Below are 57671 nucleotides of genomic sequence, written 5' to 3'. Positions count from 1 at the left end.
CACGGACGAAGGCGCGACTTACGATGCGGTAATCGAATTCGACGTCGATTCTTTGATTCCTCAAGTTACTTGGGGCACGAGCCCGGGCATGGGTACCGGCATCACTTCCACCGTCCCGGTTCCGGAAAGCCTGCCTACCGAGAACGAACGCAAAGCGGCGACTAGCGCGCTGGAATACATGGATTTGAAGCCGGGCACGCCGATGACGGATATCGAGATCGATTACGTCTTCATCGGTTCATGCACGAACGGCCGGATCGAAGATTTGAGAGCGGCGGCTTCCGTGGCGCGCGGTCACCAAGTCAGCTCGAACGTGACGGCGATCGTCGTCCCGGGCTCCGGACGCGTCAAAATCCAAGCCGAAAAAGAAGGCCTGGACAAAATATTCATCGAAGCGGGCTTCGAATGGCGCGAAGCGGGTTGCAGCATGTGCCTCGCGATGAATCCCGACGTTCTTAAGCCGGGCCAGCGTTGCGCGTCGACTTCCAACCGGAACTTCGAAGGTCGTCAAGGCCGCGGCGGACGCACGCATCTCGTGTCTCCGGAAATGGCTGCGGCAGCCGCCGTCAAAGGTCGTTTCGTAGACGTTCGCACGTGGGATTTCAAAGCCGAAGTGACGGCGTAAGAGGGAGGATCAACCAACATGGAACCATTTGTTAAGCTTAATGGACTAGTCGCCCCGGTTGACCGGGTTAACGTAGATACGGACGCAATCATTCCTAAGCAATTCCTCAAAAGAATCGAGAGAAGCGGATTCGGCCAATTCTTGTTCTTCGAATGGAGATGGGACGAGCAAGGAAACGTTATTCCCGAATTCAATCTAAACAAGCCGCGTTACCAAGGCGCTTCCGTCTTGATCTCCCGCGCGAACTTCGGTTGCGGTTCGTCCCGCGAGCACGCGCCGTGGGCGATCATGGATTACGGCTTCCGTTGCATCATCGCGCCGTCGTTCGCCGACATTTTCTACAACAACTGTTTCAAGAACGGCATTCTGCCGATCAAGCTGAGCGAAGAGCAAGTCGACGACCTGTTCAAACGCACGGAAGCGAAGGAAGGCTACTCGCTGACCGTCGATCTTGAGAACAATGTGATCACGGACGGAGACGGTCTGAGCATTCCGTTCGAGCTTGACGAGCATCGCCGCCAATTCCTGCTTCAAGGGCTGGACGATATCGGTCTTACTCTGAAGCACGAGAGCGCGATCAGCGCGTACGAAGCGAAACGCGCGGCGGCAGTGAACGCGTAAGCGAATGGCATGATTAGTTAGAATAAGAGACCTTTTGAACCCGATTCGGCAAATTTCGGGGCAAAGGGTCTTTTTTTCCTTAAATACGCAACTTTTCTTCATCCCGGGCGTCTAATGATTCGTGGACAAGCCGCCAGTCAATTACATAATTCGGCAACGTTCTCAAATCTTTTTTACATCGAGGTGAAGCATGAAGAAGTGGTTAGTCTTGTTGTTCGTCGTCTTTGGCATGCTGTTCCTTAGTGCGGGGGTCGTAAGCGCCGCCAAGGCGGAAACGTTAGTTCCCCAGTTGATCTTGGACGGCAAGACGTTGCAACCTCCCGTTCCGCCCACAGTGGTAGGACAGTCCGTCATGATTCCCGCGAGAATCGCGATCGAGAATCTTGGCTACAAGGTTGATTACGACAATAAGAAAAAGCAGGTTACGGTTACGAGCGGATCGAAGAAGCTGATAATGACGATCGGTCAGCAAACTGCTTATCTTGATAACGTCTCGCTGAAGATGGACGTCGCTCCGATTTTAGTCTCCGATAAAACCAATCAGTATACGTTTATTCCGCTGAGATTCCTTACGCAGTCGTACGGAGTCGATATTTACTGGGATAACGTAGCCAAGGCGGCATTCTTATATACGTCCGGCAGTAACGCGGGCAATAACGGCAACACCGGCGGGAATACGGGCAATGCAGGCGGCTCGGATACGCAACCGCCAGATGGCGGACTTATCGGAGTCGTGGATCCGAACGAACCCGAAGGCGGAAATACGGATCCAGGAGCGGTTACGCCTCCCGTCATTACGGGCAACCTTCACGGTGTCCGGTACGAGGCGGAGACCAACGCCATTATCTTGAATTACGACGGATTGATCGTTCCGACGATAACCACTCTGGAAAACCCGAAACGACTCGTCTTCGACTTCCCGAATGGGCAGTATGCCGGCGATTTCGTTCCGACGGTCGACTTCGCCAAGGGCCTTCTAGGAAGGATCGACGTAATCGGACATCCGGCTTTGACCGCGGTTCGATTCTCGCTATTCGGTGAAAGCGCGCAGACGAAAATCCCACGCTTAGTGCTCGACTTGAATCAAGCTTGGGATTACGAAGTCGTGAACGATCCTTCGATCGGCGAGTTTAGAATTAACTTGAAACAACCGACTCCCGACAAGTCGAAGTTCACCGTCGTTCTCGACGCAGGCCACGGCGGCTCGGATCCCGGCGCGATAAGCATAACCAAGCGTCCGGAGAAAGAGTTCAATCTTTCCGTCATTCTTAAGGTTCAAGCCATTCTGGCTTTGGACGATCGCATCAAAATCGTGATGACCCGAACTTCGGATACGTTCCCGTCGCTTGCGGATCGTTACAATCTCGCGAATTCGGTCAACGCGGACTTGTTCTTGTCGGTGCATGCCAATAGTTATACGGCCGCAACGAACGGGACCGAGACTTATTACACGCGGGAAGACAGCAAGGCATTCGCGAACTTGATGCACTCCGTTTTCGCTCCGGCGACCGGACTTAAAGACAACGGCGTTCGGCAGAAAAGCCTTGCGGTAACGCGGGAAACGAAGATGCCCGCCATTCTGCTAGAGGTCGGTTATTTGTCCAGCAAAATCGACGAGCCTCAGCTTTGGACGGATGCCTTGCAAAATCGGGTAGCCGAAGCCATCGCGAAAGGCATTAAAATGCAATTGAAATTATACTGATTGCCAATCCGGCCCCTATTAGGGGCCGGTATATGTGTATCTAGGAGAGGGGACTCGTAAATGTTGGATAAGCGCAAATCGAAATGGGCAGCGGGAGCCCTTGCAGCAACGATGATTTACTCTGGCATAGGTTGGTCCGCCACTACCGCGTTCGCCGCATCGCCATTCAGCGACGTTACTGCCGGACACTGGGCGGAGAAACATATTTCCAAACTGGCTTTGCAAGGAATTCTCAAAGGCGGAACCGGCACGGAAGCCGGAAAATTCAACCCGAACAAAAACGTCAGCCGAGAAGAAGCGGTCCTGATTGCCCTTCGGTTCATGGGCATCGAAGATCAGGTGAAATCAGACGAAGTGCTCGTATTCCCGAGCGAACTCACGATCGGCAATTATTATAAACCCTACATAAAATTAGCGCTGCAGAAAAAGATCCTCATGATCGACGAAGAAACGGAATTGGCCAAAAAAGAAAAAGGCAAGGATTGGGGTAAGAGCCCGGCGACGCGGGAATGGATAACTCGGTTGCTCGTTCGCGCCATCGGTAAGGATGCCGAAGCCAAGCTGGCGGCTTCCCAAGCGACGTCGTTTAATGACGATACGAGTATCGACGCGAAGCTGAAAGGTTACGTGAACGTTGGCATAGCTTCCGGGATTATTACCGGAGTTACGGTGACGAACGGAGCAGGAGCGTCCGTCACGAAATTCGACCCCGTCGCCCCGGTCACCCGCGCCACGGCATCGACGTTGTTTAGCCGCGCGGAATCGAAGATTTCCGTCGCGTACTCCGGTCAAGTTACGGGCGTTCTGCTCGCCATGGACGCGAACAAGCTGACTTTGCTTCACCAAGATGGCGTAGTCAAAGATTATACGATCTCTACGTCGACATCGGTATACCGGTTCGACTCCGAGAAGGCATCCTCGCTTGCGGACTTGAAGCTGTACGGAGAAGTCAGCCTGATCAGCGAGGCAGGCGGCTCAATCGGGTACGTGGAGCAAACGAGCGATACCGCGAAAGTCAAAACGTACGAAGGCACGCTGACTCGCGTCTCAACGTCGCTTAACCGATTGACGTTGCTCGTAGGCGAAGATTCCGTCTATTACTATTACGATCCGCTGCATCTGCCGTCGGTTAAAGACGCCAACGGCCAAACGCTGACATTGGATAATTTGCCGGTAAACGCGACGGTGAAGCTGCTCGTCGACGCGGTCAGAACGGACGGAAAAATTCTCTCGATCACCGTTAATCAATCGGTCGTCAACAAGACGGGTACCGGAACGGTAGCCGCATGGAGCGCGGCGACTCGCAGCTTGCAAGTGAAAGCTACGGCGACGAGCTTGCCCGAGAACTTCCCGGTCAGCGCCAACGCAACGATCAAGAAAAACGGCATTAACGTTGCTCCGGAAGACATGAAGCTTGGCGATACGATTACTTACGAGGTCAAAAGCGGTTCCGTCACCAGCATCGTTATCACGAAATCGGAGCAGCCGACGATTTCCGGCATTCTAAATGCCATTAACAAAACCGACAAAACGATCCAATACACGGTAAACGGAGAACTGAGCGCAAAATTTATGGCGGATAACGTAATCGTTAAGATCGAAGGTTACGCCGACGCTACGTTGGACGACGTTTATAAAGGCGACCCGATCTCCCTGACATTTAACGATAGCGGCAAAGTATCCGTCATCAGCGTTACGGGGAACGTGGTATCCAACTTAACCGGAGCGACGATCTCGAGTTACGTGTCCGACGCGAAGACGCTTATCGTGTTCGACTCCGCCGGCAAAAAATACAACCTGGACGTGAACGCGTCCACGCGCTTCGACTTAAACGGAACGAAGCTTACGCTGGAAACGGCGACTCCATTGATTTCCTCCAAAGGGAAAAAAGTAAATATCGGAATTAGCGGCACGAACGTCATCTACGTCTCGATTATCGCCAAGTATTCCGGTACGGTGACGGAGAACAATACTTCCGCGAGAACGTTGAAGCTTTCACTGGACGGCTCCGGCAGCATTACGCTTCCTTACGTCAGCCCGATCGTCGAAATCTACGGCTCGACCGCGAAGTCGTATGCGGATGTTCGCGTCGGCGATCAGGTTACGGTGCTCTTGAACGGATCCCAGGATCAAGCTTCTTCTATTCTGGTCCAGAAAACAGCTCAATTCGATTTCATTTCTTCAGACACCACGAACAATAAGCTGCGCACGAAACGCGCGGACGGCGTCGTCGAAGAATGGACGCTCGGTTCGAACATTGTTCTGCAGGACGAGAGCGGCGCCGCGACGACGCTTGGAGCATTGAATAACGCAGGTTTGCTCAACATTACCTTCCAAGGAAACACGCCGATCAAGATCAAGACGGTATCCGTTAGCTATGGCCGCGTTTCTTCCGTCAATACCGCGGGAGCGTCGGTTGACCTTGTGCTTCCTAACGGTTCTACGGTAACGAAGACGGTAGGCTCTACGCCGTTAATTCTTAAGAACAACGTCGTACAGAGTTCCTTGTCCACCGTCTCGCCGGACGATCGCGTGGAAATTCGCAAGGACGAGAACGATCGCGTCGTCATTGAGGTCGTACCGTTGCTACGTAAGCTGTATTGGTATTACGAAGCCGATTCGAGAACGCTGAACGTCAAGAAAGAAACGTTGGCGGACACGAACTTTTCCTTCACGCTGCATTCGCAAGTGTATATTCATCAAGGTACGACGACGCTTAGCCTGACGGATCTGCGTAACGACGATGCCATCTCGTTATACGTCCTTCGCGGCAAAGTCTTCGAAATCGCCAAATAATAGCCTTTATTACTAAGTTGCTACCATCTGCAGCCCTCGACGTTCGCGACGAGGGCTTTCGTATGCCTACAGCCAAGCCGCCTTTCGTTCTTATTGCCGATAAGGCAATCTTCCGGTAAACTTGTTAAAGAAATTTCGGTTAACGAAGGAGCGCTTATGAACGCCGTAACGATAAGGCATGTGCTGAATACGATAGCGGAGATGTTTCCGGACGCGAGATGCGAATTGAACCACCGCAATCCGTTCGAGCTAACTATCGCCGTTTTATTATCCGCGCAATGCACGGACGAGACCGTCAATAAAGTGACGGCCACGCTATTCGATAAGTACCGTACTCCGCAAGACTATTTAAACGTTCCGTTAGAAGAGCTGGAGAACGATATCAGAAGGATCGGTTTGTTCCGCAATAAAGCGGCCAACATTCAGAAGTTATGCCGACTGGTGATCGATAAGCATAACGGGGAAATTCCCCGTAAGCACGAGGAGCTGACCGAGCTACCCGGCGTTGGAAGGAAGACGGCGAACGTCGTCGTTTCGAATGCTTTCGACGAGCCGGCGATCGCCGTGGATACGCACGTTGAACGTGTGTCCAAGCGACTTGGAATCGCCAAAGCCGACGATTCCGTACTGGAAGTAGAGAAGAAGCTAATGCGCAAAGTTCCGAGGGACGAGTGGACGATCACCCATCATCGCCTGATCTTCTTCGGGCGTTATCATTGTAAAGCTCAAAATCCGAAATGCGACGTATGTCCCATCTTGGAGCATTGCAAAGAAGGCAAATCCCGCATGAAAGCGGCTTTGAAGAAAAGGAGCACAACGAAGTGAGCCATACCGACATCGCTCCGAACAACGGGCAATTATCCGATCTTACGAATTATGAAAGATCCTTAACTCAAATGGCAGCCAAAGCGGCCGAGAAGGGGGACAATGTCCGCGCCGAGAAATTTGCGGAGCTCTCGGAGAAGCTCGCGAGCGGCAGGCTGACGGTCGCGTTCTGCGGCCATTTCTCCGCCGGCAAATCAACGTTAGTGAATACGTTGTGCGGTACGGATCTGCTTCCCGCATCGCCGATTCCGACGAGCGCGAACGTCGTAACGGTCGTGAACGGACAACCTTCGGCGGAAACGGTGTTCCGCGATTCGAATGGCCAGATTCATCCCGTCCGGCGGATTCCTGTCGAACAACTGCATAGCTACGCGGTGGACGGCGAAGGCGTCACGTCGATTCAAGTATCCTATCCGATTCCGTTGCTAGGCGATCGTATGGCAATCGTCGACACGCCCGGGGTCGACTCAACGGACGGCGCCCACCGGGCGGCTACGGAATCCGCGCTGCACTTGGCGGACGTCGTGTTCTACGTGACCGACTACAACCACGTGCAATCGGAAGTCAACTTCCGTTTTCTGCGCAGCATGGCGAGATGGGGAAAGCCGACGTACTTGATCGTTAACCAGGTCGATAAGCATCGCGAAGAGCAGATCGCGTTCTCCGCGTTCCAGGAAAGCTTAAGCCAAGCGCTCGGCAATTGGGACATCCAACCGGCGGGAACGCTGTTCCTTTCCCTTAGGCAGCCGGATCACCCGCTTTCCCAATGGCAAGACTTGCTGCAATTGCTGAAGGATCTTCAGCCGCTCTCTACGCCGCTTATGCTAAGAAGCGCGGAGCGTTCCGCCCGCCATCTAGCCGATCAGTTTCGTGAAGCGTTGCATGAACGTAATAGCGACGAGCGTGCGCTGCTGCAAGAACGTCTCGGAGACGACGGAGAAGAGGAAGCTCGTCTCGCGTTACGCAATGAACTCGAACGGAGCTTGGCTGACGTCGAAAGCGCCGGGGATCGGCTGCGTCAGCGCGTAAGGACTGAACTGGACAAACTGCTGGGCAACGCGAATCTGACCCCGGCGGAGACGCGCGAGCGGGCGAGGGAAGTGCTGGAGGCCATGCAGCCCGGATTTAAGGTTGGCTGGTTGTCCGGCGCTGCCAAGACGGAAGCGGAAAGGTCCGCGAGGCTCGAACGGCTGACGGACGATTTCAACCGGCAGGTGTCCGCTCACGTTACCGGGCACCTCAAGGAATTGCTGCGCAGGGAGGCGGAAGGTTCCGGCTTGCAGGGAGAGGAACTAGAGCAATCTCTGACGGCTTGTTTCAAGCCGGTCGCGGCGGGCTGGCTGCGCCAGCTTGTGAAGTCGGGCGCGGGCGCGGATGGGCAGGCAACGCTGCATTACTCTGCCGAGATCAGCGCCGAGTTGAAATCCGAATATCGGAAATCGGCCGCACATTGGGTGGATGATTTGCAACGGACTCACGAACCCGAGTTAAGGGAACAAGCGGCAATCGTACAGACGCAGCTTGACGAATTGAGCCGCAAGGACGCGATTGCCGAAGAACTCGAGAAGCTCGAAGCTTCGGAAAGAGCAGAAGAACAAAGACTGCTCGAACTGCTGCCATCGGATATGGACGGAATGACGAATTCAGAGCTGCCTAGTCCCGCGAAGGTATCGGTCGCGACGGTCGCTAGTCTCGGGATTCGGAGTGCGAATCGCGAGAACGAACGGCTGACCGCTTCCGAGCTTATGGAATCGGTAAATCCGGAATCCGATGCGTCTGAAGAAGAACGTCAACTAAGCGGTCTTGGCGCGCCGCAGGGCGCCGCCGAGAAGCTTGAACGTTCGGCGGAGCTGTTATCGAAGCTGCCGGCCCTGCGTTCGGTTGCAGACGGCTTACGGGCGAAGGCCGAGCGGTTTAGGAACAAGAGCTTCACGATCGCCTTGTTCGGCGCGTTCAGCGCGGGCAAGTCTTCGTTCGCCAACGCTCTGGTCGGGAAACCCGTTTTGCCCGTTTCCCCGAATCCGACGACGGCGACGATCAACCGTATCGTTGCGCCATCGGGAGAGCAGAAGGATGGTACGGCGCTCGTAACGATGAAGACGCCGGAAGGTTTCGCCGAGGACGTTCGTCACTCCTTGAAACGAATCGGCGTCGCCAAGGAGAAGCTAGCCAACGCGGGAACGGATATCCCAAGACTGCTCGCGCTTAAAGATCCCATTTCCGCAGCGGACCTGCATCCGCGGGGAAGGCCGCATCTTGCCTTCTTGACGGCGGCTGCCCTCGGTTGGAACGAATACGGCCCGTTGCTCGGGCAGCGTCTGACGGTGAACGAGGCGGAATATCGACGCTTTGCTGCCGAAGAACAAGCGTCTTGTTTCGTCGCGGAGATCGACCTGTACGTCGATTCCCCGATCACGCGCAGCGGAGCCGTGCTCGTCGACACGCCGGGAGCGGATTCGATCAACGCCCGTCATACGGGAGTTGCTTTCCAATATATCAAAAACGCGGACGCGGTGTTGTTCGTAACGTATTATAACCATGCGTTTACCGAAGCCGACAGGGAATTCCTCAATCAGCTCGGCAACGTTAAAGACGTGTTCGAGCTAGACAAAATGTTTTTTATTATCAATGCGGCCGATTTGGCGTCTTCGGAAGCCGAACTAGTCGGCGTGCGCGATCACGTATCCGCGCAATTGCTCAAGCATGGCATTCGCAAGCCGCGCTTATTCGCCGTATCCAGCTTGCTTGGATTGGAAGCCAAGCGGGAGAGAAGCGCCCAGCGTATGCAAACGTCGGGCATTACGGCGTTCGAGAGCGCATTCCGCTCCTTCTCGGAGGAAGAACTCGGTGGCTTGGCGCTGGCATCGGCGAACAAGGAGCTGGACCGCGTCGACAACTTGCTCGACGGATTCCTCCAATCGGCGACGGAAGACGCGGCTACGCGCGAGGCGAAAGCCTTGCGCCTGCGAGAGCAGTCGAGAAAATGGAGCGAAGAGGGAGGGCATAACGTTCCCGCTGCGACGGTCCAGCCATTGCTGCAGGAAATCGAAGAGCAACTCTACCATCTTCGCCAGAGACTTAAGTTCCGGTTTAAGGAGCATTTCCAAGGCGCGTTCCATCCGTCCGTGCTGCAGGACGACGGCCGCGACCTGAAGAAGCTGATCGGGGCATGCGGGGAAGATCTTAAGCGTTCCCTTGGCGAGGATCTGCTTCAAGAGCTTCGCGCGGCAGGGCTGCGATTGGAGAGAACCGTGCACCGCATGGCGGAGCAAGCATTGCGCGAGTTATCCGGCATCGCGGAGATGCGATTGGAAGGTTTCTCGCCCGAATCGTTCGAACCCGGGCAGTTGGAATTGCCGTTGCCCGAGCCTTTCGCGCAAGGCCCTGCATTCGAGACGAAGCTGCTCTGGAATGCTTTCCGGTCTCCGAAGCATTTCTTCGAGAAGGACGGAGCTCTTGCACTGCGCGAGGAGCTGAATGAAATGCTGTTCCGCGCGATCGATGACGAGCTAAGCTCGCTCAGGCGCGAGTGGAACGTTATCTCGGAAGCAACGCTGCACGATACCGTTCGCTCGGCGGCTCTGGCATGGTCGGAGCAGCTCTCCGCCTTCGCCGTAAGCATGAGCCAGTCTCTCCTCGAGCCCGGCGAAGAACGAATGTTGGCGGATTTGCGGGAGCAATGGCGGATAATCAGGCAATAAAGTTCGAAATCGGCTTTTTCCCATCGTTCACGCGATGGGAAAAGGCCTTTTCTTCATTTGGCTTTATTTTCCTTGACCGGAGGGGTAAACAAGGGGATATACGGTACGAAAAGCGACGATTACGGAGATATTCCATGCATTCGCGCGTTCAGCGCCATAGGTTCGGAAGGAACGGCGAATAGAACCGTTTAACACTGTTGCCGGTCTTATTCGATTAGGCTACACTGCCGTAGAAAGCATGAGGGGAGGACCATCTTTGGATATTTTTAGAGCGCTGAAAACGTATTATTGGCAAGACAAAGGGTTTCTCTGGGGCTCGGTTGCGGGTCTTGCAATCGCTACCGCTCTCGGGCTTGTGTACCCTCTGCTCCTGAAGTCGCTGATCGACGATATGATCCTTCCGGGCAAGTATTCGGGAGTTCTCGGCTTATCGCTGTCGGCCGTGGGCATTATTTTCGTAAAAGCGGGATTTCAGTACGTGCATGGCTTTAGCGGCGGACGATTAGGGAACAAGCTGGCGTACCGGTTGCGTAACGCCTGCTATGAAAAGCTTCAAAAGCTCTCCTTCTCGTATTACGACACCGCCAAAACCGGGGACCTGATGTCGCGATTAACCGCCGATATCGAAGGCATTCGGCAGTTCATAGGCTTCGGGTTCGCCCAACTGCTCAATACGGGGTTCCTGCTCGTATTCGGTTTCACGATGATGTTCTTCATCGATTGGAAGATCACTCTAATGACTTTCGCAATCTTGCCGGTTCTAGGCTTCGTCGCCATCCGGTTCGAACAGAACATTCATCCGGTTTTCCGTTCGATCCGATCCGCCGTAGGTCGGTTGACCGTTCGGGTGCAGGAGAACATTACGGGAGTAAGAACGGTCAAATCTTTCGCACGCGAGCCGTTCGAAATCAATAAATTCGTCAAGGAAAACGTGGATTACCGGGATAACCATCTTCAATTGGCAGGCGTGTGGGCGAAGTACTTCCCGATGATCGAATTCATCGCGAACATTAGCGTCGCCGCATTGCTCCTTGTAGGAGGTTGGAGGGTTATCGACGGTTCGCTCTCGCTCGGCGATCTGGTGGCCTTGTCGGGAATGCTGGGATTGATCGTTGCTCCGCTATGGACGCTCGGATTCCAGATCAACGCCTATACGCAATCGAAGGCTTCCGGAGAACGGCTGCTCGAGCTGCTGAACCAACCGGTCGCCGTGAAAAATACGCCGAACAGCCTCGTGCTGGACGACGAAGCCGTCAAAGGCCATCTGCGTTACGAGGACGTAAGCTTCCGATACACGAACCGCGACGATTTGCCTTCGGCGTTGCTCGGCTTTAACCTAGACGCGCCTGCGGGCTCTATGATCGGCTTGTTGGGAGGAACGGGTTCGGGCAAGACGACGGCGATCGGTTTGTTGTTCAGAGCTTACGACGTAGGCGAAGGCTCGATCACTTTGGACGGAGTGGACGTTCGCAACATCGAGATCGAGACCTTGCGTCGGGAAATCGCGATCGTGTTCCAGGAATCTTTCTTGTTCTCGACGACGATCAAGGAGAACATCAGTTACGGGCGTCCGGACGCGACGACGGAAGAAATCGAAGAAGCCGCGAGATTGGCGCAAGCGGACGGATTCATCCGCGAGCTGCCGTTAGGCTACGATACGATCGTAGGGGAACGGGGAATGGGATTGTCCGGCGGTCAGAAGCAGCGGATCGCAATCGCGCGGGCATTGCTAAGCAAGCCGAAAATACTTATCCTCGACGATGCGACGAGCGCGCTCGACATGGAAACCGAGCACGAAATCCAATTGGCGATTCGCAAAGTCATGTCCGGACGCACGGTATTCGTGATCGCGCATCGGATTTCGACGCTGCGGCGCGCGAATGAAATCCTCGTGCTCGACCGCGGACACACGATACAACGCGGAACCCACGATAAACTCGTGCGCCAGCCGGGCTTATACCGGGAAACTTATCGCATTCAATATGCCGACCGCCCCGAAGAGCTGAACGAACGGCTGGAACCTTCGGACGGTTCCTCGGAAAGGCTGGTGTCGGGATGAGCAGGCAATTCGTATATCAAGACGACGAATTGATCGAGAAGCCGTTTAACTGGAAACAGATCGGCAGGCTGTTCGAGTTCGTTAAGCCATATCGCACGGCCGTTACCCGCGTCGTGTTCGTAATGACCGTGTTCGGAATGTTATCGCGGCTCGCGATTCCGTTCCTGATAAGCATGGCGATCGATCGGGCCATCCATCCGAAGGTCGGCGAAGGCAGCCTATCGTTGCTCTACGGAATCGTCGCGGCGATGCTCGCGATGTACGGGATGCGTTGGTGGGCGCAGCGATACACGATCCAGAAGACGAACGAGATCGGACAGAAGGTCATTTTCGATTTGAGAGCGGCGCTATTCAAGCATATTCAATCGCTGAGCTTCCGCTTCTTCGACAAGCGGCCTGCCGGCTCCGTGCTCGTCCGGGTCACGAACGACGTCAACTCGCTGCAGGACATGTTTACGAACGGCGTCATCAACTCGGTAATCGATATCGTTCAATTAATCGGGATAACGATCATCTTGCTCGTCATGGAGCCTAAGCTCGGACTGGCGATCATGATTACCGTCCCGCTCATGTTCATCGTTTCGTCGACGCTGCGCAAGCGTATCCGGATGGCATGGCAAGTCGTTCGGATCAAGCAATCCCGCATTAACGCGCATCTGAACGAGAGCATTCAAGGCATTCGCGTGACGCAAGCGTTCACCCAAGAGAAGGAAAATATCGGCTTCTTCGACCGGATGAACGCGAGCAACATTCGCTCGTGGAATACGGCATCGGCGCTGAATCAGCTGTTCGGGCCGGTCATCGAGATAACTTCCGCGATCGGGACGCTGATCCTGTTGCTTTACGGTACTTATTTAATACAATCTGGAACGATGACGGTCGGCATACTTGTCGCCTTCATCACTTACGTCGGCAGCTTCTGGGAGCCGATTACGAGGCTGGGCAACATGTACTCCCAATTGCTTATCTCCATGTCCTCGGCGGAGCGGATTTTCGAATTCATGGACGAGAAACCCGCCGTGCCGCAGAAAAAGGACGCCGTGAAGCTACCGAAGGCGGAAGGCAACATTCGGATCGAGAATGTCAGTTTCGGATACGAAGCCGATCGTCCGGCGCTTAAAGGAATCAACCTGGACGTGAAAGCCGGCTTATCCGTCGCCTTGGTCGGCCATACCGGCTCTGGCAAGAGTACGATCGTGAACTTGATCTGCCGGTTTTACGACACGGTCGAAGGTCGCGTGCTGCTGGACGGCATAGATATTAGAGACGTAACGATCGATAGCCTTCGTTCGCAGATCGGCATCGTGCTGCAGGATACGTTCATTTTCTCGGGCACGATCCGCGACAATATCCGCTACGGCCGTCCGGACGCTACGGATGCCGACGTCGAAGCCGCGGCTCGCGCCGTGCGCGCTCACGAATTCATCGCGGATTTGCCGAACGGGTACGATACGGAAGTCGAAGAACGAGGAAACGCTCTGTCCGTAGGGCAACGGCAGCTTTTAAGCTTCGCTCGGGCATTGCTGGCCAATCCTCGCATTCTCGTCCTCGACGAAGCGACGGCAAGCATCGATACGGAGACGGAGCTGCGCATTCAAGAAGCGCTTGCGACGTTGCTTAAAGGCCGCACCTCTTTCATTGTCGCGCATAGATTGTCTACGATTCGCCATGCCGATATGATCGTCGTGCTCGATCACGGAGTCATCGTCGATCAGGGCAATCACGACGAACTGATGAAACGTCCGGGGCATTATCGTAATTTGGTCGACGCGCAATACCGCTTTTTGTCGGCGTAATCGCGTTCGTCTCGTTAATCACATCGACCGTTCAATCGGAGCGTAAGCGCCCGGTTGAACGGTTTTTGTCGTTGCATTCATTTGATAATTGTCGCCGGAACCGTTATCGTTATTAACAGAGGTTGTTCTTGTTTTATTGAAAGGTAAAATTCGGTACAAGCGCGGAACGTCGATCGGATCGAGGAGGGTACGGGTGTGAAACGGACTTCAGGGCTATGGCAAGTATTAGGCTGGACGACGCTCGTCTGCCTGATCGTCATGCTGACGGGCTTCGCATGGGCGATTAAGGATACATGGTATCCTCAGGACGGACTTGCGCTTCCTTCGGGGGAGGCACCGTCGGAAACGGCTTCGGGGGGCGACTGGAGCGCGAAGAAAGAGCTCTACGTAACGGCGATCGGCGATTCGTTAACGAAAGGAACGGGAGATCCGACGGGCGGCGGGTACGTAAATCGCGTAACGGACGGCTTGACGAAGGAAATGGGAAAGCCGGTTAAGCTCGTTAACAATCTCGCGATCAACGGTTTGCGAGCGGATCAGCTCATTGTGAGGCTCGAGGAAAAGGGCTTCGTTAACGCGATAGGCAGGGCCGATATCGTCTTGATGACGATCGGAGGCAACGATCTGTTTCAATTCGCCCAGAACGGCGGGACGTTGGCGGAAGGCGGCGATTTGTCCCCGGAGTTGCTTCTGAAGCGTCTGCCGGAAGCGGAACCGCTTCTGGAAGCCGTTTTCCGCAAAATAAGGGGACTGAATCCGGGGGCGCGTATCGTATACGTGGGTTTGTATAACGCATTCTACGATCTTCCGCAAATGCAGCCGGCGAGCAAGGTCGTATCGCAATGGAACGATTATGCGTTCGGATTGGCGAAGGCCGACGGTAACGCGACGGTCGTGCCGACGTACGATTTGTTCGAGTTCGGGCTGAAGAAATATCTTTCTTCGGACCATTTTCACCCGAACGATTTGGGTTATGCCCGTATCGCGGAAAGAGTCGTGCAGGCATTGCAATAAATCCGGCAGAGGAGGACGACGGATGGCGAAGGTCTCGCAACAAACGGAAACGGTGTTATCCGTACAAGGACTAAGGAAAGTGATTGGGAGAAAGCCGATTATTCATAACGTCTCGTTCGACGTTCAAGCGGGGGAAATCTTCGGTTTTCTAGGGCCTAACGGCTCCGGCAAGACGACGACGATCCGCATGTTGGTCAATCTGATCAAGCCTACCGCTGGTAAGGTTTACGTATGCGGGGAAGACGTCGGCGCCCATCCGGACAGAGCGCTCGCCCATATCGGCTGCATCGTGGAAAACCCCGAGATGTACGCCTTCATGACAGGCTGGGAAAATCTAGAGCATTTCGCGCGGATGCAGCGAGGAATCACGCGGCAAAGAATCGGCGAAGTCGTCGACATCGTCGGGCTGGACCAGCGTATTCACGATAAAGTGAAGACGTATTCGTTGGGCATGCGCCAGCGGCTCGGAATCGCCCAAGCGCTGCTTGGAAAGCCGAAGCTGTTAATTCTGGACGAGCCGACGAACGGCTTGGATCCGAAAGGGATCAAAGAGCTGCGAGAATTCATCCGTCAACTGGCGGAGGGAGGCATGAGCTTGTTCATCTCGAGCCATCTTCTCAGCGAAATCCAGCTCATGTGCGACCGGGTGGCGATTATCGCCCGCGGGGAAGTTATCGCGGTCGGAGAAGTCGACGAACTTGTGTCGCAAGCAGGCACGTATACGGTGTGGCAGGTCGATCGGCCCGACGAAGCGAGGGAAATGCTTAAGAAAGACGCCGGCGTACAATTGGTGTCCGACGAGGCTCATCGCATTGACGAAGCGTTGCTGTCATCGCTCTCGCAGCCGATCGTCACCGTCATGGAAGACGAAGAGGTTTCCGGATGGGTCAACCGGTTCGTCGGCTCCGGAATCGCGGTGCGCTCCGTGCAACGCGTGGCGCCATCCTTGGAGGAGCTATTCCTGAAGTTGACGGAGGGTGAGCGAATTGGGTAATCTATTAGCCTTGATCCAGAACGAGACGTTGAAAGTATGGAAGAAGAAACGGTTCGCCGTTATCGTACTCATCTTGCTGATCCTCATCCCAGTGTTCGTCTACGCGCAGATGAAGATTTCGCAAAATACGGAGAAAAAGTTCCAGACGGACTGGAGGGCGGAACTGCAGAGCCGGATTACCGATAATACCAATGCGCTGAGCAGCGAACGCATTCCCGAGGAATGGAAAAAGTGGCGCCGCGCGCTCGTGCAACAGCTGCAGTATTATTTGGATCACGACATCAATCCGCAGACTCCGAACGCCGTCACTTTCACGAGAACGTTCATGGATAACGCGGTATCTTTGTTTATCCCGCTCATGGTGCTCGCCGTCGCGTCGGATCTAGTCTCGTCCGAGCGCTCGACGGGCACAATCAAGATGCTTCTGACTCGTCCCGTGCGCAGGTGGCGCATTTTATTTTCCAAGTTGGCTACCCTGACCTTATACGTGTCGTTGATCGTCATTACGACGGCGCTCCTCTGTTACCTGATTTCCGGACTCGTGTTCGGTTACGAGGGATGGGGAGAGCCGGTGTTCGTCGGGTTTCAGGTGCAAGGATCGGACGTGAACACGACGGGCGTCCACGCGATTACGCAAGGCGTCTACCTGCTCATGCAAGCGGGACTGATCTGGTTCTCGGCCCTCGTCGTGTCGATCATCGCGCTCATGGTGTCGGTGCTCTTGCGCAGTACCGCTGCCAGCTTCGTGACGATGATGGCGACGATAATCGCGGGAACGATCTTGTCGAGCATGGCTTCTTCGTGGACAACGGCAAAATATTTATTTAACGTCAATCTGGAAGTTTCCTCGTATTTACGCGGTACGCCGCCTCCGGTGGAGGGGATGACGCTTGGTTTTTCGCTGGCCGTGCTCGCGATTTGGGGGGCTGCCGCGCTGATCGTTTCATTCACCGTCTTTACGAAGCAAGACATCATGAATTAGAATAAATGGAAGTGCGTCTGCAACAGATAGACGCAAGAGATGAGCAAGGGGGTCCATTCGTGACCGATCAAATCGATTTGTTTACGGAGAGCGCGTCCATCGCCGGCACCGAATACGGCGCGGACGATATTCAAATACTCGAAGGCTTGACGGCCGTTCGCAAGCGGCCGGGGATGTACATCGGCAGCACGACGGCATCGGGTCTGCACCATCTACTATGGGAGATCGTCGATAATGCCGTTGACGAACACCTGGCAAAGTATTGCTCGCGCATCGACGTCACCGTGCATACGGACAATTCCGTGACGGTACAGGACAACGGGCGAGGCATTCCGACCGGCATTCACAAGAGCGGAATTCCTACGCCCCAAGTCGTCTTTACGATCCTTCACGCGGGCGGCAAGTTCGGCGGCGGGGGCTACAAGAAGTCGGGCGGTTTGCACGGCGTCGGCGCATCGGTAACGAATGCCTTGTCCGAGTGGCTCGAGGTCGAGATTTATCGCGAAGGCAAAGTACATAAAATGAGGTTCCAGACTTGGGTCGACGCGGCGGGCGTAGAGCATGTCGGCGAGCCCGTTACGAGCCTCGAAGTGACCGGGAACACGAACAGAACGGGCACGAAAGTCACGTTCAAACCGGATCCGAAGGTGTTCCATGGCCACGTCTCCATGAACTACGACACGTTGTCGGAACGCCTGCAGGAAATCGCGTTCTTGAATTCGGGCCTTAAGGTCAACATCAAGGACGATCGCAGCGGCAAATCCGATACTTTCCATTACGAAGGCGGCGCTCGCCAATTCGTTCAATTCTTGAACGAGGAGAAGTCTGTGCTTCATGACGTCATCCATTTTACGTCGGAGAAGGACGACATCGAAGTCGAGATCGCATTGCAGTACAACGACGGCTATACGGAAACGTTGGCTTCGTTCGTTAACTCGATTCCTACGCGCGGAGGCGGCACGCACGAGACGGGATTCAAAACCGCGTACACCCGCGTGATGAACGAATACGCCCGCAAAACCGCGCAGCTCAAAGAGAAAGAGAAAAATCTCGAAGGAAACGACCTGCGCGAAGGGCTTATGGCCGTCATCAACATCAAAATGTCCGAAGTCGAATTCGTCGGCCAGACGAAGGATCAACTAGGCAGCGCATCCGCAAGGAGCGCCGTCGATGCGGTCGTAACGGACAAGATGGCCGTGTTCCTGGAAGAGAACCCTCAGGTCGGACAATTGCTCATCCGGAAGTCGATTCAAGCTTCCAGAGCGAGAGAAGCGGCCCGTAAGGCGCGCGAGGAAATACGCAGCGGCAAGAAGCGCAGCGAAAGCGCGAGTCTCGGCGGCAAGCTGTCGCCAGCGCAATCCAAGGACAGCTCCCGCAACGAGCTGTTCATCGTGGAAGGCGATTCGGCGGGCGGTTCCGCCAAGCAAGGACGGGATTCCAAATATCAGGCGATCTTGCCGCTTAAGGGCAAGCCGATGAATCCCGAGAAGTCGAAAATCGCCGACATCCTGAAGAACGACGAGTACAAGGCGATCATCGCCGCGATCGGAGCGGGCATCGGCTCGGAGTTCGACGTCGAGGAATGCAACTACTCGAAGATCGTCATCATGACCGACGCGGATACGGACGGAGCTCACATTCAAGTGTTGCTGCTGACGTTCTTCTACCGTTACATGAAGCCATTAATTGACGCGGGCAAAGTGTTCATCGCGCAACCGCCGCTCTACAAGCTGACGAGGAAATCCGGCAAGTTGGAGACGGTGCGTTACGCTTGGACGGACGACCAGCTTGCGAATTATATGAAGGAAATCGGCAAAGGCGCGGAGTTGCAACGGTACAAAGGACTCGGCGAGATGAATCCGGACCAGCTGTGGGAAACGACGATGAACTACGAGACGCGTACGTTCCTGCAGGTACAGATCGAAGACGCCGCCAAGGCGGAACGACGCGTGTCCACGTTGATGGGCGACAAAATCGATCCCCGCAAGCGCTGGATTATCGAGAACGTCGATTTCACGGAGATCGAGGAGTAAGGAGGCAGGTTCATCTTGAGCATTCTTGAAAATTTTTTGCCGGCATTTCTGGAAGAGGTCGTCGGCGACCGCTTCGGGCGTTATTCTAAATATATTATCCAGGACCGCGCGATTCCCGACGTCCGGGACGGGCTAAAGCCCGTTCAACGGCGTATTCTGTACGCGATGTACGATTCCGGCAACACGCCGGACAAGCCCTACCGGAAGTCCGCCAAGACGGTCGGAGACGTTATGGGCAACTATCATCCGCACGGCGATTCTTCGATCTATGAAGGCATGGTACGTATGGCCCAGCATTGGAAAATGGCGCATATGCTCGTCGACGGTCACGGCAACTGGGGTTCGATGGACGATGATCCTCCCGCGGCGATGCGTTACACGGAAGCGCGCTTGTCCAATATCGCAATGGAATTGCTGCGCGATATCGAGAAGCGCACCGTATTGTTCAAGGATAACTTCGACAACACGGCCAAAGAGCCGGTAGTTCTGCCGGCGCGTTATCCGAACCTGTTAGTCAACGGCGTATCGGGCATATCCGCGGGTTTCGCCACGGAAATTCCGACGCATAACCTGCGCGAGATCATCGACGCCTGCGTCGCGGTTATGAATAAGCCGGATATTACCGTGCCCGAGTTGATGGAAATCGTCAAAGGCCCGGATTTCCCGACCGGCGGCTTGATTATGGGCGGAGACGGTATCCGCGAAGCCTATGAGACCGGCAAAGGAAAAATCTACATTCGCTCCAAAACCGCGATCGAAGAAATGCGCGGCGGCAAGCAACAAATCGTTATCACCGAAATTCCTTATCAGATCGTCAAGTCCAAGCTCGTGAACGCGATCGACAACCTCCGGATGGAGAAAAAAGTCGAAGGCATCGCCGAAGTACGCGACGAGAGCGGCAGAAACGGCCTGAGAATCGTCGTCGAGCTGAAAAAGGACGTAGACGCCGAAGGAATTCTGGCGTACTTGCTGAAGAAAACCGACCTGCAGACGGCATACAACTTCAATATGGTCGCGATCGTGAAGAAGGCGCCGCGTCAGCTCGGAATCAAACAAATTCTCGAAGCGTATATCGATCACCAGAAGGAAGTCGTTACGCTTCGCACCCAATACGATCTGGAGAAAGCGGAAGACCGCGCCCACGTTCTGGAAGGGCTCGTCAAGGCTTTGAATTTACTCGATCGGATCATCGAGACGATCAAGGCTTCGAAGAACCGGATGGATGCCCAGAATAATTTGATTGCCCAATTCGGCTTCTCCGAGCGGCAAGCGGACGCGATTCTGACATTGCAATTGTACCGTTTGACGAATCTAGAGATTACGCAGTTGGAGAAGGAACACGCCGAAGCGTTGAAGAAAATCGCACTCTATCGGTCGATCCTGGAAAGTCCTCGCAAGCTGATGAACGTTATCAAGGACGAATTGACGGAAATCCGCGAAAAATACGGCATCGACCGCCGCTCGGTTATCCAAGGCGAAGTGGAAGAAATCAAAGTCAACTTGGAAGTTACCGTGCCGGCGGAAGAGGTTCTCGTGACGCTCAGCCGCGAAGGGTATATTAAGCGGACAAGCTTACTATCGTTCACGCGTTCGGGCGGAGAGTTGGACAGCGCGGGCGTGAAAGAGGGCGACGTCATTCGCTGGAGCCTAGGGCTGAACACGTTGGATCCGATCCTTCTTTTCACTCAAAAAGGCTATTATTACTTATTGCCCGTCCATCAGATACCGGAATTCAAGTGGAAGGATACGGGGACGGCGATCGTGAACGTGCTTCCGCTGGCTAAGGACGACCGCATCGTCGGCGTCATTCCGGCGAAAAACGCGGATTTCGTCGCCGCGCAAGCAGCTGAAGGACAAGCTGCGGCTACGAATGACCCTACGCTCGTGTTCATTACGAAACGCGGCCAGGTGAAGCGTACGCTTCTCGTCGATTATGCGACAAGCCGCAGTATGGCGATCGCGGCATGCAAAGTAGCGGATGGGGACGAAGTCGTGAACGTGTTCCGCGCCGATCAACCGGACGACCTGCTTCTCGTCACGGAGCAGGGCATGAGCATTCGCTTTAACCAGAGCGAAGCAAGCCTGCAAGGCAGGGTAGCAGGCGGCGTGAGAGGCATTACGCTTAAGGACGGGGATTCGGTCGTCGGCGCGATTCCGGTCGTAGGGGACGAAGGAGAAGTGCTTGTCCTTTCCGATTACGGATATGCGAAGCGTACGCTGTTGCTTGATTATCCGCAACAGGGAAGAGGCGGCAAGGGCATCCAGACGTTCGAATTCAAGGAAGGCAAGCGCGTTCGGCCGAACGGGACGAAATTAATCGCAGCCTTCCACGTCAAGGAAGCGGCAAGCTTGTTAGCGCTGACGGTAAACGGCTCCGTTGCGGAATTCAATTCCGAGAACGCGCCGATCGACGACCGCAAGGGGCAAGGAAAGCTCATGACGGCCGTAGATCGAGGGGATGTACTCTCCGAAGCGTTCAGGAAACCGCTATCCACTTAACTCGACGATTGACCGCCGCTTTGCGACGCCCGTAGATTAGTCATAAGGGCCGCCGTTCGATTCCGTCCGGTCGATCCATCGTAGCAACAAATCCAATACGACCCACAGGGGCACCGGCTCGTTGAGCCGTTCTAGCCACTGGGGGTCTTCTATTAATCCGGCATCCTGCGCCATCTGGCCGATTACTTTGATTTTCTGGTCCATCGAGGACATGAGCCTCGCCTCCTCGTCAAGCGCGATTCTCCGCATTTACCCATATTTCGTAACCAGTATATGTCGCGAATTGTCGCGGCGTTCATTAACGTGCGGATTCATGTCGTAAATATTTAATTGCATTAATCTATCTTTCGACATAGGGCCTGAGTATAATAAAAGAGAAGGCAATGTTCGGGGAGAAAGGGGCGTCCCTATGGATAACGCGGCGGATTTTGTGAAAAGCTGGACGAAGCTCACGAAAGATTGGAACGCGCAGATGGAGGCGGAGCTTGCTCCGCAACTAACGGCAGGGCAATTGGAAGTGCTGGAGCTCATGCAGGCGCACGAGCCGATGAAGCCTTCCGACCTGTTGCCTTATCTGGAAACGACCCCTGCGGCGATTACTACGCTGCTAGACCGCATGGAACGCGCAGGCCTGGTCGAGCGCAAGCGGGACGAAGGCGACCGCCGCATCGTATGGGTGACGATGACGCCCCTAGGACGTTCGGAAGCGGAACGCGGAATCGGCGTGCGCAGCGCGATCGTGAACCGGTCGCTCGAGCAAGTGTCAAGTCATAACCGCCAATTGCTCGTCTACTTGATCAGCAAGGTAGCCGGTACGAGAGAACCTAGTCCGACGGTCGAGAAGAAGCCATCCTCGGGAGAACAGGATGATCGTTCGGCCTCTCAGGAAGACAACGTGGAATCGTCGGCAGTATAATCGGTCTAATAAGAACGCCCCTCAGGTGTCCTGAGGGGCGTTTTTAAGTCGTTACAGAAGCGTAAGGGTTTATGAGTGCGTTTATTTTGCCGGAGTCGGTTTTAAATGAGGACTTAGCTTCGCGAGATGCTTGTTGATTTGGCTCAGCTTGATCCGCAAATTCGCGTAATCCTTCGCGGTTAAGCTCGGAATGTCTTTCTTGGCCAGCGCACGGTTCAGGGGGATGACCTTATAGGTCTTGATCTTGTTCTTGACGAGAATTTGCACCCAAGTCGGTTCGGCCGCGATTTTATCCCAGTGCGTCTCGTAAGTGCCGTCGTCGAGCCGCGTCTTGACGAGATGAATGCCAAAAATCAGGCCAACGTCTTTCCAATCTCCGGTTTGATTGGAAATGAAGTTGCCTAGCGAATAAATGACGATGCCTTTCCTATCCGTTCCGTCATCGCTCTCGGTCGCCGGCACGTCGATCTCCGCGTACGGTTGGACGACGTGAGGATGGGAGCCGAGGATAATGTCCGCTCCGGACTTGACGAGCTCGCGCGCCAAAGTGGTCTGATCCGCGTTCGGAAGACGCTGATACTCGATGCCGAAATGCAAGGAAACGGTGACGACGTCAGCTCCCGCTTGCTTCATTCGGGCAATGTCGTCGCGAATGACGTCGACGTCGATCAAATTAATCGCGTATGATTTCTCGGGGGGAACGGGGATTCCGTTCGTTCCGTAAGAATAGGCCAGGAATCCCATGCGGATGCCGTTTCTCTCTTCGATAATTAGCCGTTGCCGGTTAACCGCGCTTGACGAAGTGCCGACCGGAATGAGTCCGGCTTTTTTTACGTTGTCGAGCGTACGAAGGATTCCCGGATAACCTCTGTCCATCGCATGGTTGTTCGCGGTGGACACCAACTGTACTCCTGCGCCCTTAACGGCCTCGGCTAATTCCTTCGGCGCGTTAAACCGGGGGAAGCCCGTAAATTTCAAATCCTTGCCCGCTATGGGCGTCTCCAGATTGCCGATTACCCAATCTCCTTGACTAAATATCGGCGCTACTTCCGAGAACCAGGAAGAGAAATCATAACGCTTCGTTACTTGATCGTAGTAGCCGGGAAGCTGAGGCGAGTGAGCCATAATATCGCCGATCGCGATTAAGGTCGCCTCGCGTGTCTCGGGCTCTTGAGGTTCCTTCGGCGTTGTCGTCCCGGTATCGACTGTGGCGCTTGCCGAAGAGAGATTTGAAGGTAGCGCGCTGGATGGCGCTGTAGATTCGCTCGGTGTCGGCGCATGAGAGGTAGAGGGAGCAGTCTGCGAATCGTTCGAACAGCCCGCTAGCCAAATCGCTAGCAGGCCGATAGTAAACGAATGAATAAGGCGTTTAACCAAACCGTTCATCTCCTCGATAACGGAGCGGCGATTACGAGCCGCTCTCCCAACGTCCGTAGATTCCGCACGGAAGCGTCATTCCGCTGCGCGTAATCGGCAAGCCGATCTCGCCGCAATCCAGGGTTCCTCCGAATTTGCGCCGGAAGCTTAGGTTAAGCAGATTGCCGAGCACCGTCGGGGATAGTCCGGTCGTATAGGAGTTTACTAATACGAATAACGGTTTGTCCGATAAAATCGACATGCAGGATTCGAGGAAAGGGAACAAATTTTCCTCGAGCTTCCACATCTCGCCGTTCGGCCCGCGACCATAAGACGGGGGATCCATGATGATCGCTTCGTACTGCCGTCCGCGACGTTCTTCCCGTTGAACGAACTTGAACACGTCGTCCGTAATATACCGGATCGGAGCCGAACCGAGTCCGGATAACTCGGCATTTTCTTTGGCCCATTGGACCATTCCTTTGGCCGCGTCCACGTGGCACACGTCGGCGCCGGCCGAAGCCGCAGCCACCGTAGCACCGCCGGTATACGCGAACAGGTTCAAGACGCGAATCGGACGATCGGCTTCGCGAATCTTGTTCATCATCCAACTCCAATTGACCGCTTGTTCCGGGAACAGTCCGGTATGCTTGAAGCTTGTCGGCTTAATGTGGAATTTGAGCGGGCCATAGGCGATGTTCCAGCGTTCGGGCAGCGCGCGTTTGTACGTCCATTGTCCGCCGCCGCTGCCGCTCCGGTGATAATGGCCGTCCGCTTGTTTCCATTCGGCGTTCTCCGAGCGGAGAGGCCAGATGATCTGCGGATCGGGCCTGCGCAGGATGACGTCGCCCCATCGTTCGAGTTTCTCGCCGTTTCCGGTATCTAATAGTTCGTAATCTTGCCAGTCCATTGCCATTTGCATAATCGTGAATTCTTCCTTTTGTCGTCAATTAGAGAGAGTGGATTGCTCTTCGCAGTTGTTCGCCGGACAGAACCGATAGCCGAAGCCTCGTACCGTCTGAACCCAGCGAGGGCGAGCAGGATCGATCTCCAGTTTCTTGCGTAGATTGCTGATGTGAACCATAAGCGTGCGCGTATCGCCCATGCTGTCCGACTGCCAGACGCGCCGGTATAGCTCTTCCAACGGGAATACCCGGTTCGGTTGGCGGGCGAGAACGCTGAGCAGTTCGAACTCCTTGGCGGACAAGGCGATAGGCTCGCCTTCCATGCGTACTTCCAAGCCTCGGAAGTCGATTTCCAAGCCCGGGAAGTTCAGGGATACGACTTGCTCCTCGGTCGAAGTCCGCTCGCGCGTCCTGCGCCTCCGAATATGGGCTTGTATGCGGGCGACGAGTTGGCTCGGGCTGAACGGCTTCGTAATATAGTCGTCACCGCCTTCGGAAAGCCCGCGGATAATGTCGCGATCCTCCGATTTGCAGCTGAGGAATAGGATCGGCACGTCGGCGCAGGCTCCCTTGCGCAGATCGCGACATACTTCGATACCGTCCATACGCCCGAGATTGACGTCCAGAACGATAAGATCGGGTACTAGAGATTCCGCGATCCGCAACGCGTCCGTCCCGTTATCCGACGTATAAACGGTGAAATCTTCACGTTCCAGGAAGAGAGTAATCAACTCTGTAATCTCGCGCTCGTCGTCGATCACGAGGATGGAACCTTCCGAACTCTTCATGGTTTACCTCCCCTAATTGAAGAGTGTTGATGACTTATTATAACGAAAGCGTTGACGAGTAATCAATGCACCGTTACAATGACGTTCGAATACTTATCTCATCGAACATACGATTGAGCGGGGGAGAGGCTGAGTGCGGCCTACTAAAGCAACTGCGCCGAGGCGTCGGCGCAGCGGATCGGTCGTCGCCATCATGGCGCTTGTATTCGTCGCAATCACGCTGAGCGGTTGTTCCAATATAATAAGCTCCGACAAGCCCGTTAAGCCAATGCCGAAGGCGAGCGACGGGCAAATCGATCTCACGGACTGGTCTTGGACGGAGGATGGCGTTATTCCGCTCGACGGGGAATGGAGCTTCGATTGGTTCCGGTCCACCACCGGCAATGAAGCTGCGGAGCCGATTCCGACGACGCTGGAAGTGCCGGGAACATGGGGCAACGTTCGGGCTGGAAACGGCATGTCGCTCGTCGACCAAGGTTACGGCGTCTATCGATTAACGATTCTCCATCGCGCGCAGCGAGATATGATGGCGATCCGGTTGCCTAATATATCTACCGCGTACGAGCTGTTCATCGACGGCAATTCGGTGCTGTCGCGAGGTCGCCCGGGGCTATCCGCAGGCATAAGCGCGCCGCGCCAATTGCCGGCCACGGTTTATTTCAATGCCCGCGATACTCGAACCGATATCCAGTTGACCGTGTCGAACTTCGATCATCGCCGGGGCGGTATACGGACGGAAATCGTACTCGGGGATTCGGACCATATTCAAAGCTTACATACAAGGAAAGTGGCTCAGGAGCTCATCGTATTAGGTTGTTTGATCATGATCGGATTTTATCACCTAGGTTTGTTCCTTCTGCGGCGCCAAGAAATCGCGAATTTAATGTTCGCCTTGCTGTGCTTGTTCGTAGGGATGCGAACGGGGTTGATCGGCGAAGGGTTTATCGTGCAATGGCTCGAGCCGCTTAACTGGACATCCGCGATCCGATTGGAGTATATCGCGTTCGTGATGAGCGGATGGTCGGGCTTTGGCTATTTCCGTGCAATGTATCCGGGAGAGATTAAGCGAGTCTGGTTCAGAATATCTAGCGTCTGCGCGGCCTTGCTGATTGCCTGCGTTATTGTTGTTAAGCCGTTGCATTTCACCTCGTGGATATTGGCCTTTCAAACGTATGTATTGTTTTTCAGCGCGGTCGTTCTCGCGGGACTGGTCGTGTCCGCAAGGCGGAGCCGCGAAGGAGCGAGATTGGCGCTGATCGGAGTAGCGGGCCTTGTATTGACGGTCGTCAACGACATGTTGTTCTATAACGGATGGTGGCGTTCCATCGATCTCGTGCCGTTCGGATTGCTCTTCTTGATCGTCATGAATTCGTTTATTATTTCCTTGAGATTCTCGATGACTTACGAACGAGCGGAACGGATGTCGACCGAATTAATCGGGTGGAACAGTTCATTGGAGGAAAAAATCGCGGAACGGACGGAGGAGCTTCAGCGCTCGAATGCCACTTTGGCGGACGCTAAGCTGGATTTGGAGAGGATGGAGCAATCCCGTACGCAACTCGTTAGCAATATCTCCCATGACCTTAGAACGCCGATTACGCTGTTGCAGGGCTATCTGGAAGCGTTAAGGGATAACGTAATCTCCGAACCTGCTCAGAGAGATTATACGATTCGCTCGATGTTATCTAAGGTCGAGGGACTGAATTCCCTCATTCAGGACTTATTCGAATTATCGGTTCTGGAGGCCAGAAAAGTCGAATTGTCCATGGAGGATATTCCGCTTGCCGGATGGAAAGAAAGATTAACGGAGCAATACGGGCTGGAGATGGAAACGAAAGGCATTTCTTTCGTATGTACGCTTAGCGATGACTGCCCCGAGGATCTGAAAGTCGTTATCGACATACGGAGGATGGACCGGGTGTTCGCCAATCTGCTCTATAACGCGCTACGTTATACGCCGGATGGCGGAGCGATCAGGATCTCGATGAAAGCGTCGGCGGATACAAGGGAAGTCGAAGTGACCGTGACGGATAGCGGAGCGGGCATCGCGTCGGAAGATTTGCCTTATATCTTCGATCGCTTCTACAAGAAAGACAAGTCGCGCCATTCTTCCTCGGGAGGAAGCGGTTTAGGCCTGTCGATCGCCAAAGAGATCGTCGAATTGCACGGCGGACGCATAACCGCTCACAATCCGCCCGACGGAGGCTGCGAATTCCGAATCGTGCTTCCGACCGCATCCTAACCAGTAGAGCCCGCTGACGCTACACGCTTCCGTCTACCCGGTGATCTTGGCGCATAAGATCGGTCATGAGATGAATCGATTTCTTCCTTTGCTCCTGGCTCATGAGCTGGAACAAGGTCAGAATTTCCCGGGTATCCGGCGAGACGCTATGATCGGGCGTAGATTTGGATGAGCTGCCGCCGATAATATAATCGAGCGACACGTCGAAATAGGCCGACAGTTTGATTAACGTCTCGTATACGGGTTGCCTATTATTAATCTCGTAATGGCTATAAGCCGAACGGGTAATACCGATATGTCTGGCGACTTCCTCCTGTGAGATCTTTCGGCGAAGCCGCAACTCCCGCAGTCGTTCTCCCATTCTCATATGGAATAGCTCCTTGACACCTGATAAACGTTCTATTAGTAATTTATGATACAAAATGTATCGTGTCAATAGGTGGGGAAGCGTTTTCCTACAATTCTGTTTATAATCAAATAAAATGTTGCAATTAATAGATACATAATGTATCTTCTCATGAGGAGGTGAGCGGATGAAAGTTCATATTCTAAGCGTAAAAGCGAGCCAAGACGAAGAATCCGGATACGTTGGAATCGTGCAATTCGAGGTCGAGAATCATAAGCAGCCTTACGAGGTCACGATCCAAAGCAACAACGGCAGGAACAATTGGAGCTATGCTCTGAATTTCAGTAATCAACCCGGTAGCGAAGAGGAGATTCAAGCGGTAGACGAACTGCTGGAAGAAGACGACGCTTTCTTCGAGCAATTCGTAATCGCGGCCAAAGCCCAATATCAATAAGCGATACATAGATGATGAGCCATGCAACGAAGATCGTAATCGATCCCGCGGCATGGCTCTTCTGCTTCTATTGCTTATTAGCTAATCTATGTCCTCGTAGTCGATCTCGAGGAAGCGTTCGACTTCCGTCTCCCATCGCTCGGCGACGAAGCTCCGGTGCAACGGATGGACATTATAGGCCTCGTAGTCGTCCGCGTTCGCGAACTCCATGGAGAATCCGAAAGCGTAATCGTTTTTCGGACTGCTCTGCCGATAAACTTTGAAATGGCGAACGACGGGTATTGATGAAAGGATGGAGCGCCCGTCCGCCAAAAATTTGATTTCCTCGTCGGATCCTTTCGGATGCTTCAGATTAAAGATTACGGAATGTATGATCGATTGCTTGCCCACGGAAAGTGCCTCCTTCATATTATCAGTCTTCACTAGGAGTATAGGCTATTTACGAGAAAAATTGAAATGAACCGATCCGAAGCTCGCCTTTAAGAACGAGACAAAGGCTCTCCGTTCCTTCATGGAGCTCTGCGCGGCAGGAAACCGTATGCCACCCGGATTCCTTGTTTAGGAGCTCGCAACTGCCCACAAGAGGCCCCGTCGGACTTCCGCGCCGAATCTCTATGCAGGCTCCGTATTTACCCGATACCCTTGCATTAAAGGAAGTTACTCCTGATCCGTAGGCAACGTCGTCGAACCGGATCCATGCAGTCGGCGCCACTGCGATGACGCTGCTGCCGCCTTCGGTGTTCTCGCCGATAATTACGCCTTCGTAGTCGTCGTAATTGATCGCTTTGATGGTAGCTTGCGGATTGCGTGCGGGCACCTGTTCGCCTTCTACCGCAATCGTACCCGTTAACCGGATATCGGAAGAGGAAGCGCCGATCCAGACGTGACAATTTCCTTGCTCCAAACAGAAACGCTCCCGCGTTACATCCCAGAAGGTCAAGTCGGTTGCCCGCAACTGAAATTCGACGATAGCGGATTCTCCCGCCGATAAGCTAATTCGGCGGAAAGCTTGTAACTGCCGTAAAGGACGTTTCACGCGTGAACCTTCAACATGAGTATACAGTTGGACTACTTCTTCGCCGGTTATCGTGCCCGTATTCCTTACGCGAAGCTTCGCCTTTACGGTCCCGCTCTCGGCAATTCGATCTGCATCCAGTTGGAATTCATCATACTCGAACGAAGCATAGGAAAGGCCGTGGCCGAAAGGGTAGAGCGGTTTGCCTGTGAAATACTGGTAGGTGCGCTCGCTCTTGATGATGTCGTAATCCATGAATTCGCCAAGCTGATCGACGGAAGAATACCAAGTCATGTTCAACTTTCCGGCAGGATTGTACTTTCCGAACAGGACGTCCGCTAGAGCGGTTCCGATTTCGTGTCCGGCATGGGAACAATAAAGGACGGCGGGAATATGCTCGTCTACCCAAGGGATGGCGAAAGGATAGCTGCCTACGATAACGACGATCGTATTCGGATTCGCCGCGTAGACCTCCTTGATCAGGCGTTCTTGGGATTCGGCGAGCGTAAGATCAGGTCGGTCGATCGTTTCTTTGCCGTTAATAAGCGGGTGATTGCCGACGAACACGACGGCGACTTCCGATTCGCGGGCAGCGTCGACCGCGTCGCGAATTCCGTCTTCGACTTTCTCGAATTCGAAGCCGTCCGCGTCGCGAGGAGAGCCGTCTTGCACGGACAATTCCCCCGACATTTTATCGACGCGGATAGGCCGATCGTTCCACGTCGTGATCGCGGCCCCGCCCTGATCATGCCTGACATGGAACATTTCCTTAGTAAACCACTCCCAGATATGCTCCGAGGAGGCGGTCACGCGTTCGTCGTCCGTCGTAAGATAGCGACCATTGGAGCTTGAAATCAACGTATGTCCGTTCCAGCCCCAATCGGTCACCTCGAAAGTTTCCGCTTCGTCCGCGATCGATTTGTCCGCAACAAGCGTCCGTTTCTCATCGGCGGATAAACCCACGTAATTTCCGCTCGCTTTCGCTTTCAATTTGACGTGATCGCAACCGCTGGCGAATCGGACGGATTGACCGGAAGCCGACAACTGCTTCATAATGCCTTCAAGCGGAGTAATCGCGTACGGTAATGTTCCGCTGTACCAGTCGCGATACACTTTGCCCCCGAGCGGTCCGATGACCGCAACTTTGCTCAATTTATCCGCTTGTAGTGGGAGGGAGCCGTCATTTTTCAGAAGGACGACGCTCTTGCGGACGGCTTCGAGCGAAAGCTGGACATGTTCGGGCTTCAGGATGACGGATTCGTCGATGGAAGCGTAGGGATTACGTTCGTCCGGATCGAATTCGCCGAGACGGAAGCGAACGCGGAACGTATTCCTAAGCGCGCGGTCGAGATCCGACTCCGTCAGCATTCTCTCCGCGAGCGCATCGCGAATAGCTTGTTTCGAGATGTCGTGATCGTCGGTAATGCTGTCTACTCCTGCTTTGATCGTTAAGGCGACCGCTTCTTTGTAAGTATCGACGTATTTATGATCGTTCACTGTGCCAAGAACGTCCCCGGCATCGCTGACGACGAATCCGTCCATGCCCCATTCCTGCTTCACGATCGTATTTACGTCCGTATTCAAGTTCGCGGGGACGCCGTTCGCGGAATTGTAGGCGGTCATCATCGACTTGGCCCCGCCTTCCTTGAACGGAATTTCGAACGCCTTCAAATAATACTCTTTCATGTTGCGAGGATCGATACTGACCGAGCAATCGCCCCGGTTGATCTCGTTGTTATTTCCTATGAAGTGCTTCAACGAAGCTACGGCTTTCAAGTAAAAAGGGTCGTCGCCTTGCAGGCCGCGAACGAGAGCGGAGGAGAGTTTGCCCGTCAGATGCGGATCTTCCCCGTACGCTTCTTCCGTGCGGCCCCAGCGCGGATCGCGTTCCATATCGACGGTCGGCGCCCAGAGAGTTAATCCGTTGATCGCCGGATTACGCTTATAGAAGCCCCGCGCTTCGTCCCCGATCGCGCTGCCGATACGTTGCAGTAGCTCCGTATCCCAAGTGCACGCGAGCCCGATGGGCTGAGGGAAGCTTGTCGCTTCGCCAAGCCAAGCCATGCCGTGCGCCGCTTCGGTTCCGTGCTTATACGGCTTGATGCCGAGGCGGGGAATTTCATCTTGGTATTGGCACATGAGGTTGATTTTCTCGTCCAGCGTCAAGCGCGATACGAGATCTTCGACTCTTTGATCTAATGGAAGATCTGGATTTTGGAATGGATATTCGTGTTTTTCCGACATGCGATCAGCTCCCGATTGAACGATTGACGGCATGGCGAATAGCCGCGCCGCTGTTTTTAACGATTTTAACATGCGGGGAACATCGAAAATACCGGGCAAATTGGCGCAATAATCCGTTCATAATTAGTTGTCGAAAATATTTACAAGGCGGACAATAAAGCTTAATGTAGTTTATTGATCGGGAATTCTCGTAACGGAAGGGGGCTGCTTCATGCTATTTCGCGCGCTGAACGACATGAAACTGCGGACGAAGCTGTTCCTGTCTTTTATCGTCGTCGTTTTCATACCGGTACTTGTCGTCGGCATTCTGCTGACGAACGAATTACGCAATATGGCGCTCGGAAACGCGACGGATCAGACGTTAACGAACGTCCAACGCGTTAAAGCGCGTACCGCGGAGCTCATGAATGTCGCTATCGACAGCGCTTACAGGTTGGCTAACGACGAACGTCTCGGAGCCGTCGCCACGCGCAAATACGAAAACATCTACGATCTCGTTCAAGCCTACCGTGACTATACGGACTTTAAGGAAAACCGCAGGTTATACAAGGAAGTATCGAATATTCGTTTCTATATGGACAATCCGACGCTGCTCGACAACTGGGAATTCGTCCAGCCCGAGCAGGCGATCGTTCAATCCGCTTGGTATCAGAAAGCGCTTAACAGCACGAACGGCATGATCAGCTGGTACTATCTGGAGGATGATAGGGACCACAAAAAATATTTGAGCCTCGTACGCAAAGTCAACTTCCCCGAGCAAGGATCGAACGGCGTTCTGTCGATCAACCTGAACATGGAAATGTTAAATAGCATCTTAAGCCAAGAATCGTTCGAGACGATGATCGTAGACGATTCCAATACGATCGTGGCCGCGAACCGTTCGGGTATGGTCGGCAAAACGATGGCGGACGTCGACTTCCAGAAAGACGTCATTATGGAACAGGGGGGATCATTCGACGCGTACGTGGACGGGAACGAGTCGCGCGTGCTGATCGAGCCCATAATGCCTCAATCCAGCATGAACGCGTTGCGGATCATATCCGTATTTTCCATCGCTTCGATCGTGAAGGACGCGAATCGGATCAACGTTCTGGCTCTTATGGTCATTTCGGCTAGTTTGGTGCTCGCCATTATCCTCATTTACGCCGTGGCGACGATTTTGTCCAAGCGGATGCTTCGTCTGAGCAAGCATATATCCAAAGTGGCCACGGGAAATCTCGATATCGCCTTAAAGATCGACGGCAAAGACGAAATCGGCCAGCTGTCGAGACAGTTCAACGCGATGGTTGCGAGCATTAACGGCTTGGTGGCGGAAGTCCAGGAGTCCAACCGCCAGAAAAACCTGCTCGAATCTAAGCAGAACGAGATTAAACTGAAGATGATGGCCAGTCAGATCAATCCTCACTTTCTCTTCAACGCGCTGGAATCGATTCGGATGAAAGCGCATTTGAAGGGGGAGAAGGAAATCTCCCAGGTCGTGCGCCTGCTGGGCAAGCTTATGCGCAGGAATATCGAAATCGGAACGGGAATGACGAAGCTATCGAGCGAGATCGATATCGTACGTTGTTATTTGGACATTCAGAAATTCCGTTACGAAGATCGGCTTCAATATTCGCTGCTTATCGATCCTCGAGCGGGCGATACGAACATTCCGCCGCTGATCATTCAGCCTCTCGTGGAGAATGCCGTCATTCACGGATTGGAGAACAAAACCGAAGGCGGCATCGTGTACGTGAAAGCGGAAATGGACGGTAATCTGATCCGCGTTGACGTATTCGATAACGGAGAAGGGATGTCGGCCGACAAAATCGCGCAATTGACGACTTCGATGAACGAAACGGAGGACGACGAGAACAATCGGATCGGTCTGCGCAACGTTCATTTGCGCCTTCAGTTGACCTTCGGCAGCGAGCATGGACTAGTTTTCAAGAGCGAGCCGGGCGTCGGAACCCATATTACATTCACGATACCGCTTGGAGGGGAATTCCATGTATAGAGTATTGCTCGTCGACGATGAACCTACGATTCGCGAAGGGCTGAGTACGCTTATACCTTGGCAGGAATTGGGCTACGAGGTTATCGACATGGCGGCGAACGGCCAGGAAGCATTGCAGAAGTGCAACCAATTGCGTCCCGATCTGTTGATCGTCGATATCCGGATGCCCGGCATGACCGGCTTGGAGCTGATCCGCCAAATTCGCGGCTTGGAGCTTGACATGCGCGTGCTGATCTTAAGCGGTTATGCCGATTTCGAATACGCCAAACAAGCGATCTCGTACCGCATCGACGGCTATTTGCTCAAGCCCGTAGACGAGGACGAACTGATCGGATATTTGGATCAACTACGGTCCGAGATGGATTCGGCGCGGTTCGACAAAGTCAATCGGCAAGACGAACCCGAGCTCCGGCTGGATTCTCTGCTGGCTGCTTTTTTGTCCGGAGAGCAGTTGCCGTCTGCCGCTTACGCGCAATTGGAACGGAAATTGCAATGGGACTCATTCGAAGTGATGCTCATTAAGCCCGTCACGAGCAACGAGATGGTGCCAGCGCTTCACACATTAATCAAACATAAGCTCACCGAGTTGTTCGACAACCGCGATAGGGGAGCCGCGTTCTCTATGCCGCCTTATGTCGGCGTTCTCTTGAAAGGAGCTCTCGGGGACGAGAAGCAGCGCAGAAGCTTGTACAAGGAAATATGGGATTCGTGCGAGCAGCCCGTGATCGATATATTCGCTGTGTCGGGAGGCGAAGCGGGGCGGTTGGAAGAGATAGCCGTTTCTTACGAGATCGCTCTCGATCGGATACAAAATCGTTTTTTTCTGGAGAAAGGCACGATCTCCCGGGCGGATCGCGAAACGGCGACGCATGTACGGGAGGATGACGCGGATTCGCTGGATGAACTGTTCGCGGACGCGGCGGGAACGCTGTATTTAGCGCTTGAAGTGGGTAATTCGGACTCGGTGAGGCGTTTTATTCAGCATGCGGCCGAGGAAATGGTACGCAAGGGCAGCACGGAAGAGGAGATTAAGACCCGGTTCGTGCAACTGTTTTCCACCGTCTTGGACAAGCTCACGCGCGACCGCTCGGAGATGCACAGCATCGAGCTGCGGGCGAGCATGGTGGAAATCTATAAGGAAACCCGCTATTTAGCGCTAATCGACCGCTTGTCCGCGATCGCGGAGGGAATGGCGGGAACGGTGGACAACGGAGGCTCCGACACGCTGATCAAGCGCGTGCTGGATTTCATTCATCGTAATTACGCCGAGAATCTGAAGCTTGAGAAGCTGGCGGAATTATTCAATTACAATAGCGCGTATTTAGGCAAACTGTTCAAACAAGTGACCGGAGAGCATTTTAATACGTATCTCGATAAAGTCAGGATGGAACAAGCGAAACTATTGATTGAGCAAGGTTTAAAAGTGTACCAAGTGGCGGAGAAAGTCGGGTACGCCAACGTCGATTATTTCCACATCAAATTCCGCAAATACGTGGGCACGTCGCCGACGGGTTACAAAAAATCGTGATCATCGGACATATTTGCTACGCTTGCTTCCTGAAAGGGAAATGCAAGCGTTTTTTTACGCTAATTTTTATATGATTTTGTGCCAAATCCTTTGGGTAGTCCATCCCGGGGTCATTCCGATATGATTGAATCATGAAGCAGGAGGGATTCCATGAAAGCGGTCACCGCAACTATGAACACCAAAGAGCGCTCCCGTACCGGCCGATTCTGGACGACATTCATCCGCAACAAATATTTATACCTAATGTCGTTGCCTTTCGTTCTGTGGGTGTTCGTTTTCAGCTATTACCCTTTGTGGGGCTGGTTGATGGCGTTTCAGAAATTCAAACCTAACGGCCAATCGGTTTTTCATCAAAAATGGGTCGGATTCGACCAGTTCAAGACGTTGTTTCACGACGAGGTGTTCTACCAAGTTTTGCGCAACACGTTAGCCATGAGCATCATGGGACTGATCTCCGGTTTCGTCGTGGCGATTATGTTCGCCTTGTTGCTCAACGAAATTCGCCAAATGTTCTTCAAGAGATTCGTGCAGACGATTTCCTATTTGCCTCACTTCGTATCCTGGGCCGTAGCGACGAGCATCATCACGAGAATGCTCTCGAGCGACAACGGAGTCGTGAACGACATTTTGATGGGTTTGGGTTTTATCCACGAGCCGATCCAATTCATGGGTAAAGGCAATTTGTTCTGGGGAATCGTAACGGTATCCGATTTGTGGAAGGAAACGGGTTGGAGCGCGATCATTTATTTGGCCGCGATAGCCGGTATCGGACCCGAACTGTACGAAGCGGCCAAGGTCGACGGAGCCGGACGAATCAAGCAGATCTGGCACATCACGTTGCCGGGCATTCGCTCCACGATCATGATTTTGCTCATTTTATCCATCGGTCACTTAATCAACAACGGTTTCGAGAAACAGTTCTTGCTAGGCAACAATCTCGTTCGGGATTATTCGCAGGTACTGGATCTGTACTCCTTGCAATATGGACTCCAAATGAGCCGTTATTCGTTCGGAACCGCCGTAAATATCTTCAGTTCGGTCGTCAGCCTTCTTCTGCTGTTCACCGCCAACGGACTGTTCAAGCGGATTACGAAAGAGAGCGTCATCTAAGGAGGTGCCACATTGACAACGATTCGCTTGCGCAGAAAAACTCCCGTATCCGACCGCGTCTTCGATATCGCGATCGCAATCGTCATGATTCTGGTTACAGTGGCGACGCTGTACCCGTTCCTAAACGTGCTGGCGTTGTCGTTCAACGATTCTACGGATAGCGTCCGCGGAGGGATTACGATATTCCCTCGAGAGTTTACCTTAAAAAACTATCAAATCATTTTTTCCTTCAGCGGATTGGTCACCGGATTCAAAATCTCGGTGTTGCGTACGGTCGTCGGTACGATACTTGGCTTGATCAGCGCATCTATGCTGGCATTCACGCTTGCTCGGCCGGATTTCCAAGGACGCCGTTTCGTTTCTGTGTACTTGGCGATTACGATGTACGTCTCCGCCGGCATCATTCCGACGTATCTCCTCATCAAAGATTTGCACATGATGGGCACGTTCGCCGTATACGTTCTTCCGGGTTTAGTAAGCGCGTTTAACGTTTTTGTCATCCGATCGTTCATCGACGGCATTCCTTTCGCCTTGCAAGAGTCGGCGAAAATAGACGGCGCGAACGACTTTAAAATCTTTTGGCGGATCATCTTGCCGATGACGACGCCGGCGCTGGCGACGATCGCATTGTTCCTTGCCGTTGGGCAGTGGAACTCGTGGTTCGATACGTACCTGTACAACGCCACGAGCGATCATCTGACGACGCTGCAATACGAGCTTATGAAAGTGCTGCAAAGCACGACGACGGGCAATAACGGCGATTATCGCTCGACGAATATGACCCAAGCGATGGCTACGATATCTCCCGAATCCGTTAAAATGGCGATTACGATCGTCGTTACGGTGCCGATTCTTCTCGTATATCCGTTCCTTCAACGTTATTTCGTCAAAGGCATGACGCTCGGCGCCGTGAAAGGGTAGTCTCCCTTTCCCGGTTCGCCGGATACTTATCGGTATGTACGGGGCAACCCGCGATACGCATATAAGCTTCGATAGATAATAGGAGGGTTAAAAAATGGCAGCAAAGAAAAAATGGCCCGTCGTCCTGATGGCCACGACGCTGTTCGCCGGCGTGCTGGCGGGATGCGGAAGCAACAACAAGAACGACAATGCCAGTCCTACCGCTACGAGTACCGCCGGCAGCTCGCCGAGCAGCTCCGAAAGCGCAAGTCCTGAAGCGGTAAAACCGATCACGTTCTCCTTCTACAGCGAAGATCCGAACCCGAACTGGGCGAATATGCAAGACGAAACGGGAAAAGTCATTACGGAAAAAACGGGCGTCACGATCGACGCGGAATTCGCGGTCGGAGATCCGGTTCAGAAATCCGCGCTTATCGCTTCCAGCGGCAAATATCCGGATTTGATCGCCGCCAAGAACAGCATCAACAAATTCGTCGACGCGGGCGCCGTTATCGACTTGACGGACTTGATCGACCAATATGGCCCGAACATCAAAAAAGTATACGGCGATCAATTGAAACGTCTATACTACAGTAACGACGATCACGCGATTTACGTTTTGCCTACCGTTGCCGGCGTAGACCAGCATTATTTCGAAGCGGGCGGCGGATTCTCGTTGCAGCACCGCGTCGTGAAAGAGCTCGGCTATCCGAAAATGCGTACGGTGGAAGATTTTGAAAACGCTATTAAACAATATTTGGCGCTACATCCGACCGACGACAAGGGTAACAAAAACATCGGCATTTCCTTGAACGCTGACGATTGGCACATGTATATCTCCGTAACGAATCCGGCGTTCTTCGCGACCGGCGGACCGGACGACGGAGAATACAACATCGATGTCGATACGAACAAAGTGACGTACCACTTCCTGCGTCCGGCGGAAAAAGATTACTTCAAATGGCTTAACCACATGAACGCGGAAGGCTTGCTCGACAAAGAAAGCTTCGTTCAGAAATACGACCAATACAAAGCGAAAGTGGCTTCCGGCCGCGTGCTTGGATTGATCGACCAATTGTGGGATTACGCGGACGGCGAGAAAGCGCTGAAAGCGGAAGGCAAGATGGAATATGCTTACGGCCATTATCCGATTACGCTCAACGAATCGTTCAAAGAAACTTCATTCTGGCCGACTGGCTTCATGGCGGGTAACGGCATCGCGATTTCCAAGACAAATCCGGATCCGGTCGCGGCGATCAAATTCCTCGACTATCTGGCGTCCGACGAAGGCCAAGTGCTGTTGAACTGGGGTATCGAAGGCAAGCATTACACGGTCGAGAACGGCAAACGCGTCATGATACCTGAAGTGAACAATCGCCGCGTCAACGACGCGACGAACTTCGCAAAAGAAACGGGTATCGGGTTCTACAACACGATGGGTCCTCACTACGGCGACGGAGTGAAAGATCCGACGGACAACTATTACACGCTGAAGTTCCCGGAGCAATTGACTACGGATTACAGCGACGTGGAAAAAGAAGTATTGAAGGGATACGGCGCGACGATCTGGAAAGACTTGTTCCCTAAAGAAGAAGAATTCAAGATCAAACCGTGGGGAGCGGCATGGAACATTCCGATCCCAAGCGACAGCGACATAACGGTTCTCGACGAGAAGCTGAAAAACATCACTTGGAAAATGATTCCGAAAGCGATTCTGGCGAAGCCGGAGCAATTCGACGGCATCTGGGACGATTACGTCGCCCAGTTGGAAAAAGCCGGCGTTCACAAAGCGGAAGAACTTCGCGGCCAGCTCGTGGCGGATCGCGTCAAGCTCTGGAACGACTAAGCTTAGTTCGGATAAAGATTCGAGGCATTCATACAAGAGGAACAGAGTCCGGCATAGCCGGACTCTGTTTGCGATAACGGAGGGTTAGATCCATGACAAGGATAAGAGGGATCGAAGAAGAGAGAAACGGACAGGAATGGAAGCTGTGGTATCAGAAGCCCGCATCGGTATGGGAAGAGGCGCTTCCGATCGGCAACGGACGTCTAGGCGGGATGGTGTTCGGAGGCACGGACGTCGAAAGGCTCGCGCTTAACGAAGATACGCTATGGGCCGGATTTCCGCGAGACGGTATGAACTACGAAGCGAGACGACATCTCGCCGAGGCTCGGAAGCTAATATTCGACGGGCGGAACGCGGAAGCGCAACGGCTGATCGAGGCGAAAATGCTCGGGAGAGATTGCGAGCCGTATTTGCCTCTCGGCACTCTGACGCTCGATTGGGGGCGCGTCTCGGGGAACGCCGAAGCTATTCGGGATTACAGGCGAGCGTTAACGTTGGACGACGGAATCGCTACGGTAGTCTATCGGACTGGCGACATTTCCCTGCGCGGCGAATATTTCGCGAGCGCACCGGATCAAGCGATATTCGTCCGATATTTCGCTGAGGAAGGAAGCTTGGATGTCGATCTCGGTTTTGAATCGCCGCTTAGACATACCGTGGAAGCGGATGGGGATACGCTAATCTTGAAGGGCAGGGCGCCTAGTCATATTTCCGACAATTACCGCGGAGATCATCCGGCATCCGTGCTATACGAGACGGGTCTAGGATTGCCTTATGAAGCACGGGTATTGATCGATACGGACGGGCTCGTGCATGCGACGAAAAACGGAAAACTCGAGATTCGAAAAGCTAAGATGTTAACGATTTACGTCGCCGCTGCCACGGGGTTTACGGGTTATGACGCGACGCCTGACGAAGAGGGCATATCGGAAAGATGCCGGAAGTTATTATCGGCCGCGTCGGTTACCGGCTACGAGCGCGCGAGAAGCCGGCATTTGCAGGATCATCGACAATTGTTTCGTCGCGTCGATCTTAGACTTGAGGGAGACGCGGAAATCTCGGAAGCCGCAGTTAGGGTTGAGGAGAAGCCAACGGATGAGCGGTTGAACGCTTATCGTCAGACGAAGAAGGATCCGGCGCTTGAGGCGCTATATTTTCAATACGGGCGATATTTGCTCATGGCTAGCTCGCGTCCGGGAACTCAGCCGGCGAACCTACAAGGCATATGGAATCCCCATGTGCAACCGCCTTGGAATAGCGACTATACGGTGAATATCAATACGCAGATGAATTATTGGCCTGCGGAAGTCGCTAATCTAAGCGAATGCCATGATCCTCTGTTCGATATGCTGCAAGACTTGAGCAATAGCGGCAGGCGTACGGCGGAAATTCACTATGGCTGCAGGGGATGGACGACCCATCATAATGTCGATCTATGGAGAATGAGCACGCCGACGGGAGGCAGCGCCTGTTGGGCGTTCTGGCCATTGGGCGGAGCATGGCTTGTTCGGCATCTGTGGGATCGTTACTTGTTCTCTCTCGATGTAAGCTTCTTGCGGGAGCGCGCTTTTCCGATCATGAAAGGAGCCGCGTTGTTCTGTCTCGATTGGTTAACCGTATTGCCGGACGGGACGTTAGTTACGAACCCCTCGACTTCTCCGGAAAACGCGTTCCTGCTCGCGAACGGAGAGTCGTGCAACGTTACTGTCGCCTCGACGATGGACATCGCCATTATCCGGGAGTTGTTCACGAATACGCTTGAAGCGATTCGTGCTATCGGCGGGGAAGAGGAAGATGCGTTAAGGGACGAGCTTAGCGAAGCGATCGTCAAGCTGCCGGATTGTCGGATCGGCCGCCACGGACAAATCCAAGAGTGGCTGGAAGACTACGAAGAGGCGGAGCCCGGTCATCGGCATATCTCGCATTTATACGGTCTTCATCCCGGAGTCCAGATTCACGATGAGACGCCCGAGCTGCTTCGGGCAGCGGCGGTTACGTTGGAACGCCGTCTCGCTCATGGCGGAGGACATACCGGCTGGAGCTGCGCATGGCTAATCAATCAGTTCGCTCGGCTTAAGGACTCGAGCCAAGCGCATGTTATGGTACAAACCCTGTTAGCTAACTCAACCTATCCGAATTTGTTCGATGCGCATCCGCCGTTCCAGATCGATGGTAACTTCGGCGGGACGGCAGGCATCTCGGAAATGCTGTTGCAAAGTCACCATAACCGTATCGAGTTGTTGCCTGCGTTGCCGATGGCATGGCGATCGGGTTGGATAAGCGGTTTGAAAGCGCGAGGCGGGTTCTCGATAAACCTGTCATGGAAAGACGGACGGTTGACCGAAGCAGCCGTAACGTCCGCGCACGGGGCTAATTGCCGCATCAAATATGCGTATGGTGAATGGTGCGTAAAAAACGAACAGGGAGCCGATGTTGCGGTAAGTCCGGAAGGAGATTTCGAAACGTCTGCGAGTAGCCGCTATTTCATCAGGGTGACGCGATAATAGGTTGCGGATCGTAATGGTTGCTCGTCGCAACATTTCCTCTAGCTGATTCGTCTTACAAATTATAACAATCAGCTAGGGGGAGTTGCATGCGCCGGACGGTTTGTGGTCTTGGGATTGCAGTATTGTTCATCGGATTATGCTCGGGTTGCGGAAACGAGGAGAAAGAGAGCATTCGCGCGGAAAGCCGGATTTCCCCGAGAGAAGTGGATAAGCGAGTCGTCGAAGCCTCGAACCGCTTCGGGTTGGCCTTATTCGGCGATATGTCACGTAAGTCGCCCGATAGAAACGTATTCCTGTCGCCAATCAGCGTGTCCGCGGCATTGGCGCTTATGGCGAACGGTGCCTCGGGAACGACGGAATCGGAGCTGAAGTCGACGCTAGGCATAGAGAAGCTGACGAATGCGGAAGTCGGAAGCGATTACCGCGTTTTATTGGATAGGCTAACTTATCCCTCGGATGAGAAGGTGAGAAAGAACTTCGCCAGCTCATTATGGATGAGATCAGGCATGCCGTTTGATAAGGAATTCGTTCGCGGATCCCAAGTCGATTATGCCGCGGACACGTTCGCATTCGGGGACGATGACGAGGTTACGATCAAAAAAATGAACGATTGGGTCGAGAAGCACACGGGCGGGAAGATCAAAGAGGTGATGAAAGAAATAAACGGTAACGCCGTCCTTTATGTCCTTAATACGATCGATTTCGAGGGGGCGTGGATGGAGCCGTTCACTCCTGCTTCTACGAATCGCGCGAGGTTCCACGTAACGGGCAAAGCGGATGAAGATGTGTTCGTACAGATGATGTCGAAGGGCGGCATGTACGAGTACGCCAAGAAATCCGATTTCGAGGGAGTACGGATTCCGATCGGAAAGCAAGGCTCGGCTTATTTGGCCGTTCTTCTTCCGGACGAGAGCGTAGGCGCGTTAAGCAGACTGCAAGCGAAGCTGGCGGCCGAGCCCACGTTGTTAACCGAACCCTATGAGTGGAGACATGGAACGCTTGATTTGCCTAGGGTGTCGTTTAATTACTCCGAAAGTCTGAAAGAATCTTTGATGACGTTAGGAATGAAAGATGCGTTTGATCCCGATAAAGCGAACTTTAATCGAATCGTGCGGAACCCCGATAATCTCTTCATCGGCAAGATCGAACATTTCTCGTCGCTCGTCATAGACGAACAAGGCGTTCAAGCCGCGGCGGCGACGAAAATCGAAATGTTGACCGGTTCGGCTGAACCGCACGATTCCTTTCATATAACAATCGACCGGCCGTTCGTCGTAGCGATCGTGGATACGGAGACGAAAGCCGTCTTGTTCATCGGTACCGTTATTTCTCCGAATATGTCATCGAATAAATAACAAGACGCGGAATCCTCGCCATGGTGTAGGCGGATCCCGCGTCTTTTTATAAAATTTAATTACATCTATTGCATAGGTTCTCCGTTATCGAAGTTGAACTGCCAGCCGATTCCGTATTTGTCGGTAACGCTTCCGTAGCACTTGCTCCAGAACGTCTCTTGGAGCTCCATGCCGATCGTTCCGCCCTCTTTTAATTGATGGAAAGCGGCGCGTACTTCATCCTCGTTCTTGGAAGAGAACGAGAGGCTGATGTTATTGCCGGGAGTAAACGGCATGCCCGGGAACACATCCGAGAACATGACGTCGCTGCCGCCGATGTTCAGCCTGGCATGCATGATGAGTTTCTCGGTGCCTTCCGGGAGCGGGAATTCCGGGTTGGGCGGCATGTCGCCGAATGCAAGGACGTAAGGATTGTCGATTCCGAATACCTTCGCGTAGAACAAGACGACTTCCCGGCAATTGCCGTTGAAATTCAAATACGCATTGACTGCCATTCGTAACATCTCTCCTTGGATAAATAAGTATTTTCTTGTCCAAATAAAATTGTATCATCATACGAGCGCTAATCCAAATTATTCTTGCTTGAGCACTTACTCGGATACACGGATCGCCGCGCGGTGCTGAGGGCGGATCATGCCCCTTAATAATTGATATAAATTGCCGACCAGCAATCCGATATACAAGTAAATCAATCCTCCGAATAAACGGTAAACGACCGCTCCCGCAATAGCGGCAAGCATCCCGAAAATGATTTGATCCCTTGTTTTGGCAGGGGAAGTAGGGGGATCCGTCAGCATAAACAGAGCGAAAAACAGCGTCGCGTTAATAAACGGCGGCCGAAGCGCGTCAAAGATATCCCCCGAATGAAGCGTTTCGGAACCGATCGGAACAATGCCCACGCTTATAACGAACATAGCGATCAGATAAGCTCCGAGATAGGAGAACACCAATGGGAATTTCTGAATGCGATGGGCAACCCAATAACCGCCAACCAGGATAATCAATAGAAACAATGCGTTAAAATCCCCAAAAGCGCCCCACCAGCTTTGCTGCGCATGAAAGATGGGAACGGATAGAAGCAGTCCAATCGCGGCTGGATTAAAGACCGGTTTTTTTCTGTATGCTAAGAGATGCTTGGATAGAATAGAGAGGACGGAGGTCGACGCAACGATATACCATGGGGAAGTTACGCTAAGAATCAGGGAGACGATCACCCCGGTAATGACCGCTCCGTCCGGAAAGATCCGCTTTCTTTTCTCGAACAGACAGCATACGATATCCGCTACTACAGCCGCGACAACCGCAATAAGAGCGTTCTCGAGGCCCTTCGATTCATGGGATACATAGGAGGCAATGCCGAGAAAAGCAACCATGATCATCAGGACATATCCTTTTGGCGATTTGGCCCATATCTTGGGTTTCATTTATACTTCTCCTATCTTCATGATTTGCAACTGGGATGAAATCAAAATTCCTTTTAGCTCCGCCTGTTCGATGAGAGCCTTCGAGCCTTCCTCCCCAAGCAAAAAGGCCGCGGTAGAGAAAGCATCGGCCATCATGGCGAAAGGGGCGATAACGGTGCAACTGACCCAATCATTAGGCGAACGCTTCGTTCGGGGATGGATAATATGGTGAACGCCGTCCGTTACGGAGCTTTTTCGCTCGTAACTTCCGGAGGTACAAATCGCTTCGTTCGTAATTTCAACGATATGGATGTTTTGCTCCGCTCTCTCAGGATGCTGGATGCCGATCTTCCATACATTCCGTCGTTCATCCGATCCTCCCGCGTAAAGGTCCCCGCCGGCATTCACGACAAAACGTTCAAACCGCTGAAGCTCTCTTGAGGCCAAATCAATCGCGAATCCCTTGGCCACTGCGCCCAGATCGATCACCATCGGTTTTTTCAGATATAGTGTACGGTTATGCTCATCCATAACGATGTCTCGATACGTAACGGAAGCGTCGGCGAAGCTTTCAATGACTTCGCCAGACAAATAGTGGCGATTAAAGCCGCATTCCTCCATCGTTTTTCCCACTGTCGGGTCAAATACGCCGTTCGTCCATTCGGCAATTTCCAACGCAAACCTCAAGGGTTCGAATAAATAAGAGCTAACCGGAACGGGGGCAGCTATGCGTCGGCACGCTATCATCAATTCGCTGTCCTGACTAAACCGGCTGCAGGCGTCCTCCACTTTACGAAAGGCTGCAAAAGCCCGGTCGATTGACGCTTCGACCAAATGCTGCGGTTGTTCGGTGACGACTTGAATGTCGACGACGGTATCCATGTACATTTTCGTTTTTCCTATTGGACGGCTCGCCGCGTTATGCATTTTTCGCCTGCGAAAGTGCCTCCTGGACGGCATCTTCGAACGCCCTTACGCTATACGTTGCGCCGCTTACGTTATCTACCTGAGCGCTTTGCTTTTGCAACACTTCATCAGGCAGTCCTACGACGTCTCTATCGGAGTAATGCATGGCAAAACGGCTAATTTCAACATCCGTTATTTTATCGTGCTGAATCGTTACGGTTACCTCGATCGATCCGCGGCGATTGCTGCCTATTCCAATATAGGAGCCGTCATTATACATTTTCTTGGAGGAACTTGGAGTCGGAGCGCTTTCGGCGGGACTGCTCGGGGCTACGTTGTTTACAGGGGGCAGTGTCGGTGCTGCGCTGTTAATGGGGGAGCTAGCCTCGGATGGAATGCTCAATTGGGAGCGTTCGGAATTATGTGGCAAGGCTTGGGCTTCCGTTGCGAAATATTCGGCGGCATAAATAGCGCCTAGGGCTGCAGAACATAGAACAACCCATTTTTTGTTCATCTTGGCCATTCATACTCCTCCATTTTTCCGATTCCTCCACAGTATAACTTCGAAACATTTAAATTTTCTTAAAATAAAGCTTTTCTATAAGTTTGTTAATATTTTAGATGACCATACCGTTTGCGCAATATCGGCATATCCTAAAAGAATACTTCTAGTACATGGAGTTGAAGAGATGTATTCCATGATCAATGGGCTACCCGTGTTGAGGGTTAAGGTTCTCCCGAAAAAAAGCACATCGATTAGGATCCCCGCCTATCATGTCGTATGGCAAGGGCCTGTCAAACGAACCTCGGGTCTTGGAATTGCCTGCAAAGAGTACGTTAAGGCGTTGAGACGTCAAGGGGTGAATACTTCGGTAATTGAAATACAAGGCCGAGCTGGAGGACTGTCGAATAACCGCAAGGTATTAATCTATCATTACCCCCCAAATACGATTAACTTACGCAAGGAAAGAAAGCAGTACGATACGATTATTATTAATACCGTTTGGGAAACGACTCGCATTCCTAAGCGGTGGATCAATCCGATCAATCAATCCGATGCCGTATTCGTCCCTTCGCGACAGAACAGACAGGCTATGCGCGATAGCGGAATCAGAACCCCCATATTCATCGTTCCTCATGGCGTGGATGCGAAAATGTTTGTTCCTATGAATAAGCAACTTCCTTCTAAAAAAGCGAATCGACCCTTTACCTTCATATCCGTATTCGGTTTTCAGCATCGCAAAAATCCCGAAGGGCTGCTAAAAGCCTATTGGGAAGAGTTTTCTTCGAGCGATAATGTTCGATTGATCATCAAAACAAACGGATATGCCGCCTATGAGAATGACCGATGGATCCGCAGCCGGATACAGTTTTACAAAGCCAAACTAGGCATTCGTAAAAGCACCGCCCCTATTCAGATCATTGCCCGGCATATAAATACGAAGTCACTTAGAAGCATCTATGCACAAGGGCATGCCTTCGTTCTTCCTACCCGAGGCGAGGGCATAGGCTTGCCATTCCTAGAATCGATGGCTAGCGGCGTTCCCGTTATAACAACCGGTTGGGGCGGACATATGGATTTCTTATCAAGCCATAATTCCTTCCTAGTTCAATACAAATTGCGCCCTCCCGTCATCGGCATGAATCGTAGAACGTCCATCTCGCGCCAATTCCGCCATTTATTCTCCGAAAAGGGGCAACTGTGGGCGGAACCGGATATCGGCAGCTTAAAAAGACAAATGAGAAAAGCCTACGAGAACCCTCGACTGTGCATTACGAAAGGCCGGCAAGCCAGACTCGACGCGTTAAAACTATCTTGGAACCGTTCGGGTTCTTTATTAAAGCAAGCCATAGAAAAGACGATCGCCGCTGTTCCGACCAGAAAATAGGGTCGGAATTTTATTTGTTTTCGGCAAATTATCGAGCCTAATATTATTGTTCGTCAAGTTCCTTTTTTATGCAATTTTAGAATTGTTTTTAATAGTTTTTTGCAAAGGACGAATCTATTATTACAGTAGCAATAGCACAACGATTGCCAATAGCGTCCACAACAGGGGGAACATGATGAGATCAGTTAGAACGAAGTTGCTCGGTTCATTTGCAATCGTGCTAGTGTTTGTCGTAGTACTTGGTTATAACGGGTTAACCCAGATCAAGAAAACGACCAATTTCACTAAAGTAGTCACGACGGACTGGATGTTCGGGATCGAGACGATTAACAAAGCTAATGTGAACATCGAACAGTATCTTAGTAATTATTATCAAACGTTGGTGACGCAAGACCCTGCCCAGAAAAAACAATTGGAGCAAACGAGAAGCCAAATCGTAGTTTCGATAGACGAGAACATCAGGGCATACGGCAGAACCTTGCACGATAACGAGGATATAAATAATTTTAAGATCCTAACCGATGCTTGGGATAAATTCAATCAGACATTCACGACGGATGCTTCTAAGAAAGCTACGAAGGAAGAGATTGCCCAATCTACTCTGGACGCTCAGAAATTGGTCCCGGAATTGCAAAAAGCCGTTCAGAGCATAATCGACTACAATCATGCGGGAGCCGTTGATAGCCAACATGAGAGCGAGAACATTTATAGTCAAACTTCCCGGTTCTTAATTTTCCTGGGGATCGGAATTTTCGTAATCGTCGGAGCTCTTGCAGCGGCATTGATATTGAATCTGACGCGTCCGCTCAATGCTACGACCGCGATGATGAATCGCATCTCTAGCGGCGATCTGACGGCCGAACCGCTTACGATAAAGCGCAAAGACGAATTCGGAGTGATGATGGATTCCGTGAATCGGACGTTGGCTCATCTGAAGCTTTCGGTCAATCAGATGCAAGACGCTTCTACGCAAGTGGCCTCCGCTTCCGCGCAGCTGTATGCCAGTTCGGATCAGAACGCCGAAGCCGCGAAGCATGTGTCGGAATCGATCAGCCAAGTGGCGATCGGTTCGGAAGACCAAGCGAACACGGCGATGGAATGCGGCCGCGTGATCGACGAGATGGCCGAAGGGGTTCAACGGATCGCGGAGACGACCGGCGAAGTGTCGGAGCTGTCTCAGATGACGGCGAACCGGGCGAACGACGGCTCCGACAAAATCGTGGAAGTATCGGATCGCATGCAACGGTTGTACGAATCCGTGGAAGAAGCGAACGCCACGATTCGTAAGCTAGAGCAGCAATCCTCGCAGATCAGCGATATTTCGGAGCTTATCGGAGATATTTCCGCGAGGACGAACCTGCTCGCGCTTAACGCCGCGATCGAAGCGGCCCGCGCCGGAGAGCATGGCAAAGGATTCGCGGTCGTCGCCGGGGAAGTTCGTAAGCTGGCAACGCAGAGCACCGAATCTTCGCAAGGCATTATCGAACTGATCGCGACGATCCAGCAGGATACAAGCAAGGCCGCCGCGACGATGATGTCAAGTCTGGCCGACGTGAAGGAAGGCGTAATCGCGACGCAGCACGCGGAAGAAGCGTTCAAGGAAATCGTCGACTCGACCCGGGAAGTATCGGGCAGAGTGCAAGAAGCCGCGGCGGCGGCGGAGCAACTCGCCGCAAGCTCGGAGGAAGTGGCGGCTTCGATCGCGAATATGGGTAATATCGCGCGTCAAACGGCCGGTATGACGCAACAGGTAGCCGCATCGACGGAAGAACAACTCGCGTCCAGCGAAGAAATGACCAGATCTTCGCAGTTGTTATCCGGAATCGCGAAAGACATGCAAGAGATCGTCAGGAAATTCAAGATATAAACATTCGGCGGAGCCTCTGACTCCGCCGTTTTATTTTGTGCCATAAATTCGTTATGATGGAAGAGTCGGACTAATATCGTAAATAGGGAGTGGAGAAGATGAAATACGCTTCGTTAGGCAAGTCGGGCTTAAAAGTCAGCAAGTTATGCTTGGGGACGATGAATTTCGGCGTGGATACGGACGAGCAAGAAAGCTTCCGGATTATGGATGCCGCGTTGGACGCGGGCATTAACTTTTTCGATACCGCCAACATCTACGGTTGGGGCCAGAATGCGGGCAGAACCGAAGAAATTATCGGCAAATGGTTCGCCCAAGGCGGAGGACGGCGCGAGAAGGTCGTGCTTGCGACCAAGTTCTACGGCGACATGAGCGATCCGCTCGACGGTCCGAACAAGGATGCCGGATTGTCGGCCTATAAATTACGCCGTCATTTGGAAGGTTCATTGAGAAGGCTGCGTACCGATCATATCGAGCTATACCAGATGCATCACGTGGACCGCAGCGTGTCTTGGGACGAACTGTGGGAATCCTTTAACGTCGCGTTGCATCAGGGCAAGATCGGCTACGTCGGGTCCAGCAACTTCGCCGGACGCGACTTGGTCAAGGCTCAGTACGAAGCCAAAGCCCATCGAATGCTCGGCCTCGTGAGCGAACAGCATAAATTCAGCTTGCTCTGCCGATTGCCGGAGCTCGAAGTGCTTCCGGCTTCCGAGGAGCTCGGTATCGGAGTGATCGCATGGAGTCCGCTCGACGGCGGATTGTTGAGCGGTCACGCGCTTAATCCGATCGCGGGTTCGAAACGCGCGAACAATCCGGAACGTGTAGAGAAACACCGCGCCCAATTGGAAGCGTTCGAAGGTCTTTGCAAGGAGCTGGGAGAGAGCGAAGCGAACGTGGCGCTCGCATGGACGCTTACGCGACCGGCGATGACCGCCCCGATCATCGGACCGCGGACGCTCGATCAGTTGCAATCCGCGCTCAGAGTCGTCGATATCTTGCTCGAGGAATCTACGCTCGCTCGTCTAGACGAGATTTTCCCGGGTCCCGGCGGATCGGCTCCTAACGCGTACGCTTGGTAAACGCGAGATAGACAGGAATAAAGCATTCACGAACAAAGGCGGTGCAGGTCCTTTCCTGCGCCGTCTTTTTTTCGTTGCCTATACGTATTCGCCGTTTTCTAAGCATTCGTTAAGGTTCGTACGATAAAATAGGTTCCGATCGGCTGAGAATGGCCTGAAAGAAGGAGCGTACCTATTGAGAATTCTTGTGGTGGAAGACGACCGGCCGTTGCTGGACGCAGTGGTCACGGTACTTAAAGAAGAAGCCTATCAGGTGGACGAAGCGGATAACGGGCCGGACGGCTTGTATTTGGCCGAGCAGGGCATCCATGATTTAATCATATTGGACATCATGCTCCCGGGAATCAACGGCATCTCCATTCTCTCGGAACTAAGGGAGAACGGGAGCGCAAAACCGATCCTGCTACTTACGGCTCGCGACAGCGTCGAGGATCGGGTGCGCGGACTGGATGCCGGAGCCGACGATTATTTGGTCAAGCCGTTCGCTACGCCCGAGCTGCTGGCGCGGATCCGGGTACTATTAAGACGGCTGTCCCTTGGCTCGCCGGACGGCGAGCTGAAATACGGACAGCTTGCCGTCAAGTGCCAATCGATGGAGGGCTTCGCGAACGGTGAACCCCTGAAGCTTACGCTCAAGGAATTCGAGCTAATGGAATATTTGCTGCTCAACCGGGAGCAGATTCTAACCAAGGAGCAACTGCTGGACCGGGTGTGGGGAATCGATTCTGCAGCGGGCTTGGGCGTGGTCGACGTTTACGTGCATTACTTGCGGAAGAAGCTGGCGCCGTTCGGCTGCGATCGTTATATCCATACCGTTCGCGGAGTCGGTTATATGTTAAAGGAGAAATGTTGATGTTCAATCGCAGTCGTACCCAATTAACGATCCGCAATGCCGCCGTCCTGTCCGTCATTCTCATTTCTCTGAACGTTTTCGTATACATAATCATGAAACAGATGTTGTTCGCCCAGATCGATCGGTCGATTACGTCGATAAAGGATAAAATGACGTTATCCGCAGTATCTCCGGTAGCGGCCATTAGAGGCGAGTCTTCCAGCACGATGCCTCTTCAGAAAACCGTCTTATACTCGATAAACCAGATGGATCGTCCGGTCATCCAGCTGTTTTGGACGAAGGACAACGTACCAGTCCCGATGATGGGAAGCGCCGTGTTCAGCGAGGAGAATTTGAAGCAGCTCCTGCCGAGCAGGTTCAGTACCGAACCGAAAACGGCGAAGGTCGGCGACCAATACTATAGGGTAGTGAACGCGAGCGATACCCACTACGCCGGTTTAATCGGGGCGGACGGGACGAGCTACGAAATCAAGACGCAGCAGTTGCTTACGAACGTCTCTGCCGAAATCAGCATGCTGCATCGGCTATTCGATATTTTACTGTTCGGAGGATTAATCGGACTCATAGTGGCTATAGCAGCGGGCTATTATTTAGCGAATCGGGCGCTGATCCCTATCCGGATTTCCCTTGAGAAGCAGCAGCAGTTCGTGTCGGACGCCTCCCACGAACTGCGGACTCCGCTTTCCGTCATTCAAGTGCATTCGGAGCTGCTGCTGCGTCATCCCGACCATACGATCGAGCAGGATAGCAAGCTGATCTCGAACGTATTGCAGGAAGCCAAGCGGATGAGCAAGCTTGTCGGCGGTCTTCTTACGCTGGCCAGGTCGGACTCTAACCAGTTGGAGCTGGAACGCAAACCGATCCAATTCGACCGGATCGTTCAGGAATGCGTAGCGAAAATGCATATGCTGGCCGAATTGAAGGGCATTATTTTGCATTCGGAGACGGATTCGCCGATTCCGATGGTCGCGGACGAAGAGCGTCTGCACCAATTGCTCGTAACCGTGCTAGACAACGCGATCAAATATACGCCTGAAGGCGGGATCGTCCGCGTCGTTTGCCGCAAATTCGCGCACTCCGCGCAGATCGAGGTGGAGGATACCGGAGTCGGCATTTCGCCCGAAGATTTGCCGCACGTCTTCGACCGGTTCTATCGCGGAGACAAAGCGCGAACTCGGCAGGAAGGCGGAACGGGTCTCGGTTTGGCTATCGCCAAGTGGATCGCGGAGCGTCACGGCGGTAAAATCCGCCTGGACAGCAAACGTTCGAACGGGACGCGCGTGTTTATCACTTTGCCGTTGTAGGCAGCATACTTATTGAACTCTCCGGTCTCCAACAGGTCGGAGAGTTTTTCTTATTTCAATTTCATGAAATTTTAAGCTAACTTTCAGCTACTCTAACCGATTTCTAAGAATTCGTCACCATACTTGGCAATGTAGCAAATTCAAGAAGAAGGGTGATCGAAGAGATGAATCGTAGGTTAAGAAAATCAGGCTTGTGGACGGGGGCGCTTGCGTTAACGCTCGCATTATCGGCTTGCACGTCGTCGGGAGGCAAGGAGAAATCGGCAATAAGCAAATTGGACAGGAAGGACAAAGGGACGCTAAAGGTCGCCTATTTCAATGAACAAGCCTTCTTTATGCAATACGGCAACGCATTTCAAACGATGTTCCCCAACGTCGAATTGGAAGTCGTGTCGACGGAGTCGGTGTTCAACGCGGAGGATCCCGTGGCGGAGATGGAAAAGCTTGTGAAGGAGCAGCAGCCGGACGCCCTTTATTTGACGGAAGATCAATACGCGAAACTCGCCGGAAAAGGGATGTTGTACGATCTCGATGCCGTCGTCAAACAAGACGAGTTCGATCTAGACGGCTTTCAGCCTTCCGTCATCGAGCTGCTGAAAGCCAAGGGATCGGGCAAGCTGTTCGGTTTAAGTCCGAGCTTCTCGACGCAGGCGCTTTATTATAACAAAGATCTATTCGATAAGTACGGAATTCCTTACCCTACGGACGGGATGAGCTGGGAAGACGCGATGCGGTTGGCTGCCCGGTTCCCCGCGAAAAAAGACGGAGACGATGCGCTGAACGGCTTGTTCCAATCTTCCCAAACGTCGAATCCGTTCGAGCTCGTGCGAACGATTGGCGAGGCGAAAGGTCTTACATACGCCGACGCGGATGCGGGTACGGTATCGATCGATTCTCCGGAGTGGAAATCGATCTTCCAAGCGGTCATCGACGGCTATAAATCGGGAAGCATCTCGATGCCGTCTGATAACGGCGGCGCGGGAGGAGGCGTGTTCCGCAGCATGGGCGGCGGCAAAATGGCAATCTCGATCACCCCGGATTCGATGAGGTTCATGTCAGGTCAGGCCGCGATGACGATCGATGGACCTATGATCATGAATCTCATGGGCATGGAAACGAAAATTGGAGCGGCAGGCGCCGTCAGATCTTCCAAGAGCACGGATTCGACAACGGTTAAGCCGATGGGAAGCCCGTTCAAAAAATTCGAGTGGGACGTCGTTACCGTCCCCGTCGATCCATCTCAACCCGACGTCACGGGCAACATGAGTCTGGACAGCGTATTCTCGATTAATGCCGCTTCGGAAAACCTTTCGGCGGCTTGGGAATTTCTGAAATACGCTAACGGCGAGCAACTAGCGAAGACGAGCGCGAAGTCGTCTCCATCGTTATCGGCAAGAACCGCGTACAAAACGCAAGAGAGCGGGAAAAACATCGATGCTTTCTACGCGCTAAAAGCGAATTCGCAAGCAATTCTGCAAACGTTGCCCGAAGGCTTCGCCGCCGACTTCTCGCAGCTTGCGGCCGAGCAAATCAAACAAGTCGTTGCAGGCTCCGCGACGCTTGATCAAGCGCTTAAAGAGATTCAGACGAAAGGCCAACTGTTGCTCACTAAGGCGAACACGTCAGTCGGGCAATCGTAATGACGATAGTCGGGTCAGAGACGCTTCTAGAGGTCAGAGGCGTTCGCAAAAGCTTTCGTTCGGGCAATCGGCAATTGGAAGTGCTGAAGGGCATCGAGATGTCCGTTGAATCCCGCCGGCTTACGATGCTGAGAGGACGATCGGGTTCCGGAAAAACGACGCTGCTCAACTTGCTGGGAGGGCTTGATCGCCCAACGGAAGGAGAAGTGTTGTTCCGGGGCCTTCCCCTCCAACAATGGAGCGATAAACGGCTGACGGTCGTCAGACGGAAAGAAATCGGATTTATTTTTCAATCGTTCGCGCTGCTGCCGCTCCTAACGGCACGGGAGAACGTCGAGTTGAGTTTGCGCATGGCGGGAATTCCCCGGGCGGAATGGAAGAAGCGGGTCGATCGTTGCCTGGAGCTCGTAGGTCTAACGAAACGCGCGTTTCATCGTCCGTCCGAGTTGTCCGGGGGAGAACAGCAACGGGTGGCGATCGCCAAAGCGATTGCCCACCGGCCCCGTTTATTGCTGGCGGACGAGCCTACGGCCGAGCTCGATACGCTCATGGCGGCGCGCATTATCGAAGCGTTCCGGGAAATCGTGGAGGAGGAGCGCATCGCGATCTGCATGACCACGCATGATTCTACTTTATGGGGGGCGGCGGATGTTGTCTATCAAATGGTCGATGGCCGAATCGTTCCGGATTAGAAAAAAAGGACTCGCCGGGTTGCTGCTAGCGGCGACGTGCTTGTCGTTAGCGACGGGGTGTTCCTTGTTGCCGCAGGAAGAAGGAGCGGAGAAGCTGCCCGCGATCAAACCGCCGAAGATTTCGCAAAAGCCGGAATATCCGGTTAAGCGAGGAACGCTGGAAATCAAAGCGAGCGGTTCCGGGAAGCTGATGTCGGAAAAGGAGGAAAATCTCTTTTTCAAGCAGGATAACCGCCGAATCGTCGACGTTCGCGTAAAAACCGGCGATAAGGTGAAGAAAGGCCAAGTGTTGGCGGTACTCGATACGGGAGATACGGAGAAACAAATATCGCGTAAGGAAATCGAGCTGGAGAAAGCGGAACTCGACATGAAAAGCGCGTTGCGGGACGTTTCCGCGGACAGCGATATCCTGATCCGCAAGCAACAGCTGGATTATAAGCTGTTAAAGGAAGATTTAGCGGATTTGCGAAGCGAGTTGCAAAACTCGAAGCTGCTTGCACCCTACGGAGGGACGATCGTCAGCTTCACGGCAGAGGTAGGGGATATCGCGAAAGCGTACGACAAGATCGGACAGCTTGCCGATATGGATTCGCTCGTCGTTGCCGTACAATTCGCTTCCGCCGACCTGGAGATCATCGCTCCGGGCATGGAGGCTTTAGTTAGCGTCAATACGGCGGGAGACCATGCGGGCAAAGTAAGAAGGCTCCCGATATCGACGGCGCGTACGGGAGATGATTCGCTTGATTCGTATGCGTTGATCGACTTGAAGAAATTGCCCGCGAACGTACAGCATGGAACGCCTTTGTCCGCATCCGTCATCGTCGAACGAAGGGAAAACGCGTTATCGATTCCCGTCGCCGCTCTAAGGAAACAAAACGGGCGCAACTACGTTCTCGTCTCGAATGCCGACGGCAGTAAAGGAGAGGTAGACGTCGAGATCGGCGTGCAGACGACGACGGACGTCGAAATCATCAAGGGGCTCGAGGAAGGCCAGAAGGTCGTGGGGAAATAATGCGTATTTTTGTCTATCTCCTTCTGAAAATGTGGCAAAACCGCTGGTTCACGCTCAGTACCTTGCTGGGGCTAACGGTAACGGCTGCGTTCGCGATGAGCATTCCGATGTACGCGGACGGAACGCTAAAGCGACTGGTGTCCGAATCGCTTCAGGAGAAGACGAAGGGACTTCCCGCAGCTTCCCTCTTCATGAAATTTCAGTCGGGCGGCGGGGACGAAACGGATTTGGAAGGGCTAGCGGCAGCCGACGCATGGATCAACGAGCAGTTGCCGGGCCGTATCGGTTTCCCCGCGGATGCTTTCTCTAGCCGCATAAGCTTGCCAGCGTCGACGGTCCGGTCGGCGGATCCGGCTTCGGCTAGTTCCGCTAGCCGGCTTGCGAGAATGGAAATAGCCGCGCAGAGCTTGCCGCAGGGACTTCTCGAACTTGTGGATGGTAAAATGCCCAAAGACGGCGTGCAGAACGGCGTAGTCGAGGCGCTAGCGTTTAACGAGACGTTGAGCCGTTACGGTTGGAAGGTCGGCGATTCCTTTTTCTACGATTCGAAGAAGGATGACGGCAAGACGAAGCGACTGACCGTGCGTATTTCCGGTACTTACCGATTGAAGGACGAAGCGGATTCGAGTCTGGCGATCGACGGGAAAGAGAAGCTCGCCGCAACGTTGCTTGTAAGCAAGATCACGATGGTAGAAGGTCTCTTAAAGGACAATAAACTAGTATTGGATTCGGCAAGTTGGTTTTTCGCGTTCGATCTCGGCAATATTCGTATCCGCGATTTATCGCCGCTTATCGGCGAGCTTCAGCGTTTGGAAATCCATTTGCACGGCATGTTGGCGAACACGAAGGTGAATTTGTCTTTCCTGGACATGCTCTATGAATTCAATCGCCAGAGCCTGCAATTGCAAGCGATGTTATTTGCGCTGGCCGCGCCTGTGCTGGCGATGGTGATTTATTTCATTACGCTTAACGCCCAACAGTCTCTCGCCAGGCAGAAAGGCGACATTTCCGTGCTGCATAGCAGGGGAGCCAGTCCGAAGCAGATCGCTTTGCTCTATGCGATCGAAGCGACGATGCTGGGAGCCGCTGCGTTGTTGATCGGATCGGGAGCGGCATGGTTCATGGCCAAGACGATCGGCTCGTCCAGCGGCTTCCTCTCCTTCGTTGGCCGTAAGTCCATCCCCGTCGGATTTACCGGGGAGTCTTGGATTTTCGGCATCGCGGCCACTTTGTTCGCCGTTATCGCCACGATTGCGCCGATACGGAATTACGCGGAAGCGTCGATCGTGGAGCATTCGCGGCAACGGGCTCGTAACGATCGCAAACCGCTTTGGCAACGGTTGTATTTAGACGTCGCATTACTTGGCGCTGCGGCAGCGGGGTGGTACTTGCTGGATGCCGGACAGATCGCTTCCGTCGACAGTAGCGGGGGAGTCGCTCAAATTCAGCCGGTCATTTTCGTCATTCCGGCGCTATTCGTTTTCGCGGCGGGTCTGCTATGCTTGCGCGCATTCCCTTTGTTGCTCCATGGCTGGAACGCGCTCTTACAAAACCGCATGCCGGTTACAATGTATTTGACTTTGACCCAGCTTTCCCGTTCGGCAGCCACCTTTTACCCTCTGATGATCCTGCTGATTCTAACGATCGGGCTTGGCGTATACGACTCTTCCGCCGCGCGAACGATGGATACGAACGCTTCGGATCGCACGAAATACCAATATGGCGGCGACGTTGTCCTGAAGGCGGCGTGGGAGGGCGTGCAAGACGAGGACGACGAGAACAAGATCTATTATAACGAGCCTTCTTTCGGGGCTTACGCCAACCTGGAAGGCATAGAATCCGCCGCGCGCGTCATGAAATCGACCGCCAAA

At 53.3% G+C, this 57671-nt stretch carries 43 protein-coding genes (2 of these 43 running past the window's edge); 32 read left to right on the top strand and 11 right to left on the bottom strand.

The window, feature by feature from the left end:
- The 13 genes from leuC to gyrA all read left to right on the top strand — a co-directional run.
- Positions 1 to 625, top strand: the 3' end of a protein-coding gene (gene leuC, locus D7Z26_RS03150; protein ID WP_120974615.1) for a 3-isopropylmalate dehydratase large subunit. It extends 797 nt beyond the left edge of the window; the window shows 625 of its 1422 coding nt (coding positions 798–1422); its start codon lies off the left edge, out of view; it ends in the stop codon at positions 623 to 625.
- 18 nt (positions 626 to 643) lie between these two features.
- Positions 644 to 1246, top strand: a complete 603-nt coding sequence (gene leuD / locus D7Z26_RS03145) for a 3-isopropylmalate dehydratase small subunit (RefSeq protein WP_120974614.1) — start codon at positions 644 to 646, stop codon at positions 1244 to 1246.
- 190 nt (positions 1247 to 1436) lie between these two features.
- Positions 1437 to 2948, top strand: coding sequence for an N-acetylmuramoyl-L-alanine amidase (locus tag D7Z26_RS03140; protein ID WP_120974613.1), 1512 nt, complete (start codon positions 1437 to 1439; stop codon positions 2946 to 2948).
- A gap of 60 nt (positions 2949 to 3008) precedes the next feature.
- Positions 3009 to 5744: an S-layer homology domain-containing protein gene (locus D7Z26_RS03135; RefSeq protein WP_120974612.1), complete on the top strand. Its 2736-nt coding sequence runs from the start codon at positions 3009 to 3011 to the stop codon at positions 5742 to 5744.
- A gap of 156 nt (positions 5745 to 5900) precedes the next feature.
- On the top strand, positions 5901 to 6569 hold the full coding sequence (nth, locus tag D7Z26_RS03130; RefSeq protein ID WP_120974611.1) for an endonuclease III: 669 nt from the start codon (positions 5901 to 5903) through the stop codon (positions 6567 to 6569).
- Positions 6566 to 10270, top strand: coding sequence for a dynamin family protein (locus tag D7Z26_RS03125; protein ID WP_158602171.1), 3705 nt, complete (start codon positions 6566 to 6568; stop codon positions 10268 to 10270). Before nth ends, D7Z26_RS03125 begins: the two co-directional genes overlap by 4 nt.
- A 256-nt stretch (positions 10271 to 10526) precedes the next feature.
- Positions 10527 to 12329 carry an ABC transporter ATP-binding protein gene (locus D7Z26_RS03120; RefSeq protein ID WP_120974609.1) on the top strand — a complete coding sequence of 601 codons (1803 nt, stop codon included), beginning with the start codon at positions 10527 to 10529 and terminating at the stop codon, positions 12327 to 12329.
- Positions 12326 to 14125, top strand: coding sequence for an ABC transporter ATP-binding protein (locus D7Z26_RS03115; protein WP_120974608.1), 1800 nt, complete (start codon positions 12326 to 12328; stop codon positions 14123 to 14125). The genes D7Z26_RS03120 and D7Z26_RS03115 overlap by 4 nt, the downstream gene beginning before the upstream one ends.
- A 195-nt stretch (positions 14126 to 14320) precedes the next feature.
- The gene (locus tag D7Z26_RS03110; protein ID WP_120974607.1) at positions 14321 to 15139 is read left to right on the top strand and encodes a GDSL-type esterase/lipase family protein; all 819 of its coding nucleotides are present in this window, start codon (positions 14321 to 14323) and stop codon (positions 15137 to 15139) included.
- 22 nt (positions 15140 to 15161) lie between these two features.
- Positions 15162 to 16133 (top strand): ABC transporter ATP-binding protein, encoded by a 972-nt coding sequence (locus tag D7Z26_RS03105; protein WP_233566586.1) that lies wholly within the window; start codon positions 15162 to 15164, stop codon positions 16131 to 16133.
- A complete protein-coding gene (locus D7Z26_RS03100) occupies positions 16126 to 17115 on the top strand; it encodes an ABC transporter permease (protein ID WP_120974605.1) in 990 nt (329 codons plus the stop codon). Before D7Z26_RS03105 ends, D7Z26_RS03100 begins: the two co-directional genes overlap by 8 nt.
- 59 nt (positions 17116 to 17174) lie before the next feature.
- Positions 17175 to 19148 (top strand): DNA topoisomerase IV subunit B, encoded by a 1974-nt coding sequence (gene parE / locus D7Z26_RS03095; protein WP_120974604.1) that lies wholly within the window; start codon positions 17175 to 17177, stop codon positions 19146 to 19148.
- Between the two features lie 15 nt (positions 19149 to 19163).
- On the top strand, positions 19164 to 21647 hold the full coding sequence (gene gyrA, locus D7Z26_RS03090; protein WP_120974603.1) for a DNA gyrase subunit A: 2484 nt from the start codon (positions 19164 to 19166) through the stop codon (positions 21645 to 21647).
- A 36-nt stretch (positions 21648 to 21683) separates the two neighbouring features.
- On the opposite strand, the gene D7Z26_RS27230 is transcribed toward gyrA, so the two are convergent.
- Positions 21684 to 21860 carry a hypothetical protein gene (locus D7Z26_RS27230; RefSeq protein WP_158602170.1) on the bottom strand — a complete coding sequence of 59 codons (177 nt, stop codon included), beginning with the start codon at positions 21858 to 21860 and terminating at the stop codon, positions 21684 to 21686.
- A 196-nt stretch (positions 21861 to 22056) separates the two neighbouring features.
- Between D7Z26_RS27230 and D7Z26_RS03085 the strand changes: the two genes are divergently transcribed.
- Positions 22057 to 22563: a MarR family winged helix-turn-helix transcriptional regulator gene (locus tag D7Z26_RS03085; RefSeq protein ID WP_120974602.1), complete on the top strand. Its 507-nt coding sequence runs from the start codon at positions 22057 to 22059 to the stop codon at positions 22561 to 22563.
- 81 nt (positions 22564 to 22644) lie between these two features.
- On the opposite strand, the gene D7Z26_RS03080 is transcribed toward D7Z26_RS03085, so the two are convergent.
- Genes D7Z26_RS03080 through D7Z26_RS03070 form a run of 3 tightly spaced genes read right to left on the bottom strand, consistent with a single transcriptional unit; the run spans position 22645 to position 25612 of the window.
- Entirely contained in the window at positions 22645 to 23940 is a 1296-nt protein-coding gene (locus D7Z26_RS03080) for a CapA family protein (protein ID WP_158602169.1), read from the bottom strand.
- Positions 23941 to 23971: 31 nt separating this feature from the next.
- Positions 23972 to 24841, bottom strand: a complete 870-nt coding sequence (locus tag D7Z26_RS03075) for a class I SAM-dependent methyltransferase (RefSeq protein ID WP_120974600.1) — start codon at positions 24839 to 24841, stop codon at positions 23972 to 23974.
- Between the two features lie 24 nt (positions 24842 to 24865).
- Positions 24866 to 25612 (bottom strand): response regulator transcription factor, encoded by a 747-nt coding sequence (locus D7Z26_RS03070; RefSeq protein WP_120974599.1) that lies wholly within the window; start codon positions 25610 to 25612, stop codon positions 24866 to 24868.
- Between the two features lie 133 nt (positions 25613 to 25745).
- Between D7Z26_RS03070 and D7Z26_RS03065 the strand changes: the two genes are divergently transcribed.
- Entirely contained in the window at positions 25746 to 27854 is a 2109-nt protein-coding gene (locus D7Z26_RS03065; protein WP_120974598.1) for a sensor histidine kinase, read from the top strand.
- A 19-nt stretch (positions 27855 to 27873) separates the two neighbouring features.
- On the opposite strand, the gene D7Z26_RS03060 is transcribed toward D7Z26_RS03065, so the two are convergent.
- Entirely contained in the window at positions 27874 to 28221 is a 348-nt protein-coding gene (locus D7Z26_RS03060; protein WP_120974597.1) for a helix-turn-helix domain-containing protein, read from the bottom strand.
- Between the two features lie 166 nt (positions 28222 to 28387).
- Here D7Z26_RS03060 and D7Z26_RS03055 point away from each other — a divergent pair, with 166 nt between their 5' ends.
- A complete protein-coding gene (locus D7Z26_RS03055; protein ID WP_120974596.1) occupies positions 28388 to 28654 on the top strand; it encodes a hypothetical protein in 267 nt (88 codons plus the stop codon).
- An 81-nt stretch (positions 28655 to 28735) separates the two neighbouring features.
- Here the strand turns inward: D7Z26_RS03055 and D7Z26_RS03050 are convergent, their stop codons facing one another.
- Together D7Z26_RS03050 and D7Z26_RS03045 are read right to left on the bottom strand one after the other, a co-directional pair.
- Complete coding sequence (locus D7Z26_RS03050) at positions 28736 to 29044, bottom strand: Dabb family protein (RefSeq protein WP_233566584.1); 309 nt, start codon at positions 29042 to 29044, stop codon at positions 28736 to 28738.
- A gap of 49 nt (positions 29045 to 29093) precedes the next feature.
- Positions 29094 to 31913 carry a glycoside hydrolase family 3 protein gene (locus tag D7Z26_RS03045; RefSeq protein ID WP_120974594.1) on the bottom strand — a complete coding sequence of 940 codons (2820 nt, stop codon included), beginning with the start codon at positions 31911 to 31913 and terminating at the stop codon, positions 29094 to 29096.
- 211 nt (positions 31914 to 32124) lie between these two features.
- Here D7Z26_RS03045 and D7Z26_RS03040 point away from each other — a divergent pair, with 211 nt between their 5' ends.
- The 7 genes from D7Z26_RS03040 (at position 32125) to D7Z26_RS03010 (ending at position 43155) form a co-directional block, all read left to right on the top strand.
- Positions 32125 to 33909 carry a sensor histidine kinase gene (locus D7Z26_RS03040; protein WP_120974593.1) on the top strand — a complete coding sequence of 595 codons (1785 nt, stop codon included), beginning with the start codon at positions 32125 to 32127 and terminating at the stop codon, positions 33907 to 33909.
- Positions 33902 to 35437 carry a response regulator transcription factor gene (locus D7Z26_RS03035; protein ID WP_120974592.1) on the top strand — a complete coding sequence of 512 codons (1536 nt, stop codon included), beginning with the start codon at positions 33902 to 33904 and terminating at the stop codon, positions 35435 to 35437. Before D7Z26_RS03040 ends, D7Z26_RS03035 begins: the two co-directional genes overlap by 8 nt.
- 150 nt (positions 35438 to 35587) lie before the next feature.
- On the top strand, positions 35588 to 36547 hold the full coding sequence (locus D7Z26_RS03030; protein WP_120974591.1) for an ABC transporter permease: 960 nt from the start codon (positions 35588 to 35590) through the stop codon (positions 36545 to 36547).
- 84 nt (positions 36548 to 36631) lie between these two features.
- On the top strand, positions 36632 to 37468 hold the full coding sequence (locus tag D7Z26_RS03025) for a carbohydrate ABC transporter permease (RefSeq protein ID WP_120975004.1): 837 nt from the start codon (positions 36632 to 36634) through the stop codon (positions 37466 to 37468).
- A gap of 94 nt (positions 37469 to 37562) precedes the next feature.
- Positions 37563 to 39293 carry an ABC transporter substrate-binding protein gene (locus D7Z26_RS03020; protein ID WP_120974590.1) on the top strand — a complete coding sequence of 577 codons (1731 nt, stop codon included), beginning with the start codon at positions 37563 to 37565 and terminating at the stop codon, positions 39291 to 39293.
- Between the two features lie 92 nt (positions 39294 to 39385).
- The gene (locus D7Z26_RS03015) at positions 39386 to 41797 is read left to right on the top strand and encodes a glycoside hydrolase family 95 protein (RefSeq protein ID WP_120974589.1); all 2412 of its coding nucleotides are present in this window, start codon (positions 39386 to 39388) and stop codon (positions 41795 to 41797) included.
- 89 nt (positions 41798 to 41886) lie between these two features.
- A complete protein-coding gene (locus D7Z26_RS03010) occupies positions 41887 to 43155 on the top strand; it encodes a serpin family protein (RefSeq protein ID WP_120974588.1) in 1269 nt (422 codons plus the stop codon).
- 65 nt (positions 43156 to 43220) lie between these two features.
- On the opposite strand, the gene D7Z26_RS03005 is transcribed toward D7Z26_RS03010, so the two are convergent.
- From D7Z26_RS03005 to D7Z26_RS02990, 4 genes are all read right to left on the bottom strand, one after another.
- On the bottom strand, positions 43221 to 43649 hold the full coding sequence (locus D7Z26_RS03005; RefSeq protein WP_120974587.1) for a VOC family protein: 429 nt from the start codon (positions 43647 to 43649) through the stop codon (positions 43221 to 43223).
- Positions 43650 to 43745: 96 nt separating this feature from the next.
- Positions 43746 to 44579, bottom strand: a complete 834-nt coding sequence (locus D7Z26_RS03000; RefSeq protein WP_120974586.1) for an RnfABCDGE type electron transport complex subunit D — start codon at positions 44577 to 44579, stop codon at positions 43746 to 43748.
- The gene (locus tag D7Z26_RS02995; protein WP_233566582.1) at positions 44580 to 45446 is read right to left on the bottom strand and encodes an FAD:protein FMN transferase; all 867 of its coding nucleotides are present in this window, start codon (positions 45444 to 45446) and stop codon (positions 44580 to 44582) included. It abuts the gene before it with no gap.
- 31 nt (positions 45447 to 45477) lie between these two features.
- Positions 45478 to 45987 carry an FMN-binding protein gene (locus tag D7Z26_RS02990; RefSeq protein WP_120974585.1) on the bottom strand — a complete coding sequence of 170 codons (510 nt, stop codon included), beginning with the start codon at positions 45985 to 45987 and terminating at the stop codon, positions 45478 to 45480.
- Here D7Z26_RS02990 and D7Z26_RS02985 point away from each other — a divergent pair.
- The 9 genes from D7Z26_RS02985 to D7Z26_RS02945 form a co-directional block, all read left to right on the top strand.
- Positions 45971 to 47353, top strand: a complete 1383-nt coding sequence (locus D7Z26_RS02985; protein ID WP_233566580.1) for a glycosyltransferase family 4 protein — start codon at positions 45971 to 45973, stop codon at positions 47351 to 47353. The two genes, D7Z26_RS02990 and D7Z26_RS02985, sit on opposite strands and share 17 nt — an antisense overlap.
- A gap of 175 nt (positions 47354 to 47528) precedes the next feature.
- On the top strand, positions 47529 to 49220 hold the full coding sequence (locus D7Z26_RS02980; RefSeq protein ID WP_158602168.1) for a methyl-accepting chemotaxis protein: 1692 nt from the start codon (positions 47529 to 47531) through the stop codon (positions 49218 to 49220).
- A 98-nt stretch (positions 49221 to 49318) separates the two neighbouring features.
- Positions 49319 to 50299, top strand: a complete 981-nt coding sequence (locus tag D7Z26_RS02975) for an aldo/keto reductase (RefSeq protein WP_120974583.1) — start codon at positions 49319 to 49321, stop codon at positions 50297 to 50299.
- Between the two features lie 175 nt (positions 50300 to 50474).
- Complete coding sequence (locus D7Z26_RS02970) at positions 50475 to 51152, top strand: response regulator transcription factor (protein ID WP_120974582.1); 678 nt, start codon at positions 50475 to 50477, stop codon at positions 51150 to 51152.
- Positions 51152 to 52456 (top strand): sensor histidine kinase, encoded by a 1305-nt coding sequence (locus D7Z26_RS02965; RefSeq protein ID WP_158602167.1) that lies wholly within the window; start codon positions 51152 to 51154, stop codon positions 52454 to 52456. Before D7Z26_RS02970 ends, D7Z26_RS02965 begins: the two co-directional genes overlap by 1 nt.
- 164 nt (positions 52457 to 52620) lie before the next feature.
- Entirely contained in the window at positions 52621 to 54096 is a 1476-nt protein-coding gene (locus D7Z26_RS02960; protein WP_120974580.1) for an extracellular solute-binding protein, read from the top strand.
- Positions 54096 to 54788 (top strand): ABC transporter ATP-binding protein, encoded by a 693-nt coding sequence (locus D7Z26_RS02955; protein ID WP_120974579.1) that lies wholly within the window; start codon positions 54096 to 54098, stop codon positions 54786 to 54788. Before D7Z26_RS02960 ends, D7Z26_RS02955 begins: the two co-directional genes overlap by 1 nt.
- Positions 54745 to 55800, top strand: a complete 1056-nt coding sequence (locus D7Z26_RS02950; RefSeq protein ID WP_233566578.1) for an efflux RND transporter periplasmic adaptor subunit — start codon at positions 54745 to 54747, stop codon at positions 55798 to 55800. Before D7Z26_RS02955 ends, D7Z26_RS02950 begins: the two co-directional genes overlap by 44 nt.
- Positions 55800 to 57671: the 5' portion of an FtsX-like permease family protein gene (locus D7Z26_RS02945; protein ID WP_120974578.1), read on the top strand. 921 nt of this gene lie beyond the right edge of the window; only the first 1872 of its 2793 coding nucleotides appear in the window; it begins with the start codon at positions 55800 to 55802; the stop codon falls past the right edge of the window. Before D7Z26_RS02950 ends, D7Z26_RS02945 begins: the two co-directional genes overlap by 1 nt.

Source organism: Cohnella endophytica, from assembly GCF_003628305.1.
GTDB classification, from domain to species: domain Bacteria; phylum Bacillota; class Bacilli; order Paenibacillales; family Paenibacillaceae; genus Cohnella; species Cohnella endophytica.
Note: the sequence above shows the minus strand (reverse complement) of the source record. Positions and strands in the feature narration are given on the sequence as shown.

Excerpts from the sequence above, each read along its gene's own strand:
- D7Z26_RS03040 (WP_120974593.1), top strand. The coding sequence starts at position 32,125 with ATGCTATTTCGCGCGCTGAACGACATGAAACTGCGGACGAAGCTGTTC.
- D7Z26_RS02950 (WP_233566578.1), top strand. The coding sequence starts at position 54,745 with ATGTTGTCTATCAAATGGTCGATGGCCGAATCGTTCCGGATTAGAAAA.
- D7Z26_RS02975 (WP_120974583.1), top strand. The coding sequence starts at position 49,319 with ATGAAATACGCTTCGTTAGGCAAGTCGGGCTTAAAAGTCAGCAAGTTA.
- leuD (WP_120974614.1), top strand. The coding sequence starts at position 644 with ATGGAACCATTTGTTAAGCTTAATGGACTAGTCGCCCCGGTTGACCGG.
- D7Z26_RS03060 (WP_120974597.1), bottom strand. The coding sequence starts at position 28,221 with ATGAGAATGGGAGAACGACTGCGGGAGTTGCGGCTTCGCCGAAAGATC.
- nth (WP_120974611.1), top strand. The coding sequence starts at position 5,901 with ATGAACGCCGTAACGATAAGGCATGTGCTGAATACGATAGCGGAGATG.
- D7Z26_RS02955 (WP_120974579.1), top strand. The coding sequence starts at position 54,096 with ATGACGATAGTCGGGTCAGAGACGCTTCTAGAGGTCAGAGGCGTTCGC.
- D7Z26_RS02960 (WP_120974580.1), top strand. The coding sequence starts at position 52,621 with ATGAATCGTAGGTTAAGAAAATCAGGCTTGTGGACGGGGGCGCTTGCG.
- D7Z26_RS02965 (WP_158602167.1), top strand. The coding sequence starts at position 51,152 with ATGTTCAATCGCAGTCGTACCCAATTAACGATCCGCAATGCCGCCGTC.
- D7Z26_RS03020 (WP_120974590.1), top strand. The coding sequence starts at position 37,563 with ATGGCAGCAAAGAAAAAATGGCCCGTCGTCCTGATGGCCACGACGCTG.
- D7Z26_RS03070 (WP_120974599.1), bottom strand. The coding sequence starts at position 25,612 with ATGAAGAGTTCGGAAGGTTCCATCCTCGTGATCGACGACGAGCGCGAG.
- D7Z26_RS02995 (WP_233566582.1), bottom strand. The coding sequence starts at position 45,446 with ATGTACATGGATACCGTCGTCGACATTCAAGTCGTCACCGAACAACCG.
- D7Z26_RS03000 (WP_120974586.1), bottom strand. The coding sequence starts at position 44,579 with ATGAAACCCAAGATATGGGCCAAATCGCCAAAAGGATATGTCCTGATG.
- D7Z26_RS03075 (WP_120974600.1), bottom strand. The coding sequence starts at position 24,841 with ATGCAAATGGCAATGGACTGGCAAGATTACGAACTATTAGATACCGGA.
- D7Z26_RS03055 (WP_120974596.1), top strand. The coding sequence starts at position 28,388 with ATGAAAGTTCATATTCTAAGCGTAAAAGCGAGCCAAGACGAAGAATCC.
- D7Z26_RS03025 (WP_120975004.1), top strand. The coding sequence starts at position 36,632 with ATGATTCTGGTTACAGTGGCGACGCTGTACCCGTTCCTAAACGTGCTG.
- D7Z26_RS03005 (WP_120974587.1), bottom strand. The coding sequence starts at position 43,649 with ATGGCAGTCAATGCGTATTTGAATTTCAACGGCAATTGCCGGGAAGTC.
- D7Z26_RS03010 (WP_120974588.1), top strand. The coding sequence starts at position 41,887 with ATGCGCCGGACGGTTTGTGGTCTTGGGATTGCAGTATTGTTCATCGGA.
- D7Z26_RS03045 (WP_120974594.1), bottom strand. The coding sequence starts at position 31,913 with ATGTCGGAAAAACACGAATATCCATTCCAAAATCCAGATCTTCCATTA.
- D7Z26_RS03140 (WP_120974613.1), top strand. The coding sequence starts at position 1,437 with ATGAAGAAGTGGTTAGTCTTGTTGTTCGTCGTCTTTGGCATGCTGTTC.
- D7Z26_RS03135 (WP_120974612.1), top strand. The coding sequence starts at position 3,009 with ATGTTGGATAAGCGCAAATCGAAATGGGCAGCGGGAGCCCTTGCAGCA.
- D7Z26_RS03085 (WP_120974602.1), top strand. The coding sequence starts at position 22,057 with ATGGATAACGCGGCGGATTTTGTGAAAAGCTGGACGAAGCTCACGAAA.
- D7Z26_RS03115 (WP_120974608.1), top strand. The coding sequence starts at position 12,326 with ATGAGCAGGCAATTCGTATATCAAGACGACGAATTGATCGAGAAGCCG.
- D7Z26_RS03030 (WP_120974591.1), top strand. The coding sequence starts at position 35,588 with ATGAAAGCGGTCACCGCAACTATGAACACCAAAGAGCGCTCCCGTACC.
- D7Z26_RS02990 (WP_120974585.1), bottom strand. The coding sequence starts at position 45,987 with ATGGCCAAGATGAACAAAAAATGGGTTGTTCTATGTTCTGCAGCCCTA.
- D7Z26_RS03105 (WP_233566586.1), top strand. The coding sequence starts at position 15,162 with ATGGCGAAGGTCTCGCAACAAACGGAAACGGTGTTATCCGTACAAGGA.
- D7Z26_RS02980 (WP_158602168.1), top strand. The coding sequence starts at position 47,529 with ATGAGATCAGTTAGAACGAAGTTGCTCGGTTCATTTGCAATCGTGCTA.
- D7Z26_RS03015 (WP_120974589.1), top strand. The coding sequence starts at position 39,386 with ATGACAAGGATAAGAGGGATCGAAGAAGAGAGAAACGGACAGGAATGG.
- D7Z26_RS27230 (WP_158602170.1), bottom strand. The coding sequence starts at position 21,860 with ATGTCCTCGATGGACCAGAAAATCAAAGTAATCGGCCAGATGGCGCAG.
- D7Z26_RS03035 (WP_120974592.1), top strand. The coding sequence starts at position 33,902 with ATGTATAGAGTATTGCTCGTCGACGATGAACCTACGATTCGCGAAGGG.